This window comes from Streptomyces sp. ISL-87 (assembly GCF_018614095.1).
Classification (GTDB): domain Bacteria; phylum Actinomycetota; class Actinomycetes; order Streptomycetales; family Streptomycetaceae; genus Streptomyces.
The window spans coordinates 1-45,172 of the sequence record NZ_JAGGOY010000090.1; the positions used below are offsets into that span (position 1 = coordinate 1).

The 45,172-nt window shown below is 72.5% G+C and carries 40 protein-coding genes and 1 pseudogene; 14 read left to right on the forward strand and 27 right to left on the reverse strand.

Features of this window, described 5'->3' with window-relative positions; translation table 11 throughout:
- Positions 1-285, forward strand: a pseudogene (locus J7I97_RS29850) (hypothetical protein); the annotation flags it as partial.
- A gap of 66 nt (positions 286-351) precedes the next feature.
- Here J7I97_RS29850 and J7I97_RS29855 read toward each other — a convergent pair.
- The gene (locus J7I97_RS29855; RefSeq protein WP_214940984.1) at positions 352-1,074 is read right to left on the reverse strand and encodes a GntR family transcriptional regulator; all 723 of its coding nucleotides are present in this window, start codon (positions 1,072-1,074) and stop codon (positions 352-354) included.
- A 156-nt stretch (positions 1,075-1,230) separates the two neighbouring features.
- Here J7I97_RS29855 and J7I97_RS29860 point away from each other — a divergent pair, with 156 nt between their 5' ends.
- Positions 1,231-1,428, forward strand: a complete 198-nt coding sequence (locus J7I97_RS29860; RefSeq protein ID WP_214940987.1) for a hypothetical protein — start codon at positions 1,231-1,233, stop codon at positions 1,426-1,428.
- A gap of 203 nt (positions 1,429-1,631) precedes the next feature.
- Here J7I97_RS29860 and J7I97_RS29865 read toward each other — a convergent pair whose 3' ends face one another.
- The 9 genes from J7I97_RS29865 to J7I97_RS29905 all read right to left on the reverse strand — a co-directional run bounded on the left by J7I97_RS29865 (position 1,632) and on the right by J7I97_RS29905 (position 12,405).
- Complete coding sequence (locus J7I97_RS29865; protein WP_214940990.1) at positions 1,632-2,342, reverse strand: GntR family transcriptional regulator; 711 nt, start codon at positions 2,340-2,342, stop codon at positions 1,632-1,634.
- Positions 2,343-2,398: 56 nt separating this feature from the next.
- Entirely contained in the window at positions 2,399-3,325 is a 927-nt protein-coding gene (locus tag J7I97_RS29870; protein ID WP_374195526.1) for an ornithine cyclodeaminase family protein, read from the reverse strand.
- A 23-nt stretch (positions 3,326-3,348) separates the two neighbouring features.
- Positions 3,349-4,383 (reverse strand): proline racemase family protein, encoded by a 1,035-nt coding sequence (locus tag J7I97_RS29875; protein WP_308365918.1) that lies wholly within the window; start codon positions 4,381-4,383, stop codon positions 3,349-3,351.
- Entirely contained in the window at positions 4,380-5,384 is a 1,005-nt protein-coding gene (locus tag J7I97_RS29880) for a proline racemase family protein (RefSeq protein WP_214940996.1), read from the reverse strand. The genes J7I97_RS29875 and J7I97_RS29880 overlap by 4 nt, the downstream gene beginning before the upstream one ends.
- A 17-nt stretch (positions 5,385-5,401) precedes the next feature.
- Positions 5,402-6,325, reverse strand: a complete 924-nt coding sequence (locus tag J7I97_RS29885; RefSeq protein ID WP_214940998.1) for a dihydrodipicolinate synthase family protein — start codon at positions 6,323-6,325, stop codon at positions 5,402-5,404.
- A gap of 75 nt (positions 6,326-6,400) precedes the next feature.
- Positions 6,401-7,786, reverse strand: a complete 1,386-nt coding sequence (locus J7I97_RS29890; protein WP_214941002.1) for an NAD(P)/FAD-dependent oxidoreductase — start codon at positions 7,784-7,786, stop codon at positions 6,401-6,403.
- Positions 7,787-8,066: 280 nt separating this feature from the next.
- Positions 8,067-8,396 carry a (2Fe-2S)-binding protein gene (locus tag J7I97_RS29895; protein ID WP_214941005.1) on the reverse strand — a complete coding sequence of 110 codons (330 nt, stop codon included), beginning with the start codon at positions 8,394-8,396 and terminating at the stop codon, positions 8,067-8,069.
- Between the two features lie 329 nt (positions 8,397-8,725).
- Positions 8,726-9,886 (reverse strand): FAD-binding oxidoreductase, encoded by a 1,161-nt coding sequence (locus J7I97_RS29900; RefSeq protein WP_214941007.1) that lies wholly within the window; start codon positions 9,884-9,886, stop codon positions 8,726-8,728.
- A gap of 113 nt (positions 9,887-9,999) precedes the next feature.
- Entirely contained in the window at positions 10,000-12,405 is a 2,406-nt protein-coding gene (locus tag J7I97_RS29905; protein ID WP_214941010.1) for a collagenase, read from the reverse strand.
- 184 nt (positions 12,406-12,589) lie between these two features.
- Between J7I97_RS29905 and J7I97_RS29910 the strand changes: the two genes are divergently transcribed.
- Positions 12,590-13,960 carry an aminopeptidase P family protein gene (locus tag J7I97_RS29910; RefSeq protein WP_214941013.1) on the forward strand — a complete coding sequence of 457 codons (1,371 nt, stop codon included), beginning with the start codon at positions 12,590-12,592 and terminating at the stop codon, positions 13,958-13,960.
- Positions 13,961-14,058: 98 nt separating this feature from the next.
- Here J7I97_RS29910 and J7I97_RS29915 read toward each other — a convergent pair whose 3' ends face one another.
- The 3 genes from J7I97_RS29915 to J7I97_RS29925 all read right to left on the reverse strand — a co-directional run bounded on the left by J7I97_RS29915 (position 14,059) and on the right by J7I97_RS29925 (position 16,130).
- Positions 14,059-14,382 carry a hypothetical protein gene (locus J7I97_RS29915; protein ID WP_214941016.1) on the reverse strand — a complete coding sequence of 108 codons (324 nt, stop codon included), beginning with the start codon at positions 14,380-14,382 and terminating at the stop codon, positions 14,059-14,061.
- A gap of 228 nt (positions 14,383-14,610) precedes the next feature.
- On the reverse strand, positions 14,611-15,009 hold the full coding sequence (locus tag J7I97_RS29920) for a RidA family protein (RefSeq protein WP_214941019.1): 399 nt from the start codon (positions 15,007-15,009) through the stop codon (positions 14,611-14,613).
- Positions 15,006-16,130 carry an acyl-CoA dehydrogenase family protein gene (locus J7I97_RS29925; RefSeq protein ID WP_214941022.1) on the reverse strand — a complete coding sequence of 375 codons (1,125 nt, stop codon included), beginning with the start codon at positions 16,128-16,130 and terminating at the stop codon, positions 15,006-15,008. The genes J7I97_RS29920 and J7I97_RS29925 overlap by 4 nt, the downstream gene beginning before the upstream one ends.
- A gap of 164 nt (positions 16,131-16,294) precedes the next feature.
- Between J7I97_RS29925 and J7I97_RS29930 the strand changes: the two genes are divergently transcribed.
- The 3 genes from J7I97_RS29930 to J7I97_RS29940 all read left to right on the forward strand — a co-directional run bounded on the left by J7I97_RS29930 (position 16,295) and on the right by J7I97_RS29940 (position 19,672).
- Complete coding sequence (locus tag J7I97_RS29930; RefSeq protein ID WP_214941025.1) at positions 16,295-17,914, forward strand: AMP-binding protein; 1,620 nt, start codon at positions 16,295-16,297, stop codon at positions 17,912-17,914.
- 4 nt (positions 17,915-17,918) lie between these two features.
- Positions 17,919-18,719 (forward strand): PaaX family transcriptional regulator C-terminal domain-containing protein, encoded by an 801-nt coding sequence (locus tag J7I97_RS29935; RefSeq protein ID WP_214941028.1) that lies wholly within the window; start codon positions 17,919-17,921, stop codon positions 18,717-18,719.
- A 110-nt stretch (positions 18,720-18,829) separates the two neighbouring features.
- Positions 18,830-19,672 carry a GNAT family N-acetyltransferase gene (locus tag J7I97_RS29940; RefSeq protein WP_214941031.1) on the forward strand — a complete coding sequence of 281 codons (843 nt, stop codon included), beginning with the start codon at positions 18,830-18,832 and terminating at the stop codon, positions 19,670-19,672.
- Between the two features lie 22 nt (positions 19,673-19,694).
- On the opposite strand, the gene J7I97_RS29945 is transcribed toward J7I97_RS29940, so the two are convergent.
- The 7 genes from J7I97_RS29945 to J7I97_RS29975 form a co-directional block, all read right to left on the reverse strand.
- Positions 19,695-21,989: a bifunctional salicylyl-CoA 5-hydroxylase/oxidoreductase gene (locus tag J7I97_RS29945; protein WP_214941034.1), complete on the reverse strand. Its 2,295-nt coding sequence runs from the start codon at positions 21,987-21,989 to the stop codon at positions 19,695-19,697.
- A 4-nt stretch (positions 21,990-21,993) separates the two neighbouring features.
- On the reverse strand, positions 21,994-22,821 hold the full coding sequence (locus J7I97_RS29950; RefSeq protein ID WP_214941037.1) for an enoyl-CoA hydratase family protein: 828 nt from the start codon (positions 22,819-22,821) through the stop codon (positions 21,994-21,996).
- Positions 22,822-22,898: 77 nt separating this feature from the next.
- On the reverse strand, positions 22,899-23,909 hold the full coding sequence (gene argF / locus J7I97_RS29955) for an ornithine carbamoyltransferase (RefSeq protein ID WP_214941040.1): 1,011 nt from the start codon (positions 23,907-23,909) through the stop codon (positions 22,899-22,901).
- A 149-nt stretch (positions 23,910-24,058) separates the two neighbouring features.
- Positions 24,059-25,285, reverse strand: coding sequence for an arginine deiminase (locus J7I97_RS29960; protein WP_214941043.1), 1,227 nt, complete (start codon positions 25,283-25,285; stop codon positions 24,059-24,061).
- Between the two features lie 46 nt (positions 25,286-25,331).
- Positions 25,332-25,844 (reverse strand): hypothetical protein, encoded by a 513-nt coding sequence (locus J7I97_RS29965; protein ID WP_214941046.1) that lies wholly within the window; start codon positions 25,842-25,844, stop codon positions 25,332-25,334.
- A 216-nt stretch (positions 25,845-26,060) separates the two neighbouring features.
- Complete coding sequence (locus J7I97_RS29970) at positions 26,061-28,619, reverse strand: polynucleotide kinase-phosphatase (protein ID WP_214941049.1); 2,559 nt, start codon at positions 28,617-28,619, stop codon at positions 26,061-26,063.
- A complete protein-coding gene (locus J7I97_RS29975; RefSeq protein ID WP_214941052.1) occupies positions 28,616-30,166 on the reverse strand; it encodes a 3' terminal RNA ribose 2'-O-methyltransferase Hen1 in 1,551 nt (516 codons plus the stop codon). The genes J7I97_RS29970 and J7I97_RS29975 overlap by 4 nt, the downstream gene beginning before the upstream one ends.
- Positions 30,167-30,236: 70 nt before the next feature.
- Between J7I97_RS29975 and J7I97_RS29980 the strand changes: the two genes are divergently transcribed.
- Positions 30,237-30,506 (forward strand): hypothetical protein, encoded by a 270-nt coding sequence (locus tag J7I97_RS29980; RefSeq protein WP_214941055.1) that lies wholly within the window; start codon positions 30,237-30,239, stop codon positions 30,504-30,506.
- 10 nt (positions 30,507-30,516) lie between these two features.
- On the opposite strand, the gene mmuM is transcribed toward J7I97_RS29980, so the two are convergent.
- Both mmuM and J7I97_RS29990 read right to left on the reverse strand, forming a co-directional pair.
- Complete coding sequence (mmuM, locus tag J7I97_RS29985; protein WP_214941058.1) at positions 30,517-31,425, reverse strand: homocysteine S-methyltransferase; 909 nt, start codon at positions 31,423-31,425, stop codon at positions 30,517-30,519.
- A gap of 15 nt (positions 31,426-31,440) precedes the next feature.
- Entirely contained in the window at positions 31,441-32,364 is a 924-nt protein-coding gene (locus J7I97_RS29990; RefSeq protein ID WP_214941061.1) for an LLM class F420-dependent oxidoreductase, read from the reverse strand.
- A 204-nt stretch (positions 32,365-32,568) separates the two neighbouring features.
- Between J7I97_RS29990 and J7I97_RS29995 the strand changes: the two genes are divergently transcribed.
- Positions 32,569-32,850 carry a hypothetical protein gene (locus tag J7I97_RS29995; RefSeq protein ID WP_214941097.1) on the forward strand — a complete coding sequence of 94 codons (282 nt, stop codon included), beginning with the start codon at positions 32,569-32,571 and terminating at the stop codon, positions 32,848-32,850.
- A gap of 172 nt (positions 32,851-33,022) precedes the next feature.
- On the opposite strand, the gene J7I97_RS30000 is transcribed toward J7I97_RS29995, so the two are convergent.
- The 4 genes from J7I97_RS30000 to J7I97_RS30015 form a co-directional block, all read right to left on the reverse strand.
- Positions 33,023-33,508, reverse strand: coding sequence for a DUF6099 family protein (locus J7I97_RS30000; RefSeq protein WP_214941064.1), 486 nt, complete (start codon positions 33,506-33,508; stop codon positions 33,023-33,025).
- A 123-nt stretch (positions 33,509-33,631) separates the two neighbouring features.
- Entirely contained in the window at positions 33,632-33,964 is a 333-nt protein-coding gene (locus J7I97_RS30005; RefSeq protein ID WP_251059289.1) for a nucleotide pyrophosphohydrolase, read from the reverse strand.
- Between the two features lie 131 nt (positions 33,965-34,095).
- Complete coding sequence (locus J7I97_RS30010; RefSeq protein ID WP_374103690.1) at positions 34,096-35,193, reverse strand: ATP-binding protein; 1,098 nt, start codon at positions 35,191-35,193, stop codon at positions 34,096-34,098.
- Positions 35,194-35,719: 526 nt separating this feature from the next.
- Positions 35,720-36,115 (reverse strand): cell division protein SepF, encoded by a 396-nt coding sequence (locus tag J7I97_RS30015; protein ID WP_214941072.1) that lies wholly within the window; start codon positions 36,113-36,115, stop codon positions 35,720-35,722.
- 175 nt (positions 36,116-36,290) lie between these two features.
- Here J7I97_RS30015 and J7I97_RS30020 point away from each other — a divergent pair, with 175 nt between their 5' ends.
- From J7I97_RS30020 to meaB, 5 genes are all read left to right on the forward strand, one after another.
- Positions 36,291-37,007 (forward strand): DUF2470 domain-containing protein, encoded by a 717-nt coding sequence (locus J7I97_RS30020; RefSeq protein WP_214941074.1) that lies wholly within the window; start codon positions 36,291-36,293, stop codon positions 37,005-37,007.
- 36 nt (positions 37,008-37,043) lie between these two features.
- Entirely contained in the window at positions 37,044-37,964 is a 921-nt protein-coding gene (locus tag J7I97_RS30025; RefSeq protein ID WP_214941077.1) for an NADP-dependent oxidoreductase, read from the forward strand.
- 167 nt (positions 37,965-38,131) lie between these two features.
- On the forward strand, positions 38,132-39,991 hold the full coding sequence (locus J7I97_RS30030) for a methylmalonyl-CoA mutase family protein (RefSeq protein ID WP_214941081.1): 1,860 nt from the start codon (positions 38,132-38,134) through the stop codon (positions 39,989-39,991).
- Positions 39,988-42,189: a methylmalonyl-CoA mutase gene (scpA, locus tag J7I97_RS30035; protein ID WP_214941084.1), complete on the forward strand. Its 2,202-nt coding sequence runs from the start codon at positions 39,988-39,990 to the stop codon at positions 42,187-42,189. The genes J7I97_RS30030 and scpA overlap by 4 nt, the downstream gene beginning before the upstream one ends.
- Positions 42,190-42,197: 8 nt before the next feature.
- Positions 42,198-43,184: a methylmalonyl Co-A mutase-associated GTPase MeaB gene (gene meaB / locus J7I97_RS30040; protein WP_214941087.1), complete on the forward strand. Its 987-nt coding sequence runs from the start codon at positions 42,198-42,200 to the stop codon at positions 43,182-43,184.
- A 47-nt stretch (positions 43,185-43,231) separates the two neighbouring features.
- Here the strand turns inward: meaB and J7I97_RS30045 are convergent, their stop codons facing one another.
- Complete coding sequence (locus J7I97_RS30045; protein WP_214941089.1) at positions 43,232-44,233, reverse strand: asparaginase; 1,002 nt, start codon at positions 44,231-44,233, stop codon at positions 43,232-43,234.
- A gap of 123 nt (positions 44,234-44,356) precedes the next feature.
- On the opposite strand from J7I97_RS30045, the gene J7I97_RS30050 reads away from it, so the two are divergent.
- Positions 44,357-44,812 carry an Lrp/AsnC family transcriptional regulator gene (locus tag J7I97_RS30050; RefSeq protein WP_214941091.1) on the forward strand — a complete coding sequence of 152 codons (456 nt, stop codon included), beginning with the start codon at positions 44,357-44,359 and terminating at the stop codon, positions 44,810-44,812.
- Positions 44,813-45,172 lie beyond the last annotated feature (360 nt).

Consider the following 45,172-nt stretch of genomic DNA (forward strand, 5'->3'; position numbering starts at 1 on the left):
GGGCCGACTCACCAAGCGGATACGGCGTGCCCTCACCCGATCGAGAAGGCCGCGGAAGCGGCTTGGGGCGAGTTCGCAAGGCGCGTGCAGCCGGTCTTTGCTGGCCGAGCTGCCCGTCAGAGGGAACCCGTAGGAGATGAGCCCGAGGCGCCGAATGTCCCGGACCGGGAGTTCCCTGCGTCGGCCGGCCTTGCCGACCTGGCCTACAAGCTCGAGCGCGCCCTGGAGCAGATCGAAGAGCTGCAAGAGCGTGTCGAGCGCCTGGAACGCGGCAACACCGACTGAGTCCCAAAGAAATGACCGAGCGTCCCAGAGTCGTTCGGCTCAGCGGGGACGCTTCGCATCCATGGGTCAGGGCTGGTACTCGTAGCCGATGGTGAAGCGGGGCGGCAGGCACCATTCCCCGTACTCGATGATCCCCTCCGCGTCCGACCAGCGGTGGGCACCGGCCAGGATCGGGGAACCCACGGGCAGCCCCAGGGCGCTGGCCTCGCGGGCGTCGGCGGGGCGGGCGTGCATATCGTCGCGGGCGTGGGTGATCGTGCGACCAGTCGCTTCGAGGACCCTCGCGGACAACCCATGGTTCCTGCCGGGGGCGGTGTTCAGCAGATCGGGGACCAGGGCGGCGAACGGCGCCGGGTACCAGGTAACCGCGAACACGGTCCGTGTCTTGCCCCGGCCGGCCAGCCACTCTCGCCGCACCACCTGATCTCCGGCTTCCAGATCGAAGATCTCGGCCACATACAGCGGCGGGGCGATCAGCTCGGCGGCCGTCACCCGGCTCGTCTCACCCTCCGCGAGGAACGACTTCACCCGCTGCACCCTGGCCAGCCGGTCACGCGCCGACAGGGTCCACCTCGGGTCATCTGCGACGAACGTCCCCCTGGGAGTGGTGCGAATGAAGTTCTCCACCTGGAGAGCTTGCAGCGCCCTCGACACCGTGGCGGCGGCGGCCTGCCACTGCCCGGCGATCTCGCGATTGGTCGGCAGCTTGGCGCCCGGCTCAAGCTCCCCCGCCAGGATGCGCTCCCGGAAGTGATCCGCGATCTTCGTGAACGTCTTGGTACTGGGCATGAGGTATGCCTCTCCAGTCAGTTGACGCGCTGTCAGTCAGAGCACACTAGTGCACTACGAACCGTAGCGGGAGTGCTTCGGCCACTCGAATACTGAACTAGAGCACCGACCTGTCAACAGGTCAGCCATGTGATGTTCGAAGGGTGGCGACGCACCATGAGTGAGCCGACCAGGTATTCGACTGCGCCTGTTGAACTGCCGTTGCGCCTGAAGCCTGATCCGACGCCCGTCGAGGGCTGCGCGGGCTGCACCGAACTGGCCAACGTCCGCGACCGCGCACGCGTAGTCGGCGACATGGCGACGGTGACCGACTGCAATGTCTACATGCGACGCCACCCCGAGGGTCACCAGTGAGCACCCGCGCCGTATACCGGCACGTCGCCCACACCATCCGGCACGTCCCCGAAGGCGGCGTCGCCTACGAAACGTTATGCGTGACCGAGGGTGCGACGCCGAATCCGGCCCACACGACGAGCAGGAAGCAGCGCAGGACTGGGCACTTCGGCACACTGGAAGAACCGGCCACGTGATCGGCGAGGGGCAGTGCAGGGCCCTCGCTAGAGGCTTGAGCCGAGGCCGCCCGGGGTGCGGCCTACCGGTTCGTCGCGGCCCTGGGCCCAGAGGGAGCGGACGTGGCCGAGGTGGCGGGTCATGCAGGCCTCGGCGGCCTCCGCGTCGCCGCTGAGCATCAGGTCCAGCAGTTCGACGTGCTCCTCGGCGGAGGAGACCAGCTTGCCGGCCTCGTCCAGGCCGGTCAGGCCGTAGAGGCGGGAACGCTTGCGGAGGTCGCCGACGGTTTCGACCAGGCGGTCGTTGCCTGACAGCGCCAGCAGGGCGAGGTGGAAGCGGCGGTCCGCTTCCAGGTAGCCGATGAGGTTGTGTTCGCGGGCGCTGGTGACGATCTCCTCGGCGAAGGGGCGCAGCGCCTCCAGCTGTTCCGGCGTGGCGATCTTCGTGATCCGGCCGATGGTCGGGACCTCGATCATCGTGCGCAGTTCGGTGTACTGGTCCAGGTCGCGCTCGCTGACCTCGGTGATCCGGAAACCCTTGTTGCGGACCGGTTCCACCAGGCCCTCGCGGGCCAGGTCGAGCATCGCCTCGCGGACCGGGGTGGCGGAGACGCCGAGTTCGGCGGCCAGACCGGGCGCCGAGTAGACGTTGCCGGGCCGGAGTTCGCCCGCTATCAGGGCTGCTCGGAGGGCATGGCCGACCTGGTCCCGGAGCCGTTCCTGGGCCTTGATGAGACTGTGCTGCTTCAGGTCACCCATTGCTTTTCCTCCGAGACCCCTCACACCACCGGCGTGCAGAGGAACAGCGTACAATGTCACGTTACGCTGCTCCTCCCGGTGGCTCCGGTAGCGCGGTACATCGCCACCGCCACAGCGAGATCTTCCCAGGCCATGCCCACGCTCTTGAAGAGCTGTGGACAACTTGGCCGCCCCGCCGTCGGCATTCGCCCCGCGACCAGGTCGGCGAGGGTGCCGGTGATATGACCGGGGCCGATGGCGCCTTCCGACTCCGGGACCAGCAGGTCGCCCGCCTCGCGCAGCGCCGCCGCGCGCGATTCGACGTACACGGCCGCGCGGCGCACCAGCGCCGTGTCCGTTTCGCGGGCCTCCGGCTCGTGCGAGCCCACCGCGACGACCACCGCGCCGGCGGGCACCAGACGCCCGTCGAAGAGGGGGGTGCGAGCGGTCGTACAGCAGATGACCAGGTCGGCGCCCGCGACATCGGCCGGGGTGCCGGTACGGGCGGACACCCCGAGCGTCCTGGCGTGGGCGGCGAGTTTCTCCGCGCCCACCGGGTCGCGGGCTACGACGATGGCCCGTGACAACTCCCTTACCGCGAGCACCGCTTCGAGGTGGCCGTATGCCTGGGGGCCGGAGCCGAACAGCACCAGCCGCAGGGGCGGGCCGCCCGGGGCCAGGTACCGCAGTGCGAGGGCGGATACCGCCGGGGTGCGCAGGGCGGTCAGGGCCGCGCCGTCGAGGAGGGCCAGCGGGCGCAGGGTGGGGCCGTCGAGCAGGAGGTAGGAGCCGGTGATGCGGGGCAGGCCCCGCTCCGGGTTGGCGGGCGCGACCCCGGCGATCTTCACCCCGGCGTACGCCCCCGACGCGACCGGCATCAGCAGCAACTCCCCGCCGGGGACGGGGAGGGCGGTGCGCGGCGGGTCCGTCTCCGGGTCGTGTCCGGCGCGCAGGGCGTCGGCCAGTGCGTCCGCCGCCGCGGCCGGGGTGAGGAGTGCGGACATCTCGTCGGCGGACAGCTGCGGGATCACAGGAGGAAGCCCGCGCCGAGGGCGTCGTTGGGGTCGACGGCGAAGGTGTGCTCGCCGGTGCGGTACGCAGTGCCGGTGACCTCCGTGATCAGGCCGTCGGCGGATGGCCCGGGGAGCGCCCGGCCCGTGAACACCGTGCCCACCACCGATTCGTGCAGCAGGTCCTCGCCCGGCCCGAGCCGCCCGTCCTCCGCCAGCAGCGCGAGCCGCGCCGAGGTACCGGAGCCGCAGGGCGAGCGGTCGGTCTGCCCGTCGGCGAAGACGGTGACGTTGCGCTGGTGCGGCCCGAAGGGGGTGTCGGGCAGCTCCTCGTACAGGATCACCCCGTAGACCCCGGACAGCAGCGGGCCCCCGGGGTGCCAGGTGCCGGGGTGGGTGGCCAGCGCGGCGCGGATCTCCTGCCCGGCTCGTACGAGTTCGGGCAGCGCGGCCCTGGACACCTCCAGGCCGAGGTCCCGGGCGGCGACGGAGGCGTAACAGGCACCCGCGTGGGCGATGTCCACCTCCGCGAGCCCCAGCGTGGTGGCGACGGGCACCTTGCGGGCGCTGACCCGGGCCGGGACGTTGCGGAAGGTGACACCGGTGGTGCGGCCGCCGTCCCGGTGCACGGTGGCGGTGACCCGCCCGGAGGGTACGTCGATACGCACCTGGGCGTCACCGTCGTCGGGGGCGGCGACCCGGCCGGTGTCCACGGCCCAGGCGCCGAGCGCCATGGTGCCGTGCCCGCAGGCGGTGGAGTAGCCGTCCTTGTGCCAGAACAGCACCCCGAAGTGGGCCCCGTCGTCGTCCGGGGGCACGACGAACCCGCCGTACATCCCCGCGTGCCCGCGCGGCTCCTGCACCAGCAGGCGCCGTACGTCGTCCAGCGCGCCCCGGCGCGGGGCGGTCCCGGAGCCTCCCGGGCCGATCGCGGTGGCGCAGCGCTCGGCGACGGTGTCCCCGGGGACGGGCGGGATGCCCGCGGAGGCGACGTCGACGATCCGGAAAGGCTCGCCCGCGGTGTGGTAGTCGGTGGTGCTGACGCTGGTCACAACAGGAACCCTCCGGGGAACGGGTCGGACGGGTCGAGGAAGTACTGGGCGGTGCCGGTGACCCACGCGCGCCCGGTGACGGTGGGGACGACGGCCGGGAGCCCGCCGACGGTGGTCTCCTCGATCAGCCGGCCGGTGAACTCGGTGCCGATGAAGGACTCGTTGACGAAGTCCGCGCCGAGCTCCAGCAGGCCGCGGGCGTGCAGCTGGGCCATGCGCGCGCTGGTCCCCGTACCGCAGGGCGAGCGGTCGAACCAGCCCGGGTGGATGGCCATGGCGTGCCGGGAGCGGCGGGCGTCGGAGCCGGGGGCGGCGAGGTAGACGTGCTTGACCCCGGCGATGGACGGGTTCTCGGGGTGGACGGGCCGGTCGCCGGAGGCGTTGATCGCGTCCATGATCGCCAGCCCGGCGGCGAGCAGGTCGTCCTTGCGGTCCCGGTCGAAGGGGAGCCCGAGGGCGTCGAGTTCGACGAAGGCGTAGAAGTTGCCGCCGTAGGCGAGGTCGTAGGTGACCGTGCCGAAGCCGGGGACGTCGGCCTTCAGGTCGAGCCCGACGCAGAAGGCCGGGACGTTGGTGAACGTGACGGCCTTGGCCGCGCCGTCCTCCACCCGGACGTCCACGCTCACCAGCCCGGCGGGGGTGTCGAGCCGGACGGTGGTGACCGGCTCGACGGCCGGCACCATCCCGGTCTCGACCAGGACGGTGGCGACCCCGATGGTCCCGTGCCCGCACATCGGCAGCAGGCCCGACACCTCGATGTAGAGCACGCCGAAGTCGGCGTCGGGCCGGGTGGGGGGCTGGAGGACGGCGCCGCTCATCGCGGAGTGCCCGCGCGGCTCGTACATGAGCAGGGTGCGGACGTGGTCCATGTGCTCGATGAAGTGGAGCCGCTTCTCGGCCATGGTGGCGCCGGGGATCACCCCGATTCCCCCGGTGATCACCCGGGTCGGCATGCCCTCGGTGTGCGAGTCCACCGCGTGGTAGATGTGGCGCGTGCGCATGGGGTCCCCCCGGTCGGCTAGTTGAGGCCCTCGGCGAGGGCCTTCTCGGTCGCGGCGCGGACGGCCGCCTCGATCTCCCCCGTGAGCGGGAAGCGCGGCGGGCGGGTGGCGCCGCCGGGGCGGCCGGCCAGGTCCATGGAGAGCTTGATGGCCTGGACGAACTCGGTCTTGGAGTCCCAGCGGAGCAGCGAGTGCAGGGACTTGTAGAGCGGCAGGGCGGTGGCGAGGTCGCCGGCGACGGCGGCCCGGTAGAGGGTGGCGCAGGACTGGGGCAGCGCGTTGGGGTAGCCCGCGATCCAGCCGACCGCGCCCGCGAGGGCCAGCTCCAGCAGGACGTCGTCGGCGCCGATGAGCAGGTCGAGTCCGGGGGCGAGTTCGGCGATCTCGTAGGCGCGGCGGACGTCCCCGCTGAACTCCTTGACGGCGACGATGCTGCCGTCGCCGTGGAGGCGGGCGAGCAGGGCCGGCGTCAGGTCCACCTTGGTGTCTATGGGGTTGTTGTACGCGACGACGGGCAGCCCGGCCCCGGCGACCTCGGCGTAGTGGGCGCGTACGGTCTGCTCGTCGGCGCGGAAGGCGTTCGGGGGCAGCAGCAGGACGGAGCCCGCGCCCGCGTCGGCGGCCTGGGCGGCCCAGCGGCGGGCCTCGGCGCTCCCGTAGGCGGCGACACCGGGCATGACGCGGGCGCCGTCGCCCGCGGCCTCGACCGCGGTGCGGACGACCCGCGCGCGCTCCTCGTCGGTGAGGGTCTGGTACTCCCCGAGGGAGCCGTTGGGGACGACGCCGTCGCAGCCGTTGGCGATCAGCCAGGCCACGTGTTCGGCGTACGCGTCGTAGTCGACGGTGAGGTCCTCGCGCAGGGGCAGCGCGGTGGCGACCATGATGCCGTGCCAGGGGCGGGTGCGGGTGGCGGCGGGCGCGGGGGTGTGCGCGTGGGTCATGAGAGAGCTCCCTAGAGTGGTGTGTGACATTTTACTAGGGGTGCGAGGCGGCCACAAGGGTCCGGACGTGCCGGATCAGCCGTCCGCGGGGGGAAGTTCGGCGAGGTGGCGCAATGGAACCGGGCAGGAGAAAGGTCTGCGGTCCGGGGCCGGCTCCTCGCCGGCGAGGGCGGCGACGGCCGGGCCGCACATACGGCCCTGGCACCAGCCCATGCCGGCCCGGGTCAGCAGCTTGACGGTACGGGCGTCCCGAGCGCCCAGGTCGCGAACGGCCTCGCGGATCCGGCCGGCCGGGACCTCCTCGCAGCGGCACACGTCGGCGTCGTCGCGGAGCCATTCGGTCCAGCCGGGGCCGGGCCGGTGCGCGGCGCCCATCGCGTCGGCGAAGGCGCGCAGCCGTGAGCGGCGGCGGACCAGGGCGGCCGGGGCGGGCGCGCCGGCGATCGAGAGGGCCGCCAGCTCACCCTCCACCAGAGCTAGTTGGGCGCCGCCGATGCCGCCGGTCTCACCGGCGGACCAGATGCCGGGCACGGAGGTCCGCTGCTGGGCGTCCAGCTCCAGGGCCACGGTGCCGTCGGCGCTGCGGCGGGTGGCGCAGCCGAGGCCGGTGGCCAGCTCCAGCTGGGGCACGAGCCCGTGGCCCACGGCGAGCGCGTCGCATGGGATCCGGCGGGCGGTGCCGGGGAGGGGGCGCCAGTCCCGGTCGAGGCGGGTCACCGTCACGGCCTGGACGCGGTCGGTCCCGTGGGCCTCGGTCACGGCGTGCCGGGTGAGCAGCCGGACCTGGTGGCGGAGCAACGCACCGCCGTACGTGGCGGCCTCGGCGAGTTTGCCGGGGTTGCGCAGCAGGGCGGGGAGCCGGCCGGCGTACGCGGTGTAGGCGGCGGCTTCGATGACGGCGGGCACCCGCGCCCCGGCGGCGGCGAGCGACCCGGCCACGGCGAGCAGCAGGGGCCCGCTCCCGGCGACGACCACCCGCCGGCCCGGCAGGACGAGCCCGCCCTTGAGCATGGCCTGGGCCCCGCCGGCCCCGACGACTCCGGGCAGCGTCCAGCCGGGGAAGGGGAGCTGGCGCTCGTAGGCCCCGGTGGCGAGCAGCACCCGGCGGGCCCGGACGGCGGCCGGTGCCTCCTCGGGGCCGGCCACGGCGTGCAGCAGCCAGCCGTCGCCATCGGGGACCACGGTCCAGACGTGGTGGGCGGGGAGGTACGTGATCCGGCCGGCCGACTCGTGGGCGCGCAGGGCGGCTTCGCGGGTGGCGAAGTCGGACCAGCCGTGGTGCAGGGCGTCGGGCCGGGTGGCGCCGAGGCCGGGCGCGGGATGCCGGTAGTACTGGCCGCCGGGGCGCTCCCCCGCGTCCAGGACGGTGACCTGCTGCCCGAGCGAGGCGGCGGTGACGGCCGCGGCCAGCCCGGCCGGACCGGCCCCGACTACGGCGAGCCCGACCGGGCGGTCGGACATGAGGCCGGGGACGCGGGCGGACACGAGGGCGGGCGGCCGGCCGGCGGCGGGGTCGGCCGGGCGGGACTGCCCGGGCGCGGGGTCAGCCTCGCGGGACTGCCCAGGCGCCGGCTCAGCCTCACGGGACTGCCCAGGCGCCGGCTCAGCCTCACGGGACTGCCCAGGCGCCGGCTCAGCCTCACGGGACTGCCCAGGCGCCGGCTCAGCCTCACGGGACTGCCCAGGCGCCGGCTCAGCCGGGCGGGACTGCCCAGGCGCCGGGGCGGCCGGGCGGGAGCGGTCAGACGGCGAGGCTGGCACGGCCGGTCCCTTCCTGGGTGGTGACGGTGTCTCCGGGGCGGGCCGGGACGAGGCAGGCGCGCTGGTTGGGGCGGCCGTTGACGGTGACGAGGCAGTCGTAGCAGCTCCCGATCCCGCAGAACGCGCCGCGCGGGGCGCCGCCTTCGCGGGTGGTCCGCCAGGCGAGGATCCCGGCGCCCCAGAGCACGGCGGCGATGCTCTGCCCCGCCTGCGCGGTCAGTTCCCGGCCGTCGAAGCGCAGGACGTACGTCGCCGCCGGGGCTCCGCCGACGAGGTCGCGGGGCGACCGGTCAGGGGTGTGGTCAGTCATGGGCCGGTCTCCTTCGGGGTGCGGGGACGGGGCGCCCATCGGGCAGGCGCGGGCGTGGCGGGCCGGATCGGGGGTCCGCCGCGCGGAGCGGTCTCCCCGCCCCGCTCCTTCTCCGTTCCCGGGGGCGCCACCCCCGGTCTCCCGGCCGTCAAACGCCGGACGGGCTGAAAAGGCGGGGCGGGCCGGGGGTTGCCGCGGAGCGGCACATCCTGCCTCGCCCGGGGGCACCCCCAGAGGTAGCCGGGGGAAGAGAAAGGGCGGGGCGGGGAGAAGCTCTGCGCAGCGGTACCCACGTCGGCGGGCCTGCGGCCGCGCCGGGCGTGGCCGGGTCATTGCGCGTCCTGCGGGCCGGTGTCAAACGGGCGGTCCGGGCGGAACGGCCCGGGGGGCAGAGGTGGTTCGGTCCCGGTGAGGGCGGCCGCGATCAGCAGGCCCGTCGCCGGGGCCAGGCCGATGCCCGCGCCCTCGTGCCCGCAGGCGTGCAGCAGCCCCGGCACCCGGGGGTCCGGGCCGATCGCCGGGAGGTGGTCCGGGAGGTACGGGCGGAAGCCGTGGTAGGTCCGCAGCACCCGCACATCCGCCAGGACGGGGAACAGCGCGGCCGCCTGGACCGCGAGCCGGCGCAGGGCCTCCACCGACAGGCTGCGGTCGAAGCCGACCCGCTCCCGGGTCGCCCCGATGAGGACCGGGCCCGAGGGGGTGCCCTCGACCACCGCCGAGGACTGCAGGGCCGCGGAACCGCTGGCCACGTCCGCGATGTAATCCGCGGCGTACACCTTGTGCCGCACCACCCGCGGCAGCGGCTCGGTCACCAGGACGAATCCGCGACGCGGGAGCACCGGGAGGTTCACCCCGGCCATTTCCGCGATGCGGCCGCCCCAGGTTCCGGCCGCGTTGACTACGGCCGGGGCCAGGAGTTCCCGGTTCCGGGTCCGGACTCCCCGTACGGCCCCGCGTCCCAGGAGGATCCCCGTGACCTCCTCGCCCAGGTACACCTCGGCCCCCGACGCGGCCAGCAGCCGCGCCGCCGCCTGGGCCGGCTGGACCTGGGAGTCCTGCGGGTAGTGGAAGCCGCCCGCGAGGCCCGGGGCCAGATGGGGCTCCAGGTCGTGCAGGGTGGCCGCCCCCACCTCCACCGCCTCGACCCCGGCGGCGCGCTGGCCGTCCGCGAAGGTCCGTAGAGCCTTGAGGGTGGTTTCGTCCGGGGCGACGACGAGCCCGCCCTTGCCTTCGTACTCGATCTCCTGAGGGAGGACCGCGGCGAGCTCTCGCCACAGGCCCGCCGACAGCAGGGCGAGGTCCAGCTCCGGGCCGGCCTCTTTGTCGGAGACCAGCAGGTTGCCTTCCCCGGCGCCGGTCGTGCCGCCCGCGACGGGGCCTCGGTCGACGACGGCGACCGAGAGTCCGGAGCGGGCCGCGTAGTACGCGCATGCGGCTCCGACGACGCCGGCGCCGATGATCACGATGTCCAGGGAATGTCTCTTGGGCACGGCAGTAATATGTCACATTCTTTAGTGGGTTCCTAGGTCCTGAGGGTCCAGGTGCCCAGGGTCGACAGGGCCGGTCCCGCCCCCGTTGGAGTCAGGACCGGCCCAGCGGCGGATCAGCTGCGCAGCGGGCCGTCGCAGCTGTAGTCCGACGATCCCGCGACGTGGTTGCTCCAGATCTCCACCGGACCGAAGGAGCAGTTCATGTCGGCCAGGTTGTTGGAGGCCGCGCCCGCCCGGTCGAGGATGAAGTAGTCCACCGTCTCGGACATGTCCTTGAAGTTCTGGTCGTCACTGCGCCAGTTCTTCAGGTTCGCGGTGATCCGCCCGGTACAGGTGAAGCGGCGCTTGCCGGGATCGCCGTTCTCCACGCAGTCCGGGGTGTTGTACGTGGCCGTGGCGAAGGACGACTTCACCGACGCCAGCGCGGAGTCCCGCAGCTGGTCGTTCGCGGTGAAGGTGGTGTTCGGCACGTAGAGCTGGTCCACCTTGGCGATCTGCGCGTCCAGGAAGCGGTCGTAGTCGCGCTGGAGGTAGGTGTCCGCGCCCATCCGGTGGCGCCAGGAGTCGAACGCCGCCACGTCGTTGGCCCGCAGGTGGGTGTACATCTCGCGCAGCAGCGAGGGCTTCTCGGTCCACAGGAACTCGAAGAAGGTGCCGGCGTAGTTGTAGAAGCGGAAGCCGTCGCCGTCGTACGTGGCGTTCAGCAGCTGCTCGACCGACATCCGGGGGCCGCCGCCCGAGGTGTCGTTGATGATGCCCTTGACCAGGGACTTGCGGACGGCGATGCCGTCGTCGCGGGTGGCGCCGTCGAAGAACTCGGCGGTGCCCTCGTCCATGGCGGTCGTCCGGTCACCCTCGTACCAGGGACCCTCGCCGAAGAACCCGGGGACGGCGAAACGGCCGTTGAGGTAGTGCGTGTACTCGTGGCGGAAGAGCTCTTCCAGGGTGAGCGTGGAGTCCTGCGGGACGCGGCGCTGGTAGGTGTAGAAGGTGGCGCCGTTCTCGATGTACATGCCGCCGTTGTTGGTGCCGTAACCGGTCAGGATCGGCTGGTAGTTCACGTAGTCGGCGCGCGAGGCGTACAGCACGATGTTCAGCGTGGTGTTGGGGTCGCCGGCGAGCGGCTTGTCGGTGCCCAGCACACGGTGGAACTGGGTCTTGACCTGCTTGCTCGCGTAGTAGAGCTGGTCGACGGTCGCCCGGTCGAGCGCGGTGCGGACCTTGATGCCGCCGTTGTCGTAGGAGTAGGTGTTGGGGAACAGCAGCTTCTCGATGTCCTCCTTGCACACGCCGTACGGCTTGCACGCCTCGTAGAAGTTGAGCCAGGAGACGATCTTGGCCCACTGCTCGCTGCCGCTCCCCCAGCCGGACTTGACCGGCTCCAGCAGGGCGCCGAGGTCTGCGACTATCTGGCCCTTGAGGGCGGGGATCTGGCCGAAGCGGCCGTACTCGCCGAGGGCGTCGCGGGCCACCCAGGCGTTGCCGGTGTCCTTGAGGTGGGTGTACGTGGCGAAGGCCTTGAAGGCGGCGCGGTACGAGGCGTCGGCGGTCACCGCGGCGTGGAAGGCGGTGTCCTGGTTGCCCGGGTAGATACCGAGGTAGTTGGCGGAGAGCGCGGCGAGGACCGCGCCACCCCAGGCGGCGTCCTTGTTCGTCGCGGTGTGCGACGCGTCCATGGTGGCCAGGACCTTCTTGATGAGGCCGAGCTGGTGCTGGCGCAGGCCGGGCGCGCTGGCGGCGTACAAGGCCTCACGCAGGGTGCGGGCGTTGGAGCCGGTGGCGTCGAAGGTGTGGGCGGCGTTGCCGAAGTCGGCGATGGCCTGGCGCATGGCGTCGACGGTCGGGGCGTCGGTGACGTCGATCTCGTCGCGCGAGTAGTCGTGGTAGGCGACGGCGTGCAGGTAGGTGAACATCTCCTCCAGGTGCGAGGAGTTACGGCCGTCATGGGAGGCGGCCAGGCTGGATATCCGGCGGGAGACGGCCTGGACGTGCGCGTCGGACATGACCGGGGCCAGGCGGGCGTCCCAGGTCCAGATCAGGCCGCGCAGGCAGCCGTCGGCGAGGACGGCCGGGTCGCCGAGGAAGTCGGCGAACTGCTCCGGGGAGAGGCTCTTGATCCCGTCGAGGGTGCAGGGGACGGCGACGGCGAGGCTCCGCGCGGTGGACGCGGCCTGGGCGGCGGCCAGCTTCCGGCTCTTCTCCGTGCGTTCGGAGGACGCGGCCGGCGCGACGGCGGCCTTGGCCGCGCCGGGGACCCGGCCGTCGGCGACGGCCTGGCCGCCGGGGGCCGGGGCGGGCGCCGGGGTGACCTCCTGGGCGGAAGCGAGGTGGTCGACCTCGTCGAACGGGTTCGCGCCGGGGGCGCCGGAGGTGAAGGTGCCGGGCGCCGATACGGCGGGCGCCTTGGCGGGGGTGCCGGATTCGGCGGCCTGGGTCACGGCCTGGCCCGCGGTGGCGAGGAGGGTGACCGTCACGGCGGCGGAGAGGAGAGACGTACGCACAGCTCTGGGCTGGGACACCAAAAACTCCTGTTGGGAGGGGAGGTGGGGGAAATGGTGCGCGCGGTGGTGCGTTAACTGCCTTGCGTCACACGGCGTTTGACGGGGATTAACGTGCCGAGGTGTGAGCTGTAACATAGTAATGTGAAATTGCACTGACAAGACCTGTGCGCCCACCAGTTCGCATCTTCTTGAGGGAGACCCCATGACCGACGCCCCCTCCCGCCTCAACATCGGCAGCCACGACCTACCGGTATCCCCCGAGTTGTCCCGGTTCATGGCCGGCGACTGGGCCGGCTCACCGCTGCCCGACTCCGCGCAGGTCGCCGCCTACGCGCTCACGCCCGCCCGCCGCGCCCGGCTCTCGGCGCGCTTCCCCGGCGAGCGGCTGATCGTCCCGGCCGGGGAACTCACGGTCCGCTCCAACGACTGCGACTACCGCTTCCGCCCGCACAGCGCGTACGCCTGGCTGACGGGACTGACGGGCGAGGACCAGGTGGGCCACGTCCTGGTCCTGGAGCCGTCCGGCGCCCACGGGCACGAGGCGGTGCTGTACCTGCGGCCGCGCTCGCCGCGGGCCGACGGGAACGAGGAGTTCTACCGGGACCGCAGGTACGGGGAGTTCTGGGTGGGCCGCCGCCCCGACCTGGCGGAGGCGGAGCGCCTGACGGGCCTGCGCTGCGCCCACCTGGACACGCTGGGCTCACCGGCGGGCCGCCATGCCGCGACCGACACCGAACTGGCGGCCGTGCTCTCCGAGTTGCGCCTGGTGAAGGACGCGTGGGAGGTCGCCCAGCTCCAGCTGGCGGTCGACCACACGGCGGCAGGGTTCGAGGACGCCGTACGGGCACTCCCCCAGGCCCTGGCGCACCCGCGCGGGGAGCGGTGGATCGAGGGGGTCTTCGGGCTGCGCGCCCGCGCGGAGGGGAACGGCACGGGGTACGACACGATCGCGGCCTCGGGCGCCCACGCGTGCGTGCTGCACTGGATCCGCAACGACGGCCGGCTGGACCGGGACGAACTGCTGCTGCTGGACGCGGGCGTGGAGACGGACACCCTCTACACGGCGGACATCACCCGCACGCTCCCGCTGTCAGGGCGGTTCTCCCCCGTCCAGCGGCAGGTCTACGAACTGGTCCTGGCAGCCCAGGAGGCAGGCATGGCGGCGCTCCGGCCGGGGGCGAGCTTCCGCGACTTCCACCGGGCCGGGATGCGCGTCATCGCGGAGGGGCTGACGGAATGGGGCGTCCTGAAGAACGCGGAGGGCGACCTGCACCGGCGCTACACGCTGTGCAGCAGCGGGCACATGCTGGGGCTGGACGTGCACGACTGCGCGAAGGCGCGGGCCGAGACGTACCTGGACGGGGTGCTGGAGGAAGGACAGGTACTGACGGTCGAGCCGGGCCTGTACCTCCAGCCGGACGACGAGACGCTCCCGGCGGAACTTCGCGGCATCGGGGTGCGCATCGAGGACGACCTGGTCATCACGGCGACGGGCGCCCGACTGATGTCGGGCGCCCTGCCGCGCACGGTGGCGGGCATCGAGGAGTGGATGGGGAACCTGCTGGAGGGTTAGGTCCGGCTCAGCGGTTCCGGTCAGCGGTCCCGCTCAGTGGTTCCGGTCAGTGGTTCCGGTCAGTGGTTCCGGTCAGTGGTCCCGCTCAGTGGTCCCGCTCAGTGGTTCCTGCCGTCGTTCCAGCTGTAGTTCCAGCCGTCGTTGTACCAACGGTCGTTGTGGCGGTCGTTGTTGCGGTCGTTGTGGCGGTCGTTGTTGCGGTCGTTGTTGCGGTCGTTGTTGCGGTCGTTGTTGCGGTCGTTGTTGCGGTTGGGGTTGTTCCTCGCGGCGTCCGAGACGTCGTCCCAGCACCAACTGGGCCGGTCGTTGTAGCGGGAGGAGTCACAGCACTCGTTCCAGTACTCCCCACGCCATTCGTCGGAGCACCAGTAGGTCCGCGAGTTCTGTGGAAGACCCGCTGCCACGGCGCCACTGACGGGCATCAGGCCGAGCGTGACTCCGGCGGCCCCTGCCACGGCTACCGCAACGATCCTACGGCGCATATCAATGCACCTCCGAGTATTGATGACGAAGATTACAAAAGGGGGCATTTCCACCCTGCATCGCCCCCGGCCCACTGTCAAAGTCAGCCGGCCGGGGCCCGGTGTCGCCCCTGGTCGCAGCCCTGTTCGCGGGCCGGTCGCACCCCCTGGACGCCCCTGGTCGCGCCCTCAGTCGAGCACCGCGATGCCGTCCAGCTCCACCCACGCCCGCTCGTCCCACAGGCGGACCGCGCCGATCACCGCCATAGCCGGAAAGTCGCGCCCCGCCAGCCTCCGCCAGATGCGGCCGAGTTCGGGTGCGTGGTCCCGGTACGCCGCCACGTCCACGGCGTACACGGTGACCCGGGCCAGGTCGGCCGGGGTCCCGCCGGACGCGGCGAGGGCGGCCAGCAGGTTGGCCAGGGCCCGCTCGAACTGCTCCGGCAGGGTGTCCCCCACCACCTTGCCGGAGCCGTCCAGCGCGGTCTGGCCCGCCAGGAACACCAGCCGCCGGCCGGTGGCCACGACCGCGTGGGAGAAGCCGGTCGGCGGGGAGAGTTCCGCCGGGTTGACCCGTTCCAGGCTCATCGCGCGGACACCCCCCGGTACAACTCCTTCGCGATGATGGTGCGTTGCACCTCGCTCGCCCCCTCGTAGATCCGCGGCGCCCTGACCTCCCGGTACAGGTGCTCCAGCAGGTGGCCCCGCTGCAGGGCGACGGCGCCGTGCAGTTGGACGGCGTGGTCCACCACGTACTGGGCCGTCTCCGTGGCGAGGAGCTTCGCCATCGCCGCCCGGCGCGGGATTCCGGCCGAGCCGCTGTCGTAGGCCCCGGCGGCCGCGTAGACGAGCAGCCGCGCAGCCTCGGTCCGGGTCGCCATGTCCGCCACCCGGTGGGCCACCGCCTGAAGGTCGCTCAGCACCCCGCCGAAGGCGGCCCGCCCCGCCGTGTGCGCCAGCGTCGCGTCCAGCGCGGCCCGGGCCATGCCCACCGCGAAGGCGCCGACGCTCGGCCGGAACAGGTTGAGGGTGTCCATGGCGACCTTGAAGCCCCGCCCGGGCTCCCCCAGCAGGTCCTGACGGCCGACCGGCACCCCGTCGAAGGCCAGCGAGCCGATCGGGTGCGGGGACAGCATGTCCAGCGGTTCCCCCGACAGGCCCCGGCGGTCGGCGGGCACCAGGAAGGCCGTCACCCCCTTCGCCCCCGGCCCTTCACCCGTCCGGGCGAACACGGTGTAGAAATCCGCCTCCGGGGCGTTGGAGATCCAGCACTTCTCCCCGCTCAGCCGCCAGCCGGTGCCGTCCCGCGTCGCGGCCAGGGCCAGGGCGGCGGCGTCCGAGCCGGCCCCCGGCTCGCTCAGCGCGAACGCCGCCACCGCCTGCCCGGCGCGCACTCCGGGCAGCCACCGCTCCCGCTGCGCCTCGCTCCCCGCACACAGCACCGGATAGGCCCCCAGCCCCTGCAGGGCCAGGGCCGTCTCGGCCTCCGTGCAGCCGTACGCGAGGGATTCCCGGAGCAGGCAGAGCTCCAGTGCACCGGAGGTGAAGACCCGCTCCAGCAGGCCTTCCTCGCCCAGCGCCGCCAGCAGCGGCCGGTTGACCCGCCCCGGCTCCCCCTTCTCCGCCAGTGGCCTCAGCCGCCGCGCCGACAGCGCGCGCAGCTGCCGGCACCACTCCTCTTGTTCCGCCTCGAGCGCGAATCCGGTCATCCGAATATCCCCGCATCTATCGCGTCCTGTTGACTGCCGTCACCATCACGATACGCTCGTGTGGGGGTACCTCCCAGCGGCAGCTGGGGGACGTCGTACGGCCGGCTCCACCCAATCGGTCCCACACAAAGGGGCCCGGACCGTCGCAAGGGGGCGAACCCGCCTTGGAGCTCAAGCCTTCCGCTCACGCCGACACCTTTGCCCGTGATCATCTGCCACCCGCCCACGCGTGGCCGCAGCTGCTGTTCGAGCTGCCCGGGCTGGCCTACCCGGACCGGCTCAACTGCGGGGCCGAGCTCCTCGACGCCACCATCGACCGGTTCGGGCCCGACCGCCCGGCCTTCCGCAGCGGTGACGGCGAGGTGTGGACGTACGGCGGACTGCGCGACCGCGTGGACCGCCTGGCCCACGTGCTCACTGTCGATCTGGGCGTGGTGCCCGGCAACCGGGTGCTGCTGCGCGGGCCCACCGGCCCCTGGCTCGCGGCCTGCTGGCTGGCGGTGATGAAGGCGGGCGCGGTGGCCGTCACCGTACTGGCCCAGCAGCGCGCCCAGGAGCTGGCCACGGTCTGTGCCATGGCGCAGGTACGGCACGCCCTGTGCCATGTGACGGCGCTGGACGACCTGGCCAAGGCCGATGTGCCGGGCCTGCGGATCACCGCGTACGGCGGCGACGCCCCCGACGATCTCCTGGCCCTCGCCGAGGCCCGTAGCGGGCCCTTCAGCGCCGTCGAGACCTCCGCCGACGACGTCGCCCTGATCGCCTTCACTTCCGGCACCACCGGGCGCCCCAAGGGCTGCATGCACTTCCACCGGGATCTGCTGGCCGTCGCCGACACCTTCTCCCGCGAGGTGCTCAGACCCCGAGCGGACGACGTGTTCGCGGGCAGCCCGCCGCTCGGCTTCACCTTCGGCCTCGGCGGGCTGGTCGTGTTCCCGCTGCGGGCCGGCGCCTCCGCGCTGCTGCTGGAGCAGGCGGCGCCGCGCCAGCTGCTGCCCGCCCTCGCCGAGCACCGGGTCACGGTCCTGTTCACCGCGCCCACCGCGTACCGGACGATGCTGGACTGCCTGGGCCCGTACGACGTGGGCGCCTACGACCTCTCCTCCCTGCGCCGCTGCGTCTCGGCGGGCGAGAACCTGCCGGCCGCCACCTGGCAGGCCTGGTACGAGCGCACCGGTCTGCGGATCATCAACGGCATCGGGGCCACCGAGCTGCTGCACATCTTCATCTCCGCCGCCGACGGGGACATCCGCCCTGGTACGACCGGCCGGGTGGTACCGGGCTGGCAGGCCCGGGTGGTGGACCCGTCGGGGCAGCCGGTCGCGGACAACGAACCGGGGCTGCTGGCCGTGCGCGGCCCGGTGGGCTGCCGCTACCTGGCCGATCCGCGGCAGGGGGAGTACGTACGGGACGGCTGGAATCTGACCGGCGACACGTACGTGCGGGATCCCGAGGGTTACTTCCGGTATGTCGCCCGCGCGGACGACATGATCATCTCTTCGGGTTACAACATCGCGGGCCCCGAGGTCGAGGAGGCCCTGCTGCGTCACCCGGACGTGGTGGAGGCGGCGGTGGTCGGCCGTCCCGACGAGCGGCGCGGGCAGATCGTGGTCGCGTACACGGTCACCCGGGACGGGGTGACACTGACGGAGGAGGCCCTGCGGGCCTTCATGCGGTCCGAGCTGGCCCCGCACAAATGCCCCCGTTCCTTCGTCTTCCTGCCCGCGCTGCCCCGGACGGCGACCGGGAAACTGCAACGGTTCCGGCTGCGCGATCTAGAGTGAACCCGTGGCCGAGATGCACACTCCGCGATCACTGATCGTCACCTTCTACGGCGCCTACGGGCGGGCCTTCGAGGGGCCCGTACCGGTGTCCGCGCTGATCCGACTGCTGGGCGCGGCCGGCGTGGACGCGCCCTCGGTCCGCTCGTCGGTGTCCCGGCTGAAGCGGCGGGGCTTCCTGCTGCCCGCGCGCACGGCGGACGGCTCGGCCGCCTACGACCTCTCCGAGGAGGCCCGGCAGCTGCTGGAGGACGGCGACCGGCGGATCTACGGGGCCTCGCACGTGTCGGAGGAGTGGCTGGTCGCGGTCTTCTCCGTCCCGGAGCAGGAGCGGCACAAGCGGCACCTGCTGCGCTCCCGGCTGGCCCGGCTCGGCTTCGGCAATGTGGCGCCGGGGGTGTGGATCGCCCCGGCGCACCTGGCCGAGGAGACCGGGCACACCCTGGCCCGGCTGCACCTCACGGCGTACGTGGAGCTCTTCCGCGGCGCCCATCTCGGCTTCGCCCCGACCGCCGAGGCGGTGGCCCGCTGGTGGGACCTGACGGCCCTGGCCAAGCAGCACGAGGAATTCCTCGACCTGCACGAGCCCGCCCTGCGCGCCCTCCAGTCGGGCCCGAAGCCCACTCCGGAGGAGGCCTACCGGGGCTACCTCCTGGCCCTGGACAGCTGGCGCCGCCTCCCGTACGCCGACCCGGGGCTGCCGCGCGAGCTGCTGCCCGCGGACTGGCCGGGCGACCGCGCGGCGGCGGTGTTCACCGAACTGCACGAGCGGCTGCGGGACACCGGGGCCGGCTTCGCGGAACCGTAGGACCAGCGGAACCGGGGGCCGGGGCCCGGGTTCAAGCCCAGGCCGGAGCCGGACCCGGAGCCCGCGAAAATTCGAATGCGCCCGCTCGGGGCTCCGCGCCACCATGGCTCATGACGTGGACCTTCACTTCTGATCTGGCGGCCTACCTGACGGCGGCGGGCCCGGCCGTGGCCGCGGAGCCCGTGGTCAACACCGCCCTGCTGACCGTGGCCGACGCGCTGGAGCGGCGCGGGCTCGAAGCCTTCGGGGCGGACGACGCCCCCGTCTTCGGCTGGTGGACCGCCCCCGGCGGGGCCGTCGCCGGGGGCCTGCTGTGCACCCCGCCGTTCCCGCTGCTGCTCGGCGCCCTGCCCGAGGAGGCGGTCCGGGCGCTGGGGGCCGCGCTCTCCACCGAGCCGCTGCTCGCCGGGGTCGGCGGGTTCAACGCCCGCAAGGCCGACGCGCGGGCGCTGGCCGAGGCCTTGGGGAAGCCGACCGCGGTCACCGAGGAGACCCGGCTGTACCGGCTCGCCGCCCTGGTGGCCCCGGATCCCGCCCCGTCCGGGCGGGCCCGCCGCGCCGCGGAGGCGGACCTGCCGCTGCTGCTGGACTGGTCGCAGGCCTTCCGGCGAGAGGCCGGCGTGCCGGGTGCCGCCTCCGAGGCGGGGCTGCGCGACCGGCTCGCCTACGGTGGGCTGCTGCTCTGGGAAGACGCCGGGGGCCCGGTCTCGATGGCCGGCTTCACCCGCCCGATCGCCTCGGTCGCCCGCGTCGGCCCGGTGTACACCCCGGCCGAGCGGCGTGGCCGGGGCTACGCCGCCGGGGTCACCTACGCGGTGAGCGAAGCGGCGTACGCGGCCGGCGCCTTGGAGGTCCTCCTCTTCACGGACCTGGCCAACCCGACCAGCAACGGCGTCTACCAGCGCCTCGGCTACACCCCGGTCGAGGACCGCGCCGAGGTGGTCGCCGCGTGAGTACGGGCGGCCGTGGCCGCCGTCAGTCGCGCCCGGCCGGGGGTTTGCGGCTGCCGGCCCGGTAGGGGGCGGGCCAAGGGGCACCGGGGCCCTCGTAGGACTGGTCGGCGGCCGCGTGGAGGGTCCAGTGCGGGTCGTAGAGGTGGGGGCGGCCGACGGCGCACAGGTCGGCCCGGCCCGCCAGGAGCAGCGAGTTGACGTCGTCCCAGGAGGAGATGGCGCCGACGGCGATGACCGGGATGCCGAGGGCGTTGCGGATCCGGTCCGCGTAGGGGGTCTGGTACGAGCGCCCGTACTCGGGGGTCTCGTCCGCCACCACCTGGCCGGTCGAGACGTCGATGGCGTCCGCGCCGTGGGCGGCGAAGGCGGCGGAGATCTCGACCGCCTCCTGCGGGGAGGTGCCGCCGGGCGCCCAGTCGGTGGCGGACAGGCGGACCGTCATCGGGCGGTCCTGCGGCCAGACCTCGCGTACGGCGTCGAAGACCTCCAGCGGGAAGCGGAGCCGGTTCTCCAGGGACCCGCCGTAGGCGTCCGTGCGGTGGTTGGTCAGCGGGGACAGGAACCCGGACAGCAGGTAGCCGTGGGCGCAGTGCAGTTCCAGCAGGTCGAAGCCGCAGTCGGCGGCCCGTACGGCGGCGGCCGCGAAGTCGGAGCGGACCGCGGCGAGGTCGGCCGCCGTCAGGGCGCGCGGGACGGCGGAGACACCGGGGCGGTACGGCAGCGCGGAGGCGGCGGCCAGCGGCCAGTTGCCCTCCGGAAGGGGGTCGTCCATCCCCTCCCACATGACCCGCGTCGAGCCCTTGCGGCCGGAATGGCCCAGCTGGACGCCGAGCGCCGTGCCGGGCGCGGAGGTGTGGACGAATTCCGCGATACGGCTCCAGGCGGCCGCCTGCTCGGCCGTGTACAGGCCCGTGCAGGCAGGGGTGATCCGGCCTTCGGCGCTGACGCACACCATCTCCGTCATCACCAGCCCGGCCCCGCCCAGTGCTCGCGCACCGAGGTGGACCAGGTGGAAGTCCCCCGGCACGCCGTCCCCGTCCCGGGCCGAGTACATGTCCATCGGCGAGACCACGACCCGGTTGCGCAAGGTCAGCCCCCGCAGCGTGAACGGCGTGAACATCGGCGGAGTTCCGTCTTCCGGGCAGCCGAAGCCCCGCTCCACCGCCCGCGTGAACCGCTCGTCGCGCAGCCGCAGGTTGTCGTGGGTGACGCGGCGGCTGCGCGTGAGGAGGTTGAAGGCGAACTGCCGGGCGGGCTGGTCGACGTAGCCGGCGATCTCCTCGAACCAGCGCATGCTGGCGGCCGCGGCCCGCTGGGTGCTGGCCACCGCCGGACGCCGCGCCGTCTCGTACGCGGCCAGGGCGGCGGGTACGTCGTCCGAAGCGGCCACGGCCTCGGCGAGGGCGAGGGCGTCCTCGACCGCCAGCTTGGTGCCGGAGCCGATGGAGAAGTGTGCGGTGTGCGCCGCGTCACCGAGCAGTACCACATTGCCGTGTGACCACCGCTCGTTGACGATCGTGCGGAACGCCGTCCACGCCGAGCGGTTCCCCTGGAGCGGGCGCCCCCGCAGGGCCTCGCTGAAGATCTTGGCGCAGCGGGCCGCCGATTCGGTCTCCTCGCACAGGTCGAAGCCCGCCGCCCGCCACACCTCCTCCCGCATCTCGACGATCACCGTGGAGGCGCCGAATGGGAACTGCGGCCCGGAGGGCCTCGTTGAGGGGCGGTGGTCGGTCGACGGGCGGGCGTACGGATACGCGTGCAGCTGCATCACGCCGTGCTCGGTCTCCGCGATCTCGAAGCGGAAGGAATCGAAGGCGAAGTCGGCGGCCAGCCAGATGTACCGGCAGAGCCCGGTCGTCACCGTCGTCCGGTAGGACGCGGCATCGTGCTCCCGGATCGCACTGTGCACCCCGTCCGCCGCGACCACCAGGTCGTACGAGGCCGCCAGCTCGGACACCTCCGGGGCCTTCGCGCGGAACCGGAGCCGGACCCCGAGGCCCGCGCAGCGCTCGTGCAGGATCTCCAGCAGGCGGCGGCGCCCGAGGGCGGCGAAGCCGTGGCCGCCGGAGGTCAGCAGCCGCCCCCGGTGCACGATGTCCACGTCGTCCCAGCGCACGAACTCCGCGCTCAGGGCGGCGTAGACCACGGTGTCCGCCCGCTCGATGCCGCCGAGGGTCTCGTCGGAGAGCACCACCCCGAAGCCGAAGGTGTCCTCCGGGGCGTTGCGTTCCCAGACCTCCACCTCGTGCCCCTGTCGGGCCAGCAGCGCGGCGGCGTACAGCCCGCCCGGTCCCCCGCCCACGACGGCGACCCTCATCGCGCTACCTGCCCTTCCACTCCGGCGGCCGTTTCGCGGTGAAGGCCGCGTGGAACTCCGCGTAGTCCTGGCCGTTCATCAGCAGGGCCTGGGTAGCCGCGTCCAGCTCCACGGATGCGGCCAGCGGCATGTCGAGCTCCGCCGTGAGCAGTGCCTTGGTCTGCGCGTACGCGAGGGCCGGCCCGGCGGCGAGGTGCGCGGCCAGCTCGGCGGCGCGCAGGTGGGCCTTGCCCTCCTCGGTGACCTCGCTGAGCAGGCCGATCCGCTCGGCCTCGGGCGCGCGTACGGGCTCGCCGAGCATCAGCAGCCGGGTGGCGTGACCAAGGCCCACGACCCGGGGCAGCAGGTACGCGGCGCCCATGTCCCCGCCGGAGAGGCCGACCCGGGTGAAGAGGAAGGCGAACCTGGCGGTGGGGTCGGCGATCCGGAAATCGGCGGCGAGGGCGAGGACGGCCCCCGCCCCGGCGGCCACCCCGTGGACCGCGGCGATCACCGGGAAGGGGCATTCGCGGACGGCGCGGACCACCTGGCCGGTCATCCGGTTGAAGTCGAGGAGCTGGGCGGTGTCCATGGCGAGCGTGGCGCCGATGATCTCGTCCACGTCGCCGCCGGAGCAGAAGCCGCGCCCCTCGCCGCCGAGCACGAGGGCGCGTACGGAACGCTCCCGGGACAGTTCGGCGAGCAGATCGCGCAGGTCGGCGTAGGCGCCGAAGGTGAGCGCGTTGAGCTTTTCGGGGCGGTCGAGGGTGACGGTGGCGACGCCGTCCTGCCGTGTCACCCGCAGGTGGCGCCACCGTTCGGTCGCTGGTGTGGAACCGGTGAAGGGGCTCACATCTCCGACGGTATCACCGAGCCGTGACTGCCGTCACAGAAACGCGACAGATCAGCGCCCACCCGCGCGCCGTATGACTATGCGCGGGGCCCCGCGAGCGTCGCGACGAGCACGGCCTTGATGGTGTGCAGCCGGTTCTCGGCCTCGTCGAAGACGACCGAGTGCGCGGACTCGAACACCTCGTCCGTCACCTCCAGCGAGTCCAGCCCGTGCCGCTCGTGGATCTCCCTGCCGACCTTGGTGCCGAGGTCGTGGAAGGCCGGCAGGCAGTGCAGGAACTTCACGTCCGGGTTCCCTGTGGCGCGCAGCACGTCCATGGTGACGGCGTACGGGGCCAGGGCCTCGATCCGCTCGTCCCAGACCTCCTTGGGCTCGCCCATGGAGACCCACACGTCGGTCGCGACGAAGTCGGCCTGCGCCACACCCTCGGCGACGTCCTCGGTCAGCGTGATCCGGGCGCCGCTGGCGGCCGCCAGCTCCCGCGCCCGCGCCACCACCGGCTCGGCCGGCCAGTAGGCCTTGGGCGCGACGATCCGTACGTCCATGCCCAGCAGCGCGCCGGTCACCACGTAGGAGTTGCCCATGTTGAAGCGGGCGTCGCCGAGGTAGGCGAAGGTGATCCGCTCCAGCGGCTTGGTGCTGTGCTCGGTCATGGTGAGGACGTCGGCCAGCATCTGGGTGGGGTGCCAGTCGTCGGTGAGGCCGTTGAAGACGGGCACGCCGGAGTAGGCGGCGAGCTCCTCGACGGCGTCCTGACTGTCGCCCCGGTACTCGATCCCGTCGAACATCCGCCCGAGCACCCGGGCCGTGTCCTTGACGGACTCCTTGTGGCCCACCTGGGAGCCGGACGGGTCGAGGTAGGTGGTGTGGGCGCCCTGGTCGGCGGCGGCGACCTCGAAGGCGCAGCGGGTGCGGGTGGAGGTCTTCTCGAAGATGAGGGCGATGCTCTTGCCCTGGAGGTGCCGCTGCTCGGCCCCCGCCTTCTTGGCCGCCTTGAGGCCGGCGGCGAGCTCGATCAGGCCGCGGAACTCGGCGGCGGTGAAGTCGAGCTCCTTGATGAAACTGCGGCCGACGAGGTCGGTGGCCATGGGGACACTCCAGGGTCGCGCTGACGGGGTGATGGAAGTCTATACGATCCTCTGTATTGATATACATACCTACCGGGGTGCTGCGTCGGGAGACCGTGTCAGTGGGGGGACCGTGCCAGTCGGGGGCCCGTGCCAGTCGGGAGACCGTTTCAGTTGGGGTCCCGCTCCACCGGACAGCTCATGCAGCGCGGCCCGCCCCGACCGCGCCCCAGCTCGCTGCCGGGGATCTCGATAACCTCGATGCCCTGCTTGCGCAGATGGGTGTTGGTCGTCACGTTCCGCTCGTACGCGACCACCACCCCCGGCTCCACCGCCAGCACGTTGCAGCCGTCGTCCCACTGCTCGCGCTCCGCCGCGTGCACGTCCTGCGTGGCGGTCAGCACCCGGATCGAGTCCAGGCCGAGGGCCGCCGCGATCGCCCGGTGCATGTGCTCCGGCGCGTGGTCGGTCACCTTCAGCTCGCTCGCCCCGGCGCCGGGCTCGATCGTGTAGGAGCGCAGCATGCCGAGGCCCGCGTACTGAGTGAACGTATCTCCGTCGACCATGGTCATCACGGTGTCCAAGTGCATGAAGGCCCGCCGCTTGGGCATGTCGAGCGCCACGATGCTGGTCGCCGACCCGGCGGCGAACAGGCCCCGCGCCAGCATCTCCACCGCCTGCGGGGTGGTCCGCTCGCTCATGCCGATCAGTACCGCGCCGTTGCCGATGACCAGGACGTCGCCGCCCTCGATGGTCGAGGGGTAGTCGGCCAGGCCCTGCGACCAGTAGTGGAAGGCCCCCGAGCTGGTGAAGAGCGGGTGGTGCTTGTAGATCGCCTCGAAGTGCACGGTCTCGCGCTGCCGGGCCGGCCAGCGCATGGCGTTGATGGACACGCCGTCGTAGATCCAGGCGGAGGTGTCCCGGGTGAAGAGGTGGTTGGGCAGCGGACCGAGCAGGAAGCCGTCCAGCTCCAGGGCGTGGAAGCGGACCGACACCGGCTCCGCGTGCCGCTCCAGGAACTCCCGCTTGGTCATCCCGCCCACCAGCGCCTCCGCCAGCTCGGCCGAGGACAGCCCGTCGAAGACCGAGCGCAGGTGGTCCGTGGCGAGCGGCCCGTACTCCTTCTCGTCGAAGACCCTGTCCAGTACGAGGTGTCTCGCCTCCGGGATGTCGAGGGCCTCGCACAGCAGGTCGCCGAAGAGGTGTACCTCCACGCCCCGGTCGCGCAGCACGTCCGCGAAACCGTCGTGCTCCTGGCGGGCCCGGCGCACCCACAGCACGTCGTCGAAGAGCAGGGCGTCCTTGTTGCTTGGTGTGAGCCGCTTCAGCTCCAGGTCGGGCCGGTGGAGGATGACGCGGCGAAGCCGCCCGGTCTCGGAGTCGACATGGAATCCCATGCCGTACACGTTCCCAGACCGGGCGGCTTTTTGACCGGGCGTCGGCTCAGCGAGGGGCCTCGAGGCCGAGAAGCGCCGTCGGGGTGCCGATGAGTTCCGGGGTGGTCAGGCCCAGCTTGGGGGTGACCAGGTTCGGGAGCCCGAAGTTGCCCCCGTCCGGCATCGTCAGCGGGGAGCCGATGACCGCGCCGGGGGTCCGGGCGAGCAGGGTGGTCGCCGGCGCTTCCAGCGAACCCTCGCCGTCCGTCTCGGGCTCGCCCATCACGTTCGGCACCGGGGAGGTGACGAGGGTCCGGCCGAGTTCGGTGCCGATCGGGATCACCGGGAGCAGTGGGACCGGCAGCATGTCGCCCGTGTGGTGGCGGGGCGCCTCGGGCGCGCCGACGACCGGCACCGGAACCGCGGTGGCCACGCGCGGGGTGTCGACGCCCAGCGTGGTCTCCACGGCATCCAGCGGGACACCCACCGGCACCGAGCTGGCCACGGCCGGAGAGGCCGCGCCGGCCGCGGCCATACAGGTCAAGAGCGCCGCAATGCTTCCGCGCGCGGTCATCTTCATAGGTGACGTTCCGTCCTTCCAGGGTCGCGGACACTCCGCTGCCCTGGATGAACGATCCCGCCGGTGGTTTTCCCGGCGTTCTCCGCGAAAGTTCCCCCATACGACCTAATTCGAGGCCGTACGGGGGCAGCGGCTTTACGTCCGACCGCGACCGTCGGACGCGCGGCCGGGCGCGGTAACGCCCGGCCGAGCGCGGTCAAGCCCGGCCGCGCGCCGTCACAGCCGGGGGTCGACCGGCTCCGACTCCAGGGCGAGCACCGCGAACACCGGCTCGTGCACCCGCCACAGCGGCTCCTCGGCCGCCAGCCGGTCCAGCGCCTCCAGCCCAAGCGCGTACTCGCGCAGGGCGAGGGACCGCTTGTGCCCGAGGAAGCGCTCGCGCAGCCGCTCCAGGTGGTCCGGACGCGTGTACTCCGGACCGTAGATGATCCGCAGGTACTCGCGCCCGCGCACCTTGATCCCCGGCTGGACCAGCCGTCCCCTGCCGTCCCTGGCGTACGCCTGGAGCGGCTTGACGACCATGCCCTCGCCGCCGGCGGCCGTCATTTCCAGCCACCAGTCGGTGCCCGCCCGTACGGAGGCCTCGTCGGCCGTGTCCACCAGGATCCGGCCGGTCCGGCGCAGCAGACCGGTGCCCGCCGCCTCGTCCGCGGCGACGAGCCGGTCCAGCCAGGCCAGCTGCTCGTCGTGCGGTACCGCGGCCAGCGAGCGCCCGGCCGCCGCCAGCAGCTGGAACGGCGCGAACCGTACGCCTTCCAGCCCGTCGGTGGCCCAGCAGTAGCGCCGGTACGCGTCGGTGAACCGGGCGGCGTCGGCGGCCCGGTCGCGCTGGCGCTCCAGCAGCCCGCCCGTGTCGATGCCCCGGGAGGCGGCCGCCGCCAGGGCGGAGATCGCGTCCGGGAAGACGGCACGGGATGCGGCGCCCACGGCGGCGTACTGATGGCGCAGCAGGCCGGCGGACTTCAGCGACCAGGGCAGCAGTTCCCCGTCGATCAGCAGCCAGTCGGTGCCCAGTTCCTCCCAGAGGCCGGCGTCGGTGATCGCCGAGCGGAGCCGGGCGAGCACCTCCTCGGTGACCTCGGGGTCGCTGAAGAAGGCCCGCCCGGTGCGGGTGTAGACGGAACCGGTGGGGCCGTCGCCCCCGAAGCGCTCGCGGGCCGCGCCGGCGTCCTTGCAGACCAGGACGGTGGCGCGGGAGCCCATGTGCTTCTCCTCGCACACCACCCGCTCGATGCCGTCCTTGCGGTACTGCTCGAAGGCCTCGGCCGGGTGCTCCAGGTAGCCGTCCTCCTTGGAGGTCGCCGTGGGCGCCATCGTCGGCGGCAGGTACGGCACCAGGCGCGGGTCCACCGCGAAGCGGCTCATGACCTCCAGGGCCGCGGCCGCGTTCTCCTCGCGCACGCTGACATTGCCCAGGTGCCGGGTCTCCACGATCCGGCGCCCGTACACATCGGCCAGGTCCAGCGGCCGGCCGTCGTGTCCGCCCGGCGCCTCGGTGGCGAGCGGTTTGACCGGCTCGTACCAGACCTTCTCCGCCGGTACGTCGACCAGTTCGCGCTCGGGCCAGCGCAGGGCGGTCATCCTGCCGCCGAAGACCGCGCCGGTGTCCAGGCAGATGGTGTTGTTGATCCAGGCCGTGTTCGGGACCGGCGTGTGGCCGTAGACCACGACGGCCTTGCCCCGGTACTCCTCGGCCCACGGGTAGCGCACGGGCAGGCCGAACTCGTCGGTCTCGCCGGTGGTGTCCCCGTAGAGGGCGTGCGAGCGGACCCGGCCGGAGGTGCGGCCGTGGTACTTCTCGGGCAGCCCGGCGTGGCAGACCACCAGCCTGCCGCCGTCGAGCACGTAGTGGCTGACGAGGCCGGCGATGAACTCCCGGACCTCCTTGACGAATTCCCCGGACTCGCGGCCCAGCTGCTCGATGGTCTCGGCGAGACCGTGGGTCTGCTGGACCTTGGACCCCTTGAGGTAACGGCCGAGCTTGTTCTCGTGGTTCCCGGGCACACACAGGGCGTTGCCGGACTTGACCATGCCCATCACCCGGCGCAGCACGCCGGGGCTGTCCGGGCCGCGGTCGACGAGGTCGCCGACGAAGACCGCGGTGCGGCCCTCGGGGTGGGCGCCGTCCTGGTAGCCGAGCTTGGCGAGCAGGGTCTCCAGTTCGGAGGAGCAGCCGTGGATGTCACCGATGATGTCGAAGGGGCCGGTGAGGTGGGTGAGGTCGTTGAACCGCTTCTCCAGCACCACCTCGGCGGTCTCGGTCTCCTCGACGGAGCGGAGCACGTGCACCTTGCGGAAGCCCTCGCGCTCCAGTCCGCGCAGCGAGCGGCGCAGTTCGCTGCGGTGCCGCTGGATGACCCGGCGGGGCAGCCCGGCCCGGTCGGGGCGGGCAGCGTTGCGCTCGGCGCAGACCTCCTCGGGCATGTCGAGGACGATGGCGATGGGCAGTACGTCGTGTTCGCGGGCCAGCTTGACCAGCTGGCGGCGGGACTCCTGCTGGACGCTGGTCGCGTCGACGACGGTGAGGCGCCCGGCGGCGAGGCGCTTGCCGGCGATGTAGTGCAGGACGTCGAAGGCGTCCTTGCTGGCGCTCTGGTCGTTCTCGTCGTCGGCGACCAGGCCCCGGCAGTAGTCGGAGGAGACGACCTCGGTCGGCTTGAAGTGCTTGCGGGCGAAGGTGGACTTGCCGGATCCGGTGGCGCCGATCAGGACGACGAGGGACAGGTCGGTGACGGGAAGTACGCGGTGGGTCTTGGTTTCGTCGGTGGTGGTCATGCCGCCTCGCCCTCCTTCGGGGTGTCGGTGCCGGTGCCGGTGCCGGCGTTGGTCTCGGTGTTGGTCTTGATGTCGGTGTCGGTGTCGGTGCCGGTGCCGGTGTCGGTGTCGGTCAGGGTGAAGACGGCCATCTGGGTCGGCGGCCCCACCTCGGGGTCATCGTCCCCGACGGGCACGTACGCGACGCCGTACCCGTGCCGCGCGGCGACCCGGTCCGCCCACGTCCGGAACTCCTCGCGGGTCCACTCGAAACGGTGGTCGCCGTGCCGGACGTGCCCGGCGGGCAGGGTCTCCCAGCGGACGTTGTACTCGACGTTCGGAGTCGTGACGAGGACCGTGCGGGGGCGGGCCGAGCCGAACACCGCGTACTCCAGTGCGGGCAGCCGCGGCAGGTCCAGGTGCTCGATGACCTCGCTGAGCACGGCCGCGTCGTAGCCGGCCAGCCGCTTGTCGGTGTACGCGAGCGACCCCTGGAGCAGCCGGACGCGGTCGCTCTGCCGCTCACCCATCCGCTCCAGGCGCAGCCGCTTGGCGGCCGTGCCCAGGGCCCGCATGGACACGTCGACACCGACGATCTCGGTGAAGGACACGTCCTTGAGCAGCGCCTGCACCAGCTGGCCCTGTCCGCAGCCGAGGTCGAGGACGCGGGCCGCACCGGCGGTGTGCAGCGCGGCGAGGATCGCCTCGCGGCGCCGCACCGCGAGCGGAACGGGCCGCTCCTCGGTGTCCAGCGTCTCGTCGACGGCGTTGTCGAGCTCCTCGACCTCACTGCCGTCGGCCTCGGCCAGGCGTACCAGCTCCAGGCGGTCCATGGCGTCCTGGGTGAGCCGCTTGTGGCGCGCCAGGTAGCGGGCGGTGATCAGCCGGTTCTCGGGGTGCGCGGCCAGCCAGCCGTCTCCGGCGCGCAGCAGCTTGTCCACCTCGTCGGGGGCCACCCAGTAGTGCTTGGAGTCGTCCAGCACGGGCAGCAGTACGTACAGCTGGCGCAGGGCGTCGGCGAGCCTCAGCTCACCCTCCAGTACGAGCCGTACGTACCGGGAGTCGCCCCACTCGGGGAACTGCTCGTCGAGCGGTACGGGCGTGACCGCGACCGACTCCCAGCCGAGTGGGCCGAAGAGCCGGCGCACCAGCTCCGCGCCGCCTCGCGCCGGCAGCGCCGGGATCTCGATACGCAGCGGGCGCGCCTGCTCCGGGAGCTCCGGGCGGGCGGTGCAGCGGCCGTTCAGCGCGCTTCCGAACACCGCGCTGACAGCGACGGCGAGCAGTGAGGACGCGGCATACGGCCGGTCGTTCACGTACTGCGCGAGGGCCGCGTCGGGCGCCCCGCCCCGGCCCTTGCCCTGACCACGCCGCACGAGCGCGACGGGATCCACCTCCAGCAGCAGGGCCGCCGTGCACCGCTCGGCCGTGGCCTCGGGGTAGAACACGTGGGCGGTGCCGTGGGAGGTGGAGAACGCCTGCGCCTTGCCGGGATGCTTGTGCAGCAGAAAGCCCAGGTCGGTCGCGGGTCGTTCAGGGGTGCCGGTGGTGGAGATCGTCAGGAACACACGGCCGATTGTTGCTGCCCGACCGCCCTGTCTGCCCCCTATTTTTCCGAGGCCGGGCTACCGTCGAAGAATGAGCGGCGTCGTGGTGGTGTACGAGCTCGGCCAGCCGGTGACAGGGAACGTGTCACACGGTGAGCAGCTGTCTGTCCGCCGGGTGCATTCCGCACCGGCCGCACCGGGCACCTCAGTGCGTGGCCCCCGGACCATGTGCGGCAAGGACACCTTCGCGATGGAAACGGCAGAGTGGAAACCGTCCGGGCAACCGGATTCCTCGTGGTTCGCCCCGGAGTACGCGGACCTGGTGTGCCCCGAGTGCGATGCCGCGATGGACGACCGCTGACCTTCGGCCCTCATCCGCCCGCGGCCTCGGCGGCCAGCGCCGTGATGCGGGCGGGGCCGATGCGGCAGCAGCCGCCGATGAGGCGGGCGCCGGTGGCGCGCCAGGTGGTGACCGGCCAGGGGGCCGGCGTGGCGGGGGCGTTCCAGGTCCGGGTGGCCGCGTCCCAGGCCGAGCCGTCGTTGGGGTAGGCCAGGAGCGGCTTGCGGGTGGCCTCGGAGGCGGCCCGCAGGGCCGGCGCCACGTCCTGCGGGTCGCAGCAGTTGACGCCGAGCGCGATGACCTGCGGGGTCTCGGCCGCGAGGGCGAAGGCCTCGGGGAGGGGCTGGCCGGCGCGGGTCCGGCCGTCGGCCACGGTGTAGCTCAGCCATGCGGGCGCGCCCGTCTCGGCGAGGACGGTGAGCAGGGCTTCGGCCTCGTCGGTGTCCGGGATCGTCTCCAGGGCCAGTACGTCGGGTCCCGCGTCCAACAGCGCCTCTACGCGGGGGCGGTGGAAGGCGGCCAGCTCGCGCACGCTCAGGCCGTACCGGCCGCGGTACTCGGAGCCGTCCGCGAGCACCGCCCCGTACGGGCCCACCGAGGCGGCGACCCAGACCTCGTGGTCCGCCGCCCGCGCCGCGTCGGCGGCCAGCCGCACACTCCGCGCCAGCAGGGCGGTGGTCTCGGGGCGCCCGTAGCCGTGGGCGGCGAAGGCCTCGTACCCGACCTGGTAGCTCGCGGTGATCAGCACCTCGGCGCCGGCCCGGGCGTACGCCGTGTGGGCGGCCGCCACCTGGTCCGGATGCTCGGCGAGCACCCGGCCCGACCAGAGGTCCCCGGACAGGTCGCAGCCCTGGTCGGCGAGCTGGTTGCTCAGCCCGCCGTCCAGGATCACGGTCCTGCGGGCCAGGGCCTCGGCGAGCGGGCCGGATGCGCGCGTCATGCCTACAAGCCTCCGTCAGCCGAGCTGGGACAGCACCTGGGACGAGATCAGCTCCAGGTGGTCCAGGTCGTCGAGGTCGAGCAGCTGGAGGTAGACCCGCGAGGAGCCGATGGCGGCGTAGGTGCCGAGCTTCTCCACGACCTCGGCCGGGGATCCGGCCAGGCCGTTCGCCTTGAGCTCGTCCACCTCGCGGCCGATGGCGGCGGCCCGCCGGGCCACCTCGGCGTCGTCCTTGCCCACGCACACCACGAGGGCGTTGGAGTACACGAGGTCGTCGGCCTTGCGGCCGGCGTCCGCCGCGGCCTCCCGGACCCGGGCGAACTGCCGCTGGCTGTCCGCGATCGACGCGAACGGCATGTTGAACTCGTCCGCGTACCGGGCGGCGAGGCGCGGGGTGCGCTTCGCCCCGTGGCCGCCGACGAGGACGGGCACCTTGGCCTGGGCCGGCTTGGGCAGCGCCGGGGAGTTCTCCACCTGGTAGTGGCTGCCGGTGTAGTCGAAGGTGGCGCCGGGCTCGGTGGCCCACAGGCCGGTGATGATGGCCAGCTGCTCCTCCAGCCGGGCCATCCGCTCCGCCGGGAAGGGGATCCCGTACGCCTTGTGCTCCTCCTCGAACCAGCCGGCGCCCAGGCCCAGTTCGACGCGGCCGCCGGACATCTGGTCGACCTGCGCCACCTGGATCGCGAGGACGCCGGGCAGCCGGAAGGTGCCGGCGGTCATCAGCGTGCCCAGCCGGATCCGCTTGGTCTCGCGGGCCAGTCCCGCGAGGGTGATCCACGCGTCGGTGGGGCCGGGCAGCCCGTCGACGGATCCCATCCGGAGATAGTGGTCGGAGCGGAAGAACGCGTCGAAGCCCAGGTCCTCGGTGGCCTTGGCGACGGTCAGGAGGGTGTCGTAGCCGGCGCCCTGCTGGGGCTCGGTGAAAATACGGAGATCCATGCTCCCCATCCTGCCCTTCCCGCCACGGCAGGGTGAATATCCGTCAACCGGGCGGCCCGCCCCCGCCCCTGCCAGTGACCAGCGCGGATGGGGATCGTTGGCTCGGACGGAGCCGGACCGCCCGGCCCGCGTGCCGGCGGCCTTTCGCCGGTGCGTCCACCGACCCCTTCCGCCTTTGGAAGGGCCAGGGCCGAGGAGGCCGCCATGTCCCACGAGTCCGTGCCGGAGACCCGCCGACAGACCGGACAGACCGGACAGGCAGCACACGACCACGCACACCAGGAGTCCGCGGTACCCGCCCAGGGCGGCGGCGCGCCGAAGGGCCTGCTCCAGCAGATGGAAGAGCTGATGGCCGCGCTCAACGCCGACCTGTCGCAGCTCGACGCCGACCTCCAGCACTCCGCGGACCGCACTCCCTCCGGCACCACGCTGACTCCGGGCAGCCGCACCCCTGAGAGCGAGCCCCACTCCGACCGGTCGTTCTGACCGTGCGGGTCCCGTCGCGCGCGACGGGACCCCCGACCCGAAGTGCCCCTGCCCGTCATTGGGGCGGCGGCACACACGCAGGCGCACTCAGGCGCAGACGCACGCAGAGGCACGCAGGCGTATGTCAGGCGCAGACCACACGCAGGGGCACGCAGGCGTACCTCAAGCGCACTCAGGCCACTCCCGAGGCGGACCCCCGCTCGCGGACCGTCATCCGGCGCAGGATCGCCCGTACCCGATCGCTCGACTCGTCAGCCGCGTCGATCGACTCTATGCACTGCCAGTACAGGCCCTCGTCGTCCGTCCCGCAGGCCACCCCGACCAGGGCTATCCCCACTTCGCCCAGCAGCTCCTGGAGTCCGAGCAGCGCCTGCCGGACATCCACAACCTCCGTCAACTGCGCCGCGCGCGGCGGATAGTCGGGCGCACGGCCCTCACCGCGCAGCGCTGCCCGGTCGAGGACCCCGCAACCCCTTCCCCCCGCTTCACCCAGCCCCCGTGCCTCCGATCTCAGCTCCGGCGGCCCGGTGACCGCCAGCCAGCTCCCTATTCCCTGCGCGAGTGCCTGGGCCTGCCAGGCCTCGCCCACGATGTCCATCGCCGCCCCGCTCTGTGCCAGCGCGTGCCGGCCGGCTGCGATGAGCCGTACCGCATCCATATGCCGTCCCCCGTCCGCACGACATCCTGCCGTTCTCCCACTACCCAGAGTGAAGGCAACGAGCCAGTAAAGCCAGGGGTATTCGGAAATCTATGGACACAGACATGGTTGTGGACGACGCCATCACTCCGAAGAGTGACGATTTGGTGTCGGAGTACCCGGCACAGGGAAGCGGAGCTCGTTCCTCTCGATCTTCGCCGCGAGCGCGTCCAGCACATCCACCCCTAGGACCTCACAGAACTGCAGCAGATACGCGAGCACATCGGCCACCTCATCGGCCACACGGTGCGCGCTTTCCGGCTTCTCCATGACCTTCGCCGACTGTTCCGGCGTCAGCCACTGGAAGATCTCGACCAGTTCGGACGCCTCCACGCTCAACGCCACGGCCAGGTTCTTGGGCGTGTGGTACGGCTCCCACCCCCGCGCCGCCGCGAACTCGGCGAGCCGCCGCTGCAGCTGCCCGAGCCTCTCCTCCGGCCGCCCCCCGCCCGTGCCGTGCGCGCCTTGCGTGTCGTGCCCGCCTTGCGTGTCGTGCCCGCCCTGCGTGTCGTGCGTACCCGGTGTGCCGTGCGTGTCTGGCTCGTCGCTCATGGACTCAGGTCTACCACCGAGACGCCGGGGAGCCCCCGGGCGGTTCCCGCGGCCTGCTCGCCGACCGCCGCCACCAGCCGGACATGGCCACGTCCGCACGCCAGCAGCGCCAGGCGCAGCAGTTCGGCGGTCTGCGCCCGGTCCAGGTCGCGGTCGAAGCCGTCGGCGAGGACGGTCAGCGCCTGCTGCGCGGACAGCAGTTCGGCGGCCGGGTCCACGGCCAGCACCCCCGGCCCGGTCAGCAGGACGAGCGCCAGCGCGAGGAAGCGGAGCTCGCCCGCGCCCAGCCGGCCGAGTGCGGTGCCGGGCCGGTCGGGGCCGCGGTCGAGCAGTGCGGTGACGGGGCCGTCCGCGAGGGCCCTTACATCCAGCCCGGCCACCGCGCCCGCGCAGCCGGTACGGGCCGCCTGGGCCAGCATCGCGTGGCGGGTGCCGCATTCGTGGCGGGTCCGGCGCAGTACGTCGGCCAGGTTGGCGCAGTCGCCCAGCAGCCGCCCCTCCCCCGGCGGAACGGGCGCGCGCATCCGGTCCGGGCGGGGGTCACAGGGGAACACCGAGCGGAGCGCGACCACCACCTGCTCGGCGGCGGCCAGGACCCGCCGCTGCCCGGGGGTGGCACCCGCCACGCGGAGCGGGAGGAGCGCGGTGCCGAGGCGGTCGTCGGGCAGCGGGGCCCTGGTGACACCGGTGGTGCCACCGGTCAGCCAGGCGGCCTGCACCGAGGGCCGGCCGGGGTCGCGCAGTGCGGTGCTGAGCAGGATCTGGCCGTCCACCGAGAGCCGCTCACCGGCGATGCGCAGCGTGGGCTCCGCCTGCACGGCGAGGTCGAGCCGGACCGGGCCGGCCGGTCCGTCCACCGTGCAGCCGATGCGGAATCCGCGGCGGCGCTCCGTGTCGGGGAGGGCCAGGTCCGGGACCAGGGCCAGGGGATCCGGGAACACCTCTTCGAGGGTCCCCCCGGAACCCAGCCCGGCCAGGGCCTCGAAGGCGTACAGGGCCTGGGACTTGCCGCTGCCGCTCGGCCCGGCGAAGAGCGTGACGGGCCCGAGCGCGAAGACCGCGGCCCGGTGCGAAGCGAAGGCCGAGAGCCGCAACTCGGTGACGGCTGGCCGGTGATGCGGGGTCGCTTGCGCGGGCGGAACCGGGGAGCGGGCGCCCTGCGCCGAAAGGACCGCTGGGCGTGCGGCCTGAGCCGGTACGGCAGCCGCCCGAGCGCCGGGCCCGGGGCCGGCAGGCCCGGCGGGAGCCGAAGCCGACACCGGGACGGCTGGGCCCGAAGTGGTTGAAGGGCCAGAAGAGGCCGGAGCGGTTGAAAAGGCCGAAGCTGCTGAAGAGGCTGGAGGGGCTAAAGCGGTTGAAGCGGTTGAAGCGGTTGAAGCGGTTGAAGCTGTTGAAGCTGTTGAAGCTGTTGAAGCTGTTGAAGCTGTTGAAGCTGTTGAAGGGTCGACGCCAGCAAGCGGCACTGCGGCAGGGGCAACGGCCCGAGCGAGCCCGGGGACTGCGTGGGCGTCGGGTAACGCGGGCGCGGCGGTTACGGCCGTGGTGGGGTCCATGAGCCGGACGGTACGGTTCCCCGGGGGTTGTGCGGGGCCGGTGAACCGTTCCGTCGGGGCGACCTTCCTACGATCGGGGGACCGCCGCAGCCGCGATTCCCTCGACCTCGGTCCCGACGGGCGCCAGCAGGAAGACGTTCCGGTCGACCCGGTGCATCCCGCTGCCCAGCCCGAAGACCACGCCGCTGCTGAAGTCCAGGATCCGCTTGGCCACTTCGCTGTCCGCGCCGGTCAGGTCCAGCAGCACCGGGATCTGCGCGATCAGGTACTCGGCCACCTCCCGGGCGTCGGCGAAGATCTGGACCCGGATCACCACGAAGCGCCGCTGCTCCGCCGCGGACGCCCCCGGCGTCGTGGGGATCGTGCGGTGGTCCACCCGGGAGGGCCATTCGTTGCGACTGCGCAGGGGTACCACCTGCGCGAGCCCCTCCCACTGTTCGTCGGTGACGTCGTACCTGCTCACCGGGCCGCCTCGGCCGTGCGCTTCATGTGCATCCCCCCATCCTCTCGCGTTTCACCCGTTCAGCCCAACAACGACACGACCCGGGCGCGGGGCACGCCACACGAAGAGAATCGGATAAGTTAAGTTAGGTTAGGCATACCTAAGTAACTCAACTCGGGATGATGGAGAGATCCGCATGCGCATGTCCGGTGCCCCTGACACCCCGGCCGCCACCCGGCCCACCGACGCAGAGCGGGTCCGGTCGGTCCTGGCCGCCGCCCACCCCATGACCGTGGTCACCGACGGGCTGCGCAGCGAGGTCCGCCACCTCGACGGCACGGACCCGCTGAGCCGCCTGCACCTGCATCCCGCCGAGCCCGGCGGCGACGCCGAGCACAGGCCCGCGATCCGGCTGGAGTTCACCGACGTCGCCCCGACGCCCGTACGCGACCGGGTGCGCGCACGCGTCACGATGCTGGGCCGGCTGCTCACTCCTTACCACGACGACGGCGACACCACCGGCTCCGCCTGCGTGGAGTTCGGGCACGCCGTACTGGAGACGGCGGACGGCCGCTCCTACGTCGGCCTCGAGGAGCTGGACGCCGCCCGCCCCGACCCGCTCGCGCCGTACGAGGCCGGCATGCTCACGCACCTCCTCGACGACCACGCCGATCTGGTCACCCTGCTGCTGCGCCTGGTCCGGCCGCTGCCCGCCACGCCCGTCCTGCGCGCGCTGCCGCTCGCGATGGACCGGTACGGGATCACCCTGCGCCTGGAGGAGCCGCGCGGGCACCGCGACGTGCGGCTGCCGTTCCCGTCGCGGCTGGACTCCGTGGAGCAGTCGGGGGCCCAGATCCAGGCGCTGTTCAGCGCGGCCCGCCGGCGCTCGCACCACAACACCCTGCCGGCCTGAGGAATAGGTTCGCGCGCCGCCCAGTTGGCCACGATCATGAAGGCCATCACGTACAGCTCATACGGAACTTCCGAAATCCTCACGCTCGTTGACGCCCCGGAGCCCAAGGTGGGCCCCGGCGAGGTGCTCGTCCGCGTCAAGGCCGCCGGCGTCAACCCCGTGGACTGGAAGCTCGCCGCCGGATACCTCGAACCGATCCTGGAGGTCCGCTACCCGGTCATACCCGGCTGGGACGTCGCCGGAGTCGTCGAGGCGGTCGGCCCGGACACCTTCGACTACGCCGTCGGAGACGAGGTGTACGGCTACGTGCGCAAGGAGTGGGTCGAGCTCGGCACTTACGCCGAACTGGTCTCCGCCCCGGTCCGCACCCTGGCCCGCAAGCCGCGCGAGCTGACCTTCGAACAGGCGGCCGGCATCCCGCTGGCCGGGCTCACCGCCTACCAGTCCCTCACCCGTGCGGGCCTCAAGGCCGGCGAGACCGTGCTCATCCACTCGGCCGCCGGCGGCACCGGCTCCTTCGGCGTGCAGATCGCGGTCGCCCTCGGCCTGCGGGTCATCGGCACGGCGGGCGCGCACAACCACGACTACCTGCGCTCGCTCGGCGCCGAGCCGGTCCTCTACGGGGAGGGGCTGGCGGACCGGGTCCGCGAGCTGGCGCCCGAAGGCGTGGACGCGGGCCTCGACTTCTACGGAGACGGCGTCATCGAGACCCTCCAGTCGCTGGTCAAGCAGCGTGACCGGGTGGTCTCCATCGCCGACTACACCGCCGCCGAGCAGGGCGCGCACCAGCTGTGGGTGCGCCCCGACACCGCCGACCTGACCTTCCTGGCCGAACTGGCCGACGCGGGCAAGCTCACGGTCAACGTGGAGCACGCGCTGCCGCTCGCCGAGACCGCGAAGGCCTGGGAGCTCAGCGCCGCGGGCCGCACCCGCGGCAAGATCGTCCTCACCGTCTGACGCCGCCCGCATTTATTGCGGCCGCGGCCGCGCCGCCGGAGCGCCCGGCTCCGGCGGCACAACCCGCACGGGGGATGACCGGTGGCCCGGCCTGGTCCGGCCTGCGAGGGCGAGATCACATCCAGTGGTTATGGTCTCGATTGAGCGACCCCCCTAGCATTCGAGCCATGACGGTCCTGCCTGACGACGGGCTCTCCCTGGCCGCCGAGTTCCCTGACGCGACACATGAGCAGTGGCAGCGCCTGGTTGAAGGCGTACTGCGCAAGTCGGGCAAGGAAGTATCCGGCGAGGCAGCTGAAGAAGCGTTGTCCACCCAGCTAGAGGACGGGCTCACCACCCGCCCCCTCTACACCGCGCCCGAAAACGCCGCCGACACCGGTTTCCCCGGCTTCGCCCCCTTTGTGCGCGGCGGCCAGCCGGAGGGCACCACCGCCGCCGGCTGGGACGTGCGCCAGCGGATCGCGGGCACGGATCCGGTACGGCTGAACGAGGCGGTACTCGCCGACCTGGAGAACGGGACCACCTCGCTGTGGCTCACCGTCGGCCAGGACGGCATCCCGGCCGACGGCCTCGCCCGCGCCCTGGACGGTGTCTACCTCGACCTGGCGCCCGTCTCCCTCGACGCCGGGGCCGGATACGCCGAGGCCGCCCGGGCCCTGCTGAGCCTGTACACGGAGCGCGGGGTGGCCCCGGAGGCCGCCCGCGCCTGCCTCGGCGCCGACCCGCTGGGCCACGAGGCCCGTACCGGCACCGCCCTGGACCTCGCCGAAGCCGCCGCCCTCGCCCGGGAGACCGCCGCCGGCTGGCCCGGCGTACGCGCCCTGACCGTGGACGCGCTGCCGTACCACGAGGCGGGCGGCTCGGCCGCCGAGGAACTGGGGCTGTCCCTCGCCACCGGTGTCGCGTACCTGCGCGCACTTAACCAGGAGGGCTTGAGCACCGAAGCGGCCCTCGGTCAGCTGGAGTTCCGCTACGGCGCCACCGCCGACCAGTTCCTCACCATCGCGAAGTTCCGTGCCGCGCGCCGCCTCTGGGCCCGCGTCGCCGAGGCGTGCGGGGCCACCGAGGCCGGCGCGCAGCGCCAGCACGCCGTGACCTCGCCGGTGATGATGACCCGGCGCGACCCGTGGGTGAACATGCTGCGCACCACCGTGGCCTGCATGGCGGCGGGCGTGGGCGGCGCGGACTCCGTCACCGTGCTCCCCTTCGACAACGAGCTGGGGCTGCCGGACGCCTTCGCGCGCCGGATCTCCCGCAACACCTCCACCATCCTCCTGGAGGAGTCGCACCTGGCCCGGGTGATCGACCCGGCCGGCGGCTCGTACTACGTTGAGCAGCTGACCGACGAACTCGCGCACGCGGCCTGGGAGTTCTTCCAGACCATCGAGAAGGCGGGCGGCCAGCCCGCCGCGCTGCGCTCCGGGCTGGTCGCCGACCGTCTCGCGGCCACCTGGGCCGAGCGTTCCAAGAAGCTCGCCAAGCGCCGCGAACCCATCACCGGTGTCAGCGAGTTCCCGCTCCTCGCGGAGAAGCCCCTCGTACGCGAGCCCGCGCCGGCGGGTCCCACGGGCGGACTGCCCCGGGTGCGCCGCGATGAGGCGTACGAGTTGCTGCGCGCCCGCAGCGACGCGCATCTGACGGCGACCGGCGCCCGTCCGAGGATCTTCCTCGCCGCGCTGGGTCCGGCGGCCGCGCACACCGCGCGGGCCACCTTCGCCTCGAACCTCTTCCAGGCGGGCGGTATCGAACCGGTGCACGACCCGGTGTCCGTGGACCCGTCGACGGCCGCCGATGCGTATGCCGCGAGCGGCGCGGACGGCATGGCCGTGCTGTGTTCCAGCGACGCGCTGTACGAGGAGCAGGCCGAGGCGGTGGCCGCGGCCCTGCGCTCGGCGGGCGCGACGACCGTGTTCCTCGCGGGCAAGCCCGGCACGTCGGCCGGCGCCGTGGACGAGTACGTCTTCGCCGGCTGCGACGCGGTCGCCGTGCTGTCCTCCGTACTCGACCGGATGGGAGTCGCGTCTTGAGCGGCACCGGAATCCCCGATTTCTCCGAACTCGCGCTGAACGGCGCCGGCGCCCCGGCCCCGGCGGGGTCCGAGGACCAGTGGCGCGCGGCCGTCAAGGAATCCACCGGCACCGCGGCCGCCGACCTGCTGTGGGAGACCCCGGAGGGCATCGGCGTCAAGCCGCTGTACACCGGGCGGGACCTGGAGGGCCTGGACTTCCTCCGGACCTACCCGGGCGTGGCCCCGTACCTGCGCGGCCCGTACCCGACGATGTACGCCAACCAGCCCTGGACGATCCGGCAGTACGCCGGCTTCTCCACGGCCGAGGAGTCGAACGCCTTCTACCGGCGCAACCTCGCGTCCGGCCAGAAGGGCCTGTCGGTGGCCTTCGACCTGCCGACGCACCGCGGCTACGACAGCGACCACCCTCGGGTGACGGGCGATGTCGGCATGGCGGGCGTGGCGATCGACTCGATCTACGACATGCGGCAGCTGTTCGACGGGATCCCACTGGACAAGATGTCGGTGTCGATGACGATGAACGGCGCGGTACTGCCGGTCCTCGCCCTCTACATCGTGGCGGCGGAGGAGCAGGGCGTCTCCCCCGACAAGCTCGCCGGGACCATCCAGAACGACATCCTCAAAGAGTTCATGGTCCGCAACACCTACATCTACCCGCCCAAGCCGTCGATGCGGATCATCTCCGACATCTTCTCGTTCACCTCGCAGAAGATGCCGCGGTACAACTCGATCTCCATCTCCGGCTACCACATCCAGGAAGCGGGCGCGACGGCCGACCTGGAGCTGGCGTACACGCTCGCGGACGGCGTGGAGTACCTGCGCGCCGGTCAGGCGGTCGGTCTGAACGTGGACGCGTTCGCGCCGCGCCTGTCGTTCTTCTGGGCGATCGGCATGAACTTCTTCATGGAGGTCGCGAAGCTGCGCGCCGCCCGCCTGCTGTGGGCGCGGCTGGTCAAGCAGTTCGACCCGCAGAACGCCAAGTCACTGTCGCTGCGCACGCATTCGCAGACCTCGGGCTGGTCGCTGACGGCGCAGGACGTCTTCAACAACGTCACGCGTACGTGCATCGAGGCGATGGCCGCGACCCAGGGCCACACCCAGTCGCTGCACACCAACGCCCTCGACGAGGCGTTGGCGCTGCCGACGGACTTCTCGGCGCGCATCGCCCGCAACACCCAGCTGCTGCTCCAGCAGGAGTCGGGGACCTGCCGGTCGATCGACCCGTGGGGCGGCAGTGCGTACGTCGAGAAGCTGACGTACGACCTGGCGCGCCGGGCCTGGCAGCACATCGAGGAGGTCGAGGCGGCCGGCGGTATGGCGCAGGCCATCGACGCGGGCATCCCGAAGCTGCGCGTGGAGGAGGCCGCGGCCCGCACGCAGGCGCGGATCGACTCCGGGCGGCAGCCGGTGATCGGCGTGAACAAGTACCGGGTGGAGAACGACGAGCTGATCGACGTCCTGAAGGTCGACAACTCCTCGGTGCGCTCGCAGCAGATCGCCAAGCTGCGGCGGCTGCGCGAGGAGCGCGACGAGGCGGTGACGCAGGACACGCTGCGGGCGCTGACGAACGCCGCCGAGCGCGGTGACGGCAACCTGCTCGCCCTGGCGGTGGACGCGGCGCGCGCCAAGGCGACCGTCGGTGAGATCTCGGACGCACTGGAGAAGGTGTACGGGCGGCACGCGAGCCAGATCCGTACGATCTCGGGTGTGTACCGCACCGAAGCAGGCGAGTCCCCGTCCGTGGAGCGCACCCGTGCGCTGGTCGACCGGTTCGAGGAGGCGGAGGGACGGCGTCCGCGCATCCTGGTCGCGAAGATGGGCCAGGATGGGCACGACCGCGGCCAGAAAGTGATCGCGACGGCGTTCGCCGACCTGGGCTTCGACGTGGACGTCGGCCCGCTGTTCCAGACCCCGGCGGAGGTGGCCCGTCAGGCCGTCGAGGCGGACGTCCACGTGGTGGGCGTGTCGTCGCTGGCGGCCGGTCACCTGACCCTCGTACCGGCGCTGCGCGAGCAGTTGGCGGAGGAGGGGCGCGAGGACATCATGATCGTGGTGGGCGGAGTGATCCCGCCGGCGGATGTGCCGACGCTGCTGGAGATGGGCGCGACGGCGGTGTTCCCGCCGGGCACGGTGATCCCGGACGCGGCGCACGACCTGGTGACGCGGCTGGCCGCGGATCTCGGTCACGAGCTGTAGGCGGCCCGATGCCTCCGAAGATCGACATCGAGGCCTACGCGAAGGGGGTGCTCGACGGGAAGCGCGCGTTCGTCGCGCGTGCGATCACTCTCGTCGAGTCCACCCTGCCCGCTCACCGGGTGCTGGCGCAGCGGCTGTTGACGGAGCTGCTCCCGCACTCGGGGCGCGCCCGCCGGATCGGGATCAGCGGTGTTCCGGGCGTGGGCAAGTCCACGTTCATCGACGCGTTCGGCACGATGCTGACGGCGCTGGGGCACCGGGTGGCGGTGCTGGCGGTGGACCCGTCGTCGACGCGTACGGGGGGTTCCATCCTCGGGGACAAGACCCGGATGGAGCGGCTGTCGGTGGATCCGGCGGCGTTCGTCCGGCCGTCTCCCTCGGCGGGGACGCTGGGCGGGGTCGCCAAGGCCACCCGCGAGTCGATGATCGTGATGGAGGCGGCGGGCTACGGCGTGGTCCTCGTCGAGACGGTCGGCGTCGGGCAGTCGGAGACGACGGTGGCGGGGATGGTCGACTCCTTCCTGCTGCTGTCGCTGGCGCGTACGGGCGACCAGTTGCAGGGCATCAAGAAGGGCGTCCTGGAGCTGGCGGACGTCCTGGCGGTGAACAAGGCGGACGGCCCGCACGAGCGTGACGCGAAGGCGGCGGCGCGCGAACTGTCGGGCGCCCTGCGGCTGATGCACCCGGCGGACGCGGCCTGGACCCCGCCGGTGCTGACGTGCAGTGCGCGGGAGTCCGCGGGCCTGGACGAGGTGTGGAGCCGGCTGGAGCAGCACCGGCGGCTGCTGGAGGCAGGGGGCCGGCTTTCCGCGAAGCGGGCTGCCCAGCAGGTGGAGTGGACCTGGTCGATGGTCCGCGACGAACTCCTGGACCGCCTTCGCGGGAACCCGGCGGTGCGGGACCTTGCGCCGGGCCTCGAAGCCGCGGTCCGTGCGGGCTCTCTGACTCCCACACTGGCGGCGGACCGCCTGCTGACCGCCTTCGGCCAAGCCTGACCTGCCCCCTGCCCCCGTCGGCGTTGCCGCGGGGGGGCAGGCGGTGATCAGGCGGTGATCAGGGCCGGGTCCGTCGAGGACAGGGTCTGGCGGAGGATGCCGGACTGGGTCGACGGGTCGGTGGTGGCCAGGAGGGCGGAGAGGACCGCGATGCGGGCCTGGGGGGCGCGGAGGGTGCCCGTCGGGACGGCACCGGCCGCGACCAGGTCCACGGCGCCGCCGTGCGTGTAGATCTCGGTGACCGGGCCGGCCGTCACCCGGGTGGTCAGGGCGACCAGGACGCCGCCGGCGACGGCGGTCCGCACCGCCGCCACGATCTCCGGCGTCGCGTTGCCCGCCCCGGTGCCCACCAGGACGACGCCCCGCGCGCCCGCCGCCACCGCGGCGTTCAGCATCACCGCGTCGCCGTCCGAGTGGTGCATCACCATGTCCACCCGCGGCGGGATCTCCGGCATCGCCGGCAGGGCGAGCGGCTCCGGACGGTGTGGGCTGCGGAGCATCGCGACCCGGCCGAAGCCGACCTTCCCCAGCAGTTCCTTCGACGGGTCGGCGAACGCGTCCAGGGCCACGGCCTGGGTCTTCACGGTCCCCCGGGCCGCGTGCACGCGCCCCGCGAAGGTGATCAGCACGCCGAGCCCCCGCGTGGTCGCCGCGGTGAGCAGTGCGTCGTAGAGGTTTCCCGGACCGTCCCCGTCGGCGGTGCCCATGGGCAGCTGCGAGCCGGTGAACACGACGGTGCGCGGGTCGTGGTGGTGGAGGTCGACGAGGAAGGCCGACTCTTCGAGGGTGTCGGTGCCGTGCGTGACGACGATGCCGTCCACATCCGGGTCGGCGAGCACCTCGTGCACGGTGCGCAGCAGCGTCAGCTGGTGGGCGGTGGTCAGCCGGGGGCTGTTCACGCTGAACAGGTCCACCACCTCGACGGTGATGCCCTCGGGCAGCGGCGCGGTGGCCATGACCTCGCTGCCGTCGGCGTCGGCTGCAAAGCCGGAGCCCTGCCAGCGGCTGGCTATCGTCCCACCGGTGCTGATGACGACGATGCGTCCCATGGCCACCCTTCCCCTCATCGCCTCGCACAAATTTTCCAGAAGCGGCAATAATAGAAAAATCCAGGCGCAATGTGATTGCCACTTCCAGCAACCGCTTAACACTCGGTGGTGGATAATTGCGTGATGGACGCCATTGACCGGGAAATCTTGCGCGAGCTCCAGCAGGACGGCCGCCTCAGCAATCAGGAGCTGGCCCAGCGCGTGGGACTGACCCCCTCCCCCTGTATGCGCCGGGTGCGCCAGCTCGAACAGGACGGGGTGATCCAGGGCTACCGCGCGGTGATCGATCCGGCGGCGGTGGGCCGCGGGTTCGAGGTGCTGGTCTCGGTCGAGGTGCGTCGCGACCGCGACGCCGTCGAGGCCTTCGAGGCGGCGCTCCAGGACATCCCCGACGTCATCGAGGCGTACCGCCTGTTCGGCAGCCCCGGCTGCATGCTGCGGATCGCCGTCGCGGATCTGCGCGCGTACGAGCGGCTGTGGATCGAGAAGCTGACCGCGCTCTCCGGAGTTACTGAGGTCAACTCGCAGATCATCATGAAGCGCATCAAGGAGCCGACCGGCCTCCCCGTCGACCGCTGAACCGGCCGCTGGACCGGCCGCTGGACCGGCTGCCGACCGGCCGCTGGACCGGCCCCCGAACCGGGCGCCGAACCGGGCGCAAGGGCGGCCGGCTGCGCGCCGTGGACACCCGGCTGCGCACCATCCGGGCAAGGCGTCTCGGCGTACTCCGGCGTCGACGGCAAGCGGCTGTGGACCTGGGCTCCCGAGTCGCGCGGGGCATGGGCCGTGTCCGGCGCCGGGAACCGCGTCTTCCTCGTCAACGGCGGGAAGCTGACGGCCATGCCCACCGTCGCGTGAACCCCGCTCCGGCCGGCCCCCCGTTCCCACCCGGTTCTCCCGTCCCGCTGACCACGGCTTACGACCTTGGGGGCAATGCGG

Bases quoted from the DNA above. Each gene is read 5' to 3' on its own strand.
- J7I97_RS29855 (WP_214940984.1), bottom strand. From the start codon at position 1,074: ATGCCCAGTACCAAGACGTTCACGAAGATCGCGGATCACTTCCGGGAG.
- J7I97_RS29860 (WP_214940987.1), top strand. From the start codon at position 1,231: ATGAGTGAGCCGACCAGGTATTCGACTGCGCCTGTTGAACTGCCGTTG.
- J7I97_RS29865 (WP_214940990.1), bottom strand. From the start codon at position 2,342: ATGGGTGACCTGAAGCAGCACAGTCTCATCAAGGCCCAGGAACGGCTC.
- J7I97_RS29870 (WP_374195526.1), bottom strand. From the start codon at position 3,325: ATGTCCGCACTCCTCACCCCGGCCGCGGCGGCGGACGCACTGGCCGAC.
- J7I97_RS29880 (WP_214940996.1), bottom strand. From the start codon at position 5,384: ATGCGCACGCGCCACATCTACCACGCGGTGGACTCGCACACCGAGGGC.
- J7I97_RS29885 (WP_214940998.1), bottom strand. From the start codon at position 6,325: ATGACCCACGCGCACACCCCCGCGCCCGCCGCCACCCGCACCCGCCCC.
- J7I97_RS29890 (WP_214941002.1), bottom strand. From the start codon at position 7,786: ATGTCCGACCGCCCGGTCGGGCTCGCCGTAGTCGGGGCCGGTCCGGCC.
- J7I97_RS29895 (WP_214941005.1), bottom strand. From the start codon at position 8,396: ATGACTGACCACACCCCTGACCGGTCGCCCCGCGACCTCGTCGGCGGA.
- J7I97_RS29910 (WP_214941013.1), top strand. From the start codon at position 12,590: ATGACCGACGCCCCCTCCCGCCTCAACATCGGCAGCCACGACCTACCG.
- J7I97_RS29915 (WP_214941016.1), bottom strand. From the start codon at position 14,382: ATGCCCGTCAGTGGCGCCGTGGCAGCGGGTCTTCCACAGAACTCGCGG.
- J7I97_RS29920 (WP_214941019.1), bottom strand. From the start codon at position 15,009: ATGAGCCTGGAACGGGTCAACCCGGCGGAACTCTCCCCGCCGACCGGC.
- J7I97_RS29925 (WP_214941022.1), bottom strand. From the start codon at position 16,130: ATGACCGGATTCGCGCTCGAGGCGGAACAAGAGGAGTGGTGCCGGCAG.
- J7I97_RS29940 (WP_214941031.1), top strand. From the start codon at position 18,830: ATGACGTGGACCTTCACTTCTGATCTGGCGGCCTACCTGACGGCGGCG.
- J7I97_RS29945 (WP_214941034.1), bottom strand. From the start codon at position 21,989: ATGAGGGTCGCCGTCGTGGGCGGGGGACCGGGCGGGCTGTACGCCGCC.
- argF (WP_214941040.1), bottom strand. From the start codon at position 23,909: ATGGCCACCGACCTCGTCGGCCGCAGTTTCATCAAGGAGCTCGACTTC.
- J7I97_RS29960 (WP_214941043.1), bottom strand. From the start codon at position 25,285: ATGGGATTCCATGTCGACTCCGAGACCGGGCGGCTTCGCCGCGTCATC.
- J7I97_RS29965 (WP_214941046.1), bottom strand. From the start codon at position 25,844: ATGAAGATGACCGCGCGCGGAAGCATTGCGGCGCTCTTGACCTGTATG.
- J7I97_RS29970 (WP_214941049.1), bottom strand. From the start codon at position 28,619: ATGACCACCACCGACGAAACCAAGACCCACCGCGTACTTCCCGTCACC.
- J7I97_RS29980 (WP_214941055.1), top strand. From the start codon at position 30,237: ATGAGCGGCGTCGTGGTGGTGTACGAGCTCGGCCAGCCGGTGACAGGG.
- mmuM (WP_214941058.1), bottom strand. From the start codon at position 31,425: ATGACGCGCGCATCCGGCCCGCTCGCCGAGGCCCTGGCCCGCAGGACC.
- J7I97_RS29990 (WP_214941061.1), bottom strand. From the start codon at position 32,364: ATGGATCTCCGTATTTTCACCGAGCCCCAGCAGGGCGCCGGCTACGAC.
- J7I97_RS29995 (WP_214941097.1), top strand. From the start codon at position 32,569: ATGTCCCACGAGTCCGTGCCGGAGACCCGCCGACAGACCGGACAGACC.
- J7I97_RS30000 (WP_214941064.1), bottom strand. From the start codon at position 33,508: ATGGATGCGGTACGGCTCATCGCAGCCGGCCGGCACGCGCTGGCACAG.
- J7I97_RS30020 (WP_214941074.1), top strand. From the start codon at position 36,291: ATGCGCATGTCCGGTGCCCCTGACACCCCGGCCGCCACCCGGCCCACC.
- J7I97_RS30025 (WP_214941077.1), top strand. From the start codon at position 37,044: ATGAAGGCCATCACGTACAGCTCATACGGAACTTCCGAAATCCTCACG.
- J7I97_RS30030 (WP_214941081.1), top strand. From the start codon at position 38,132: ATGACGGTCCTGCCTGACGACGGGCTCTCCCTGGCCGCCGAGTTCCCT.
- meaB (WP_214941087.1), top strand. From the start codon at position 42,198: ATGCCTCCGAAGATCGACATCGAGGCCTACGCGAAGGGGGTGCTCGAC.
- J7I97_RS30045 (WP_214941089.1), bottom strand. From the start codon at position 44,233: ATGGGACGCATCGTCGTCATCAGCACCGGTGGGACGATAGCCAGCCGC.
- J7I97_RS30050 (WP_214941091.1), top strand. From the start codon at position 44,357: ATGGACGCCATTGACCGGGAAATCTTGCGCGAGCTCCAGCAGGACGGC.